The organism is Phaeobacter sp. JH20_34 (genome assembly GCF_048056095.1).
Classification (GTDB): Bacteria; Pseudomonadota; Alphaproteobacteria; order Rhodobacterales; family Rhodobacteraceae; genus Phaeobacter; species Phaeobacter bryozoorum.
Genome location: NZ_JAYMWT010000004.1, coordinates 275,595 through 332,021, shown reverse-complemented (window position 1 = coordinate 332,021; position 56,427 = coordinate 275,595). Strand labels below are relative to the sequence as shown.

Genomic DNA, 56,427 nt, shown 5'->3' with positions numbered 1-56,427 from the left:
ATGTTCGATCACCAGAACCGATTTTCCTGCCTCGGACAGGCGGTAAGCCATGGCACAGCCGGCAGAGCCGGCACCGACAATCACATAATCCGCGTTCATTGCGTCTCTCCATTGCGGATCCGGGTTGGGTCAAGGATGCCTGTGGCACCGCGCCATGGCGCGGCCTGTCCTTGAGGCACCCCGAATCTGCCTCATCATTGTTGTGGTCCGCCGAGGACGCGAAGCGCCCTCAGCGGGCCTCTCAGCATCCCCTTCCCTCTTGCCCTTTTGGGCAACGGGGCGGGTGGGTGGGCGTTGCCAAAAAGGGCAATCAGAACGCCGCTTCGACGTCGCCCATGCGGACGTAGACCGATTTCACCTGGCTGAAGTGCTTGATCGCCTCTTTCGAGTTCTCGCGGCCCACGCCTGAGGCTTTCACGCCGCCAAACGGCGCCTCGACCGGCGCGTCGTTGTAGGAGTTGATAAAGCAGCTGCCCGCCTCCAGCTGGCCGATCACCCGGTGAGCGCGGCTGAAGTCATTGGTGAAGACGCCCGCCGACAGGCCGAATTCGGTGTCATTGGCCCGCGCGATCACCTCTTCCTCGGTGTCGAAGTCGAGGACCGACATCACCGGGCCAAAGATCTCCTCGCGGGCGATGGTCATATCGTCGGTCACATCGGCAAAGACGGTCGGTTCGACAAAGAAACCATCCATGTCTGCGCGCTTGCCGCCGCAGATCAGGCGGGCGCCCTCTTCTTTGCCCTTCTCGATGTAGCCAAGTACGATGTTCATCTGGTTTTCGGTGACCATCGGGCCAAAGCTGGTGGCCTCATCCATCGGGTCGCCGAGGATTGCGTTGCCGGTGCGTTCCGCCAGGCGGGCCAGGAATTTCTCCTTGATGCCCTTCTGCACGAACACGCGGGTGCCGTTGGAGCAGACCTGGCCGGAGGAGTAGAAGTTGCCGTTGATAGCGCCGCCAACGGCGTTTTCCACATCCGCATCGTCAAAGATGATCAGCGGCGACTTGCCGCCCAGTTCCATTGTGACATGCTTCATGCCCTCAGCTGCCGCCGCATAGACTTTCTTGCCGGTCGGCACCGAGCCGGTCAGCGAGACCTTGTCGACGCGCGGGTCGGTGACCAGCGCAGCCCCGACCTCGCCCATGCCCTGGATGACATTGTAGATACCGGCGGGAGCGCCCGCCTCATGCAGGATCTCGGCCACCTTCAGGGCGCAGAGCGGCGTGGTCTCGGAGGGTTTGAACACCATCGAGTTGCCGCAGGCCAGCGCAGGCGCGCCTTTCCAGCAGGCGATCTGGGTCGGGTAGTTCCAGGCGCCGATGCCGACACACAGGCCCAGTGCCTCGCGGATGGTATAGACCCAGTCTTCGCCCATCGGGATGTGCTCGCCGGTGAGGGAGCCTGCGAGGCCGCCGAAATACTCCAGCGCGTCGGCGCCGGAGGTGGCGTCGGCCACCAGCGTCTCTTGTAGCGGCTTGCCGGTGTCGTAGGTTTCCAGCACGCTGAGCTCGTGGTTGCGTTCGCGCATGATGTCGGCGGCGCGGCGCAGGATGCGGCCGCGCTCGGTGCCGGTCATCTTGCCCCATGCCTTTTGCGCGGCTTTGGCGGTGGAGAGCGCCTGTTCGACAATTGCGGGCGTGGCCGCGTAGACCGTGGCGATCTGCTCGCCGGTGGCGGCATAGATCACCGGGATCGGGGTGCCGCTGGTGTCTTCGACATATGCGCCATTGATGAAATGGCTGGCTTTGGGCTGTGCGGGGTGTGTCATGATTTTCTGCCTCCGGCGGGGATATTTAGGGCCAGAAGAACTGGCGTAGGAGTATGTGTGAGTGGTCTATTCGCCGCGAGGAAAGCGGTTGCCGTCCTCAACGTCGTTCAGATCCATATGGTTGCGCATGTAGCGTTCGGATGCTTTTTGCAGCGGCTGGTAGTCCCAGGGGAAATAGCCGCCCTGGCGCAGGGCTTCGTAGACGACCCAGCGGCGGGCCTGACTGGCGCGCACCTCTGCGTCGAAGGTCTCAAGGTTCCAGCGGGCCTCGGATTTGGCGCGCAGGGAGTTCAGCGTGCCGGCATGGGCCGGGTCCGCTGCCAGATTGGTCAGCTCGTGCGGGTCGGCCTCCAGATCAAACAGCTGGTCGGGATCGAGCGCGCAGCGGGTGTATTTCCATTTGCCATAGCGCAGGCAGACCAGCGGCGCATAAGAGGCCTCGGCTGCGTATTCCAGGGCGACGGGTGCGCTGCGCTCCTCCCCAAGGGCCAAAGGCAGCAGGTTCTGCCCATCCGTCCAGGGGTCGATCTCTGCCATATCCACACCGGCCAGCGCGCCCAGCGTTGGCGTCACATCGAGGGTGGAGACCGGGGTGTCGATCCGGCCCGCGGGCAGGTCCGGCGCGGAGATCATCAGCGGCACCCGCGCGGAGCCTTCGTAGAAGGTCATCTTGAACCACAATCCACGCTCGCCCAGCATGTCGCCATGATCGGAGACAAAGAGGATGATCGCCTCTTGCCGAGTGGTTTCCAGCACCTCAAGGATCTCGCCGATCTTGTCATCAAGATAGGAGATATTGGCGAAATAAGCACGGCGGGAACGTTTGATGTCCTCTTGCGAGATATCAAAGCTGCGCCAGTCGTTGGCGTCGAAAATCCGTTTGGCGTGGTTGTCGTGGTCGGCGTAGGCCATTGCCGGGATTTCGGGCAGCAGGTGCTCGCAGTCCTCGTAAAGGTCCCAGTACTTGCGGCGCGCCACATAGGGGTCATGAGGATGGGTAAAGCTGACGGTCAGCGCCCAGGGGCGATCGTCCTTGCCACGGGCCAGATCGTAGAGCTTGGCCTTGGCGTGATGGGCGACCTCATCGTCATATTCCATCTGGTTGGAAATCTCGGCGATGCCTGCGCCGGTGACCGATCCCATATTGTGATACCACCAGTCGATCCGCTCTCCCGGTTTGCGGTAATCCGGCGTCCAGCCGAAATCGGCCGGGTAGATGTCGGTGGTCAGCCGGTCCTCGAACCCGTGCAGCTGGTCGGGGCCGACAAAGTGCATCTTGCCGGAAAGGCAGGTGTAATAGCCCGCACGGCGCAGATGATGGGCGTAGGTGGGGATGTCGCTGCGAAATTCGGCGGCGTTGTCATAGACGCCGGTGCGCGAGGGCAGCTGGCCGGACATGAAAGACGCCCGCCCCGGCGCGCAGAGGGGCGAGGCGGTATAGGCATTGGCAAAACGGGTGGAGCGGGCGGCCAGTTTTTTCAGGTTCGGCGCATGCAGGAACTCGGCGGGACCATCGGGGAACAGCGTGCCGTTCAACTGGTCAACCATCACGATCAGGATGTTCGGGGCAGTCATATGTCGAAGCGCTCCTTATGGTCTGCGATGCGGCCTGTGGCCGGGTGATCTGGGGCGACAGATTGGAGAGAGCCAAGGCGCGAGGCCCATGGCGCAAAAGACCAAACCTGTCGGATATCTCGGTGCGGCGATGCCGCGAAAGGCCCCGGCCCTGCCATCTGGCGGGCCGGGGCGCCCGGTCTTTAGTGGGCTGTCTTGATACGATCGAAATCGAGGGTGTTTTCCTCAGGCGAGGCAGTGATGGCCGCAACTTCGCTGCGCTTCTTCACGAAGATGTAGATCAGGCAGGCGATGTAGATGCCGATCACCACGGTGCCGACCCACTGGATCTGCAGCCACTGGCTCTGGAAGGCCAGGGTCAGGGCAAAGAGCGCCACGGCGTTGCCAAGCACGTAAGGCAGCTTGCCCAGACGTTCGGCGCTGAGGTTCATGTTGTCGGTGTAAAGGCGGATCAGCGAGTCAAACGAGTTGATCACGAAGAGGATGCCAACAACCGTCATGGACCAGTTGATCAGACCAGCGGTGGGAATGGTGTTGAGGTGGTAGAAATACAGCACCGAGAACCAGACCGCGAGCGGGATCGACGGGAACACCAGCAGTGAGGCCAGCAGCTGCCATGTGGTCAGGCCACCGACAAAGCGCGAGGTGAACTGGCCGATCATGATCGACCATGCAAACCACCAGAACAGGTAGAATTCATGGTATTCGGTCAGCGGCAGGATGAATTTGTGGATATTACCGAAGTAGCCGCCGATATTGCCGGCCGTGCTGACAAACTCACCCAGCCCCATGCCGGCATAGGCCCACATGCCGAGGATCAGCGCGAAGAACAGGAAGGTGGAGGCCACCGACAGGATACGGACGTATTTGATATCGGTCGAGGAATAGGCCGCCGCCAGGATCACCAGGAAGCAGATCACATAGAAGGCCGGGATGACCGTCTCGCCGTCGCCGACTTCGGCGATGTAATATGGCATGTAGATCAGGAACAGCGCGCCGGTGAAGGCGCAGGTGGTGATGATCACCAGATTGTTCAGCAGCTTCACGATGCCGATTTCAAAGAACTTCACCCGCGGCTCGATGGCGCAGAAATAGAAGGCGGTCAGGAAGTAGAACGCCCAGATCAGGAAGCCCCAGAAGCCAAATTCGAGCGCCAGCGGATTGGTGAAGGCATAGGCGGGCTCTGTCGCCGTATCCGCGTAAAGCGGGAAGTCGAAGGCGAGTGGGAACATGATCAGCCCCACATCCAGACCCGAGGTGAAAAGAATAGCGATGAAGGTGAACAGCGGCACCGGGGTGACCCCGACGATGCGCATGTTCCACCATTTGATCACGCAGAAAATCACCAGCGCAAAGGCCAGCAAGATCCCGGCTGAGATGATTGTTGTCATACGTCCCTCCCTTGGATGGGCGTTGGTCGCCCTTTTGACGTGTGCGACAGACATAGCAGAAAACGGGAGGTCCCCAAATAGTTTTTAAATGACCATTCAAGATCCGGAATAGTCATAACAGGAGTTGAAACGCAGACCGAGCTGGCGCAAGACTTCTATATGGCTAGAAAAAGAATTCGCGACATCCGGAACGAAGAGCTGATCGAAGCAACCATCGTTGCGGTCCACCGCCGCGGCTATGGTGTTGTTACCATGGCGGAAATCGCGAAGGAAGCGGGGGCCTCGGCAGCCTCGATCAACTATTATTTCGGCTCCAAGGAAGGGCTGATGGAGGCCACGATGCGCCATCTGCTGAACAAGCTGCGCCTGGCGATGATTCGTGGATATGCCACGGCGCAGACGCCAAAAGAGCGGCTTTATGCGGTGATGGACGCCAATTTTGACGATGATTTGTTCCGTGTCGCGCCCTGTAGCCTGTGGATGCAGTTCTGGGCCAGCGCGCCTTATTCGAGTCGTCTGTCGCGGCTGCACAGAATCAACCGCAGCCGCGTGCGCAGCCATTTCCGGGCCGAGCTGAAATGCCTGTTGCCGCAGGACCGGGTCGAAACCGCCCGTCAGGCGCTGCAATGTTATATGGATGGCGTCTGGCTTCAGGCGGCCCAGTCCGAAACGCCGCTGGATCCCGAACAGGCGCGCCGGGCGGCACATCGGGTTGTGGATCTGGCGATCGGCTGACAGCCAGTGAGCCGGACCGTTGCCCGACGATCTGGCCCGTCGACCGGATGGCAGTTCAGTTCAGCGGCAGGTCCTGACGGCGATAGTGCAATCGGCTGTCACGCGGCATGTAGCCCAGCACCAGATCGGTCTCCGTGAGGGAGAGGATGCGGTAACAATGGGTCGGGCCGCCGTCCTCGGCCTGGGCGACGAGGAACGGGCCCGCACCCTCAGCATCAGCGCAGGCGGTCTGCACCGAGAGCAATTCGGTCATGGTTTCGACCGAGCCGTAGAAATTGCGCCGCGCCGCCCCTTCGACCACAAAAAGATCGTAGGCATCCGACTGTGAGACCCACCTGCCCGCCAGCTGAGTAAGCAGGGTGTCATATCGGGTCTCGTCCCGTTCTGTCAGCGCGCTGATGCTGGCCTGGATGACGCGATCCCCGACCGCCAGACGATTGCCGGCCACCCGCACCGGAGCGCCTGCATCCAGCGTCAGCAGACGCTCGATGATGGCAGGCTCTGTCGCGCCGTCATTGATGACGCAGATCTGCCCCTCCTCCATCACCAGCTTGCAGATCACCCGCCCGTCGCTCTGCCGGACCTCGCAGCCCTGAAAGGTGACATCCCGATCAAACCCGCTGTCCGGCGGCGCGGTGGCACCTGACGCCGCGCTTTCAGGCGGGGCGTGACGCGGGCGGGAATGTTCGCTGAGCTGCGCCACATAGGCGATTTTGGCGCCGGGGGCATCGGTGGTTGTGGCGGGCGCCTGGGTGTCGATCTTGGCAAAAAATGCGCTGTCATAGCCACGTATGGCGCAATCATGGTCGCCATAGATGGTGAACTCATCCGGCGCGGTGCAGAAGGAAATCCGCTCATCCTGAAACTGCCAGTCCTGTGCCTCGCTTCGGAAGTAGTAGAAGCGGTTGCGCAGCGGGGCGTCGATCACCCGCTCGCAGGTGGCGGGTGGCAGCTGCCACCAGCCACGGGAGATCCAGCGCCCGTCATCGCGGAACGCCAGGCTGAGCGACTGCGGCACTGCGGTGTCATTGCAGATCTCCAGCCCGACATGACCGGTGTCGGCCCGAGCCGATTGCACCAGCGCCGCCGGTGCAATCAGAAGAGCCAAGATCCATCGGACGCGCATGTCGTTCACCTCTATTCTCGAATTATTCCGGTGTCCCTATCAGTGCTCTGTGACGGTTTTGCGAAATCAGACCTTTGTGGCGAGGCTGGCAGGTGTCAGCGCCCGGCGTTTCAGCACCGCCTCCCGCCAGGTGATGAAGCTGACAGCGGCCAGGATCAGGCAGCCACCGGCGACAACCCAGATATCCACCGCCTCTTCGAAGACGAGGGCGCCGAGAAGTGTCGCCCAAAGCAATTGTAGAAAGGTTACCGGCTGGGTCACCGTCACCGGCGCTGACGCAAAGGCAAGCGTCATGGTGAAATGCCCCGCTGTCGCAAAACAGGCGACCGCAAAGAGGACAGCCAGCTCCCAGATGTTCGGGGTCACCCAGACCGCGGCGGCAAAGGGAGCCAGAAACACCGTGACCCAGATCGACAGCATCGCCACGACAACCACCGGGTTGGTGCCATCAACCGTTGTCTTGGCCAGAAGGTAGGACGCGCCAAAGGCCAGCGCGGTAAAGAGCATGGCAAGATGGCCTGCCTCTACCTCGCGAAATCCGGGGCGCAGGATGATCAGCGCGCCCAGCAGCGCCACAAGAATGGCGCCCACACGGCGCAGGGCCATCCGTTCGCCCAGAAAGAGGGCGGCACCGATGGAGACATAGATCGGCGACAGGTAGTTCATCGCCGTGACCTCGGCCAATGGGATCTGCGTCATGGCAAAGAACCACAGGATCACCCCCAGCGTATGCACAAAGCCGCGCATGGCAAACAGCCCCCAGAGCCGGGCGGTGAGCCGCGACCGGCGCAGCGTCGCGACCATCGGCACCAGAAACACCAGCCCCATCAGGTAGCGCAGAAAGGCCGATTCCGCAGGCGGGATGCGATTGCCGAGGTATTTGACAAGGGCGGTCACCGCGACAAAACACAGCCCCGTCACCAGCATCCAGAACACCCCTTTTACCGGGTTGCCGACGGCGGGCGCCGGCGGCCTTGCGGCGGCGGCGGTGGCGGCGCGGTCGGATGTGGGATGGTCGTCGGATGGAGCAGTCATAGCGCACATGAGAGCACCGGGGCGGTCGCAGAACAACCCTTCACATATGAAATATGTTCTTGTCCCAGGCGGCAAGACCGGGTTTGTGCGTGACGCGCACAGAGGCATATCAGAACCTGTATGACACCCCGCACTGTCACATCATCAGCAGCTTGATGGCGATGGCCCACATGGTCAGCCCCACCAGCACGTCCAGCAGCTGCCAGGCTCGGGGTCGGGCAAAGACCGGTGCCAGCAGGCTGGCCCCGTAGCCAAGCGTGAAGAAGAAGACAAAGCTCGACAGCGCCGCACCAAGGCCAAAGACCAGCGGCTGCGGATATTGCGCCGAGATCGAGCCAAGCAGCACCACGGTATCGAGATACACATGCGGGTTGAGCCAGGTCAGCGCCAGCACCGTGGCCAGCATCGGCCAGAGTGTCACCGGCGCGCCCTGCCCGTCTGCGCTGTCCAGATGCGCGCCACCGCGCCATGCCGACCTGAGGCTGCGCGCGCCATACCACAGCAGGAAGGCCGCGCCGCCAAGTCGCATCGCCAGCTCGAACCACGGCAGTGCCAGCGCCAGCGAGCCGAAGCCCAGCACACCTGCGGTAATCAGCAGCGCATCGGAGCTGGCGCAGGTGAGGCAGATCCAGAACACATGCTGGCGTCTGAGCCCCTGCCGCAGCACAAAGGCATTCTGCGCGCCAATGGCCATGATCAGGCTCAGGCCGAGAAAGAAACCGGCAATCAGGCTGGAAGGCATGGGATCTGTCCTTTGTCATCTTGGTGCAGGCGGCCTGGTCCAACAGCTGACCTGGTGGTGGTCGTGGCCTGTGCTTTGACTAAGGTGCTGAGCGGGTGTAAGCAAATTAATCTGACTTACCTAAATTAAGATCTGCTAATGCAATTCGATCCCAATCACCTCGCCGCGCTATCGGCTGTCTTGCGGCTCGGCTCGTTTGAGGCGGCCGCGCAGGCCTTGCGGGTGACGCCGTCGGCGATCTCGCAGCGGATCCGGGCGCTGGAGGATCGCATTGGCAGCAGCCTCGTGCAGCGCGGCAGCCCCTGTCTGGGCACCGAGGCCGGTCTGCGGATCGCCAAACATGCCGAGGATGTCGCCCTGCTGGAGGCGGCAGTGTCCGACGATCTGCGGCTGGAGCGCGCGCCCGGTGCCTCGCGGCTGCGGGTGGCGATCAATGCCGACAGTCTGGCGACCTGGTTCGTTCCGGTGATGGCGGCCTGCGAGGGGCTGCTGTTTGATCTGGTGATCGACGATCAGGACCACAGCGCCGACTGGCTGCGCCGGGGCGAGGTTTCGGCAGCGGTGACGGCCCGCGCCAAGCCGGTGACCGGCTGCGATGCCCACCCGCTGGGGGCGCTGCGCTATATCGCGACCACCTCGCCTGCGTTCCGCGACCGCTGGTTTGCCAGCGGCGTGACCCCGGAGACGGCGCGTCGTGCGCCCTGTCTGATCTTCAACGCCAAGGATCAGCTTCAGGCGCGCTGGCTTGGCGCACATGTGGGGCCGGGGATTGCGCCACCTGCGCATTTCCTGCCGTCGAGCCAGGGATTCGTCGATGCGGCGCTGGCGGGCGTCGGCTGGGGGATGAACCCCGAGCAGCTGGCTGCGCCCTATCTGACGGCCGAGCAGCTGTGCCCGCTGATCCCAGACACCCCGCTGGATGTACCGCTGACCTGGCAGGTGAGCCGGGTTCTGGCCCCGGCCCTTGCCGATGTGACCCGTGCCGTGCTCAAATCAGCCCGTCGGCATCTGACGCCGATCTAACCACCGGGGGCACGAATACAGTGCCAGAGGACCACAAAGGCAACAGAACGGACGGCAGGTTATCCAGCCTGAAGACAGATCCCGCCCGCAGCTCGCCGGAGCGGCTGCATATGCTGACGCTGGGCCGCAGTTTCCTGTGGCAGCTGGTGTTGCCACGGCTGCTGGTGCTGCTGACATGGGCGCTGCTGAACACGGTTGTCGTGCTGCCGCTTCGGCTGCTTTATGCGCTGGTGCTGATTGATGGGCTGTTGCTGCTGTGGCAGGCGCGCAGTTTCCTGCGCAGCGCCGATGCCCATATTCGCGACACCGGTCATCTGGCGCCGGTCTGGGGCGGCTATCTGGCCATTCTCTTCGCCGGTTTTGCAACGGTGACCCTGTGGTGGGACGCAGTGCTGATCGCAACCACCCCGGAGGAGCCGGATTATGCCGAAACCGAACGGCTGGCGCGCGAGGCGCTATATGATCTGTCGATCACCCCGGATGGGCGTCGGCTGGTCTTTGCCGGGGAAATCCCGCATGGGCTGACGCGCCGGGTGGCGGCGATGATGGCCGAGGCCCCTGCCCTGCGCGAGGTGGCGCTGAGCGGTCCGGGCGGGCTGATCTATGAGGCGCGAGGTGTGGCCCGGCTGATCCGGGAGCGCGCATTGGACACGGTGGCCGAGGGTCCCTGCGCCTCGGCCTGCACCTTGGTCTTTGCCGCCGGAGAGGAGCGCAGGCTCGCCAAGGGAGGCAGCCTTGGGTTCCATTCTTATGCGCTGGCCTTTCCCGGTGGGTTGCCGCAGGTCGATCTGAACCGCGAACAGGCCCGCGACCGCGATTTTCTGATTGCACAGGGGGTCAGCGCCGATTTTGCCGAACGGCTGTTTGCCACCGACCATCGCCAGCTCTGGACACCGGATGCGGACGAGCTGCGGCGCGCAGGTGTGCTGACCCGGCCCTAAGGCGCGGGTTTATTGCAGCGATTTGGTCATTCGGTAGTTGTGCAGCATCACGCCGCGCCGTTCAAAATCGCGCCGCCCCTCATCGCTGAAGCCCTGCCGGGTGAAGAAGCGCTTTGCGGCCTCGCTGGCCTCGACATAGAGGATCTTCAGCCCCAGATCGCGCGCCCGGATCTCCAGCTGACGATAGAGCGCCACGCCGACGCCTGTGCCCGCCACATCCGGGTGGCAGTAGAAACAATCAATATGGCCGTCCTGCTCCAGCTCGATAAAGCCCTGCGGCTGATCGCGGCCGTCAACCGCAACGAAGATGACCCGCCCGTCCAGAGCGCGGCTTTGCCAGACCGTGGCGGGGGCGGCTTCCGGGCTCCATGCGGCGCATTGAGCGGCGGTGTAGTCCTGCCGCGCAACACCATGCACGGCGGCATGAAAGATCTGCGCCACTGCGGCGGCATCTTCGGCGCGGAACTCTCTGATCTGCATCGGGTGGCCTTTCTACAGCATTCCCAAGGGGTTCACAGAAAAAGGCCCGCCGGGCTGGCGGGCCTTGAAAATCGCATCGGACGCTGGCTCAGAGCTGCGCCATCACCTCGTCGGAGGCTTCAAAATTGGTGGTGACCCGCTGCACGTCGTCGTCATCTTCCAGCGCATCCACCAGCTTCATCAGCTTCTGCATGCCTTCGAGATCCAGCTCGGTTGTGGTGGTGGGTTTCCAGACCAGCTTGGTCGATTCAGATTCGCCCAGTTCAGCCTCAAGCGCGGTGGAGACCTCGTTGAGGTCGGTGTCGGCGCAGTAGATCAGATGCCCGTCCTCGGCGCTTTCGACATCCTCGGCACCGGCTTCGATGGCGGCCATCATGACGGTATCGGCATCGCCGACAGCGGCGGGATATGTCACCTCGCCCTTGCGTTCGAACATGAACCCCACGGAACCGGTTTCGCCGAGGTTGCCACCGTTCTTGGAGAAGGTGGAGCGCACGTTGGAAGCGGTGCGGTTCTTGTTGTCGGTCATGGTTTCGACGATCACGGCGACACCGTTGGGGCCATAGCCCTCATAGCGGATTTCGTCGTAGTTCTCGGCGTCGCCGCCGGTGGCTTTCTTGATCGCGCGGTCAATCACATCCTTGGGGACGGACTGGCTTTTGGCTTCCTTGACGGCCAGACGCAGACGCGGGTTCTTGTCCGGGTCGGGGTCGCCCATCTTTGCGGCGACGGTGATTTCCTTGGAGAGTTTCGAGAACAGTTTCGACCGCGCGGCGTCCTGACGGCCCTTGCGGTGCTGGATGTTCGCCCATTTGGAATGGCCTGCCATGGTGCATCCTTGCTAATTCAATTTCGGATCTGGCGCCCATATAGCCCCGACACCGGGGGGCTTTCAAGCGCCCCATATCCGGCCCGGCGCACCATGCGGGCGGTGACAGCCGTGAGCCGCACTGCATCCGGCGTGCAGGGAGGCGCTTGTCCCGCAGCGCGCAACCGCTAGAGTGGCGCCATGACATTTGACCAGATTGTATTGTTCGCCCTCTTCGCTGCTGTCTTTGGCCTGCTGCTGTGGGGCAAGTATCGCTATGATATCGTGGCTTTTTCCGCATTGATGGTGGCGGTCCTGCTGGGGGTGGTGCCTGCCAATGACGCCTTTGCCGGATTTGGCCATCCGGCAACATTGGTGGTGGCACTGGTGCTGGTGGTTTCGGCCGGGCTGGTGCGCTCGGGTGCGGTGTTTCTGATCACCCGCACGCTGGTCGACAGCAGCCGCAATCTGGGCGCACATATCGCGCTGATGGGCGGTATTGGCGCGGTGCTGTCGGCCTTTATGAACAATGTCGCGGCGCTGGCGCTGCTGATGCCGGTGGACATCCAGACCGCGCGCAAGGCCGGGCGGGCGCCGGGACTGAGCCTGATGCCGCTGTCCTTTGCCACCATTCTGGGCGGTATGGTGACGCTGATCGGCACGCCGCCCAATATCATTATCGCGTCGATCCGGGCCGAAACTCTGGGCGAACCCTTCGGAATGTTCGACTTTGCCCCGGTCGGCGGCATCGCGGCGCTGGCGGGGCTGCTGTTTGTGGCGCTGATCGGCTGGCGGCTGATCCCGCTGCGCCAGAATGCGGCCGGCGACTCGGAGGCACAGCTGTCGCAGTATATCGCCGAGCTGACGGTGCCCGAAGGATCGGGCCTGATCGGTCAGCGTCTGGGCGAGCTGGACGCGGAAGCCGACAAGGCCGATGTGGCGATCCTCGGGTTGATCCGCGACGGCAAGCGGCTCTATGGGCGCGCGGCGGGTCAGCTGCTGCGGGCCGGTGATGCGCTGGTGCTGGAGGCCACGCCCGAGGCGCTGGATGAATTCCGCACCGCCGCCTCGCTCGATTTTGCCGATGCCGCCCGGCAGGAGAAGCTGGGCGCCGCCGGTGATGGGCTGGAGCTGGTCGAGGTGGTGGTGCCGGAAACCGCCCGTATCAAGGGGCGCAGCGCGCAGGCGCTGGGGCTGGCCTGGCGGCAGAACACCGTGCTGATGGGGCTGGCGCGGCAGGGCCGCCGCCTGACCCGGCATATCCGGCAGGAACAGATCGAGGCGGGGGATATCCTGCTGCTGCTCTGCCCGCGTGATCGCGGCACGGATGTCACCGAATGGCTGGGCTGCCTGCCGCTGGCGGAACGCGGCCTGTCGGTCACGGCCAATGACAAGACCTGGCTTGCCATCGCGCTGTTTGCAGGCGCGGTGCTGGCGGCCTCGCTGGGTATCATCTACCTGCCGATTGCGCTGGGGCTGGTGGTGGTGGCCTATGTGCTGACCAAGATCCTGCCGCTGGCGGAATTATACGACCATATCGAATGGCCGGTGGTGGTTCTGCTCGGCTCGATGATCCCCTTGGGGGCGGCGCTGGACAGTGCCGGCGGCACTGCGCTGATCGCCGAGAGCCTGCTGACGCTGACCGCAGGCATGCCCGCCTGGGCCATTCTGACCGTGCTGATGGTGGTCACCATGACGCTGTCGGATGTGTTGAACAACACCGCCACGGCCATTGTCGCGGCCCCGGTCGGGATCCAGATGGCCAATGGTCTGGGCGTGTCGCCGGATCCGTTCCTGATGGCGGTGGCGGTGGCGGCCTCGGCGGCGTTCCTGACCCCCATCGGGCATAAGAACAACACGCTGGTGCTGGGTCCGGGCGGCTACCACTTTGGCGATTACTGGCGCATTGGCCTGCCGCTGGAGGTGCTGATCATCGCCGTCTCCATCCCCGCAATCCTGCTGTTCTGGCCGCTGTGATCGGCGCTGTGGCGCTGCTGTGACCCAACGGCAGGGACCGCAGGGTTTGCGCCGCGCCCCTCTGCACGCTTAGGCTGATCCCACAACCGGGACCAACAGCAGAGGCACGCCATGGGACAGCCGACGGACAACAGCGCAGATGTGATCATCGTCGGGGCCGGGCTGGCCGGGCTGGTGGCGGCAGCCGAACTGGGCGACCGGGGCAAGCGGGTGATCCTGCTGGATCAGGAGCCTGCGCATTTCCTGGGCGGTCAGGCGCATTGGAGCCTGGGCGGGCTGTTCATGATCGACACGCCCGAGCAGCGCCGCATGGGCATTCGCGACTGTCCCGATCTGGCGCGGCGCGACTGGTTCGGCAGCGCCCAGTTTGACCGCCCCGAAGACCATTGGCCGCAACGCTGGGCGCGCGCTTATCTGGACTTTGCCAGCGGCGAGATGCGGGCCTGGCTGCATGGTCTGGGGATGCGCTGGTTTCCAGTGGTCGGCTGGGCTGAACGGGGCGGTGGCGACGCCGAGGGGCATGGCAATTCGGTGCCGCGCTTTCACCTGACCTGGGGCACCGGACCGGGGGTGGTCGCCCCCTTTGCCGCGCGGGTCGAAGCCCATATCGAGGCTGGTCTGATCCAGCCGCGCTTTCGCCATCAGGTGAGCCATATCATCACTCAGGGCGGCACTGTCAAAGGTGTCTCCGGCGAGGTCTTGGCGGCAGATGACGCGCCGCAGGGGGCCCGCACCAACCGTCAGGAAATCGGCGAATTCGAGGTCTATGCGCCCTCGGTGCTGGTCGCCTCGGGCGGGATTGGCGGCAATCTGGATGCGGTGCGCCAGAACTGGCCGGTGGAGCGGCTGGGACCTGCACCGCGCCGCATGGTGGCAGGCGTGCCCTTTCACGTCGATGGGCGGATGATCCCGATTGCGCAGGCGGCGGGCGGCCATGTCATCAATGCCGACCGGATGTGGCATTACACCGAAGGGCTGCGCAACTGGGATCCGATCTGGCCCAACCACGGCATCCGCATTCTGCCCGGGCCATCGTCGATGTGGTTTGACGCCAGAGGCGACCGGCTGCCTACGCCTTATCTGCCGGGGTTCGACACGCTGGGCACGCTGCGCGAGATCCTCAAGACGGGCCATGATTACAGCTGGTTCATCCTGAGCCAGAAGATCATCCAAAAGGAATTCGCCCTGTCGGGGTCCGAACAGAACCCCGATCTCACCTCCGGCAAATGGGGCGAGGTGCTGCGCGCCCGGCTGTTGTCGCGGGGCAAGGCCCCTGCCCCGGTTGAGGCCTTCAAGAAACATGGTGCGGATTTTGTGGTGGCCGACACGCTGAGCGAGCTGGTGGCGGGCATGAATGAGATCGGCGATGTCGCGCTGGAGGAAACCCACCTGCGGCATCAGATCGAAGCGCGCGATGCCCAGGCCGACAATCCCTTTGCCAAGGATGCGCAGATCATCGCCATCAATGCCGCGCGCAACTACCGGGGCGACCGGCTGATCCGCACCGCCAAGCCGCATCGGATTCTGGACCGCGCCAATGGGCCGCTGATCGCGGTGCGGCTGAATATCCTGACCCGCAAGTCACTGGGCGGTTTGCAGACCGATCTTGACGGGCAGCTGATTGGCGCCGATGGCACGCCGGTGCAGGGACTGTTTGCCGCCGGAGAGGTCGCAGGCTTTGGCGGTGGCGGCTATCACGGCTACAACGCGCTGGAGGGCAGCTTTCTGGGCGGCTGCCTGTTTACCGGTCGTCAGGCAGGCCGGTCCCGCGCCATCGCATGAGCGGCCAAAACCTGCGGTAACTCTTGGTTAACAAACCCTTACCGGCCGTTTTTAAAGCGGCCAGAAGAAGGGAATGAGGATGGAGGCCAGAAGGCCGACGCTGAAGTTCAGTGGAATTCCAACGCGCAGGAAGTCGGTGAATTTGTAACCGCCCGGACCGTAGACCAGCATATTGGTCTGATAGCCGATTGGCGTCGCAAAAGAGGCCGAGGCCGCAACCATGACCGCAACCACCAGCGGGCGCGGATCAATGCCCATGGCCTGTGCCAGCCCGACCGCAATCGGCGTGACCACCACCGCCACGGCATTGTTGGAGACCAGCTCGGTCAGGATCGAGGTCAACAGATAGACGGCCCAGACCAGCAGGAACGGCGGCAGCAGCGACAGCGAGGGGGCCACCGCATCCACGATCAGACGCACCGCACCCGAGCTTTCCAGGGCGGCCCCGATCGCGAGCATGGCAAAGATCAGCGTCAGCAGGCGCCCATCGACAAATGAGAAAGCCTCATCCGCGTCGATGCAGCGGGTGATCAGCACGGTGGAGACGGCCAGCACCGACAGCAGCAGGATTGGCGCCACATTGAGCGCGGCGAGCAGCACGATCCCGATCAGCGCGGCAATGGCAATGGGGGCGTGGCGCCGGCGATAGGCGCGCACCGAGGGTTGCGAGACGGCGGCCATATCCATATCGGCGGCCAGTCGCTGGATATCCTCGACATTGCCTTCCAGCAGCAGGGTATCGCCTACGCGCACCACCAGATCCTCAAGCTGCACACCGATGTTCTGATTGCGCCGATGCACCGCCAGCACATAAACGCCATAGCGCCGCCGCAGGCGCATCGCGCCGAGCGACCGTCCCACCATGCGGCATCCGGGGGTGATCAGCACCTCCACGGTTGTGGTTTCCACGGTGGAGACCTGATCGACGCGCTTCAGTTCCTTGTTGCGTTGCAGGCTGAGGAGTTCGGTCATCTGGGTGCGCAGCACCACGCGGTCGCCGACCTGAAGCTCAACCCCTTTCAGCGCGTTGCGCAGCGAGATATCGCCGCGAATGACATCGACCAGACGGACGCCGGGCCGTTTGAACAGCTGCACGCCGGTGACTTCGCGGCCGATCAGGTTGCTGTCCGGGGGGATCACCGCCTCGGTGAAGAATTTCATGCGGGACCGGTCGCTGAGCAGGCTGGCCATGCTGCTGCGATCCGGCAGCAGGCGCGGCGCGATGAAGCGCAGGTAGATCATGCCCCAGATCACCAGAATGATGCCAAGCGGTGTCACTTCGAAGATGGTGAAAGGCGTCAGCCCCTGCGCCCGCGCGACACCGTCAACCAGCAGGTTGGTAGAGGTGCCGATCAGCGTCAGCGTGCCGCCCAGGATGGCCGCATAGCTGAGCGGGATCAGCATCTTGGAGGCGGAAACGTTCATTGTGCGGGCGATCTGGATGAACACCGGGATCATCACCACCACTACCGGCGTATTCGACACCACCGCCGAGGCGGCAACGACAAAGACCATCAAGAGCGCAATGGCCAGTTTCGGATTGACCTCGGCCTGTTTGCGGGCCTGCGCGGTAAAGGCATCCAGCGCGCCGGTGCGCACCAGCGCGCCCATGATGATGAACATGGCCGCAATGGTCCAGGGCGCCGGGTTCGACAGCACGGGCAATGCCGCCTGATAGGGCAGAACGCCGGTTGCCAGCATCGCCGAGACACCGGCCAGCGCCACCACCTCGGTCGGGAAGGTTTCCCGCAGGAAAGCGGCAAACATGGCCACCACGATCAGCAACGTCAGAACCGCGCCACCGGTTTCGCCAAGGGGAATGAACTGCATCAGGGGTAAAGACATCCAAGAGGTTGAGAGATCAATCATCGGCGACCTGAAAGAACTGCGCGAACCGCCTCGCATATCGCGCGGCCCAAGGGAGTGAACCTGATCCGGTCACCGGAGGCAAGTGTTTCGCAACACGATGGGAGCATCTGGTCCCTATTTAGCGGTCCTTTGCGAATAAGCTTCGGAATTTGAGGGGTTTGGCGGGCGAATATCCCGCCCCGCCTGCCCAGATTTCGCGCATGGAACGGGCGGGGTTGCCGTGGCCTGCACTAGGGGGCCTGGATCGGGTGGCCAGCGTCAGGGAGTTGCCTGCTCGAGAAGGCCGCCGACCCGGATCATGCGGATCGATTTGGCCGCCCCGGTGCGATCATCGGTTTCGACAAAAACACCCGACAGGGTTGCCGGGCCTTCGGCCGGGGTAAAGCGGTTCTTGGGCATGCCGGTGAGGAAACGGCGCATTGGTTCGGCTTTCTCCATGCCGATCACCGAATTGTAATCGCCGCACATGCCAGCATCGGTCAGATAGCCGGTACCCTCCGACAGGATCTGCGCATCGCCCGTCGGCACATGGGTATGGGTGCCCACCACCAGCGACGCGCGGCCATTGCAGAAATGGCCCATCGCCATCTTCTCGGAGGTGGCCTCGCAGTGCATATCCACGATCACCGCCTGCGCCAATCCGCCACGCGGGTGCGATTTCAGCACCGCCTCAACGGCGCCGAAGGGATCGTCATAGGCCCGTTTCATGAACACCTGCCCCAGTGCCTGCACCACCAGCACCTTGCGCCCACCCGGAGCATTGAACAGCCGGTAGCCGCGCCCCGGCGCGTTTTTGGCAAAATTCAGCGGCCGGATGATGCGCGGCTCTTTCTCAATGGCCTGCAACATGTCCTTCTGGTCAAAGGCATGATCGCCAAGCGTCAGGCAATCGGCCCCGGCATCCAGCAGCAGCTTGGCGTGTTCGCCATTGAGCCCCATACCGTTTGAGGCATTCTCGCCATTGACCACGACAAAATCGAGCCGCCAGTCCTTGCGCATCTGCGGGAGGTGTTCGGAAATGGCCTTGCGTCCCGCACGGCCCATGACATCGCCAAGAAATAATAGTCGCATTGCCGCGTGGTACGCCGTTGCAAGGCTCAGGACAAGAGCCGCGTTGCGGGTGCAAAACTTTTTGAAAAGTTTTGCCAAGGTTTTTTGACAAACCCTTGGCCCGTCGCAGCGGGTGTCAGCTGAACTGCAACACCCGGCTTTCGGTGATCAGCATGTCCAGCGGCTGGTCGGTGGGCTCCAGCGGCAGGCTTTCGGCCTCCTGCGCGTCAAAGGCAAAACCGATGGCGAGGGTTGGACGTTTGGCCCGCAGCAGCTCAAGAGTGCGGTCATAAAAGCCGCCGCCATAGCCCAGCCGCCCGCCGCGCGCATCAAAGGCGACCAGCGGCACGATCAGGATTTCCGGTTCGAAATAGTCATCGACCTCCGGCACCTTTGCCCCAAAGGGACCGTCGCGCAGCGCGCCATCAGGCTGCCAGCGGCTGAAGTTCAGCGGTGTATCCTTCGCCTTGATCACCGGCACACCAACAGGGCCATGAGCGGCGGCTTCCGCCATCGCAGGAAGCGGGTCGATCTCGGTGCGGATCGGCATATAGCCCGACAGCGGCACGCCGCGATAGCCTGCCAGCACCTCCGAGAGATGCCCCGCGACACCGGGCTTATTCATGTCAAAGGCGGCCTTGCGGCGCTGAAAGGCGGCCTTGCGGGCGTCGGCCTTGATCTGGGTGAGGTCATCCATGATGCGGCTCCTGTCAAAGCAAGTGAACACCACCCGGACGGGCAGCAACAGCGGGCAGGATCAGAGCAGCAACACCCCGGCCAGCCCGAGAAAGGCAAAGAAACCAACGATATCCGTGACCGTCGTCACAAAGGCGCCGGAGGCCAGCGCCGGGTCGACGCCGATTTTCTCCAGAATAATCGGCACCGCTGTCCCCGCCAGCCCTGCGACGACCAGATTGATCACCATAGCGACGGCGATCACGACGCCCAGCATGGGTGAGCCAAACCAGAGGATGCCGACAACGGCCATGATCAGCGCAAAGGCGAGGCCGTTCACCAGCCCCACCAGGACCTCCCGCCGGATCACCCGCCAGACGTTGGAGCCGGTGAGGTCGCGGGTGGCCAGTGCGCGCACCGCCACGGTCAGCGACTGGGTGCCGGCATTGCCACCCATCGAGGCCACAATGGGCATCAGCACCGCCAGCGCCACAAATTCCGCAATCGTCGCCTCGAACTGGGCAATCACCAGCGAGGCCAGAATCGCCGTTGCCAGATTCACCGCCAGCCAGGGAAAGCGTTGCTTCGTTGTGGCCATGACCCGGTCGGCCAGGCTGCCTTCACCGACACCGGCCAGACGCAGGATGTCTTCTTCATGTTCCTCATCCAGCACGATCATAGCGTCATCCATGGTGATGACACCAACCAGCCGCCCCTCGTCATCGACAACCGGGGCCGAAATCAGGTGATACTGGTTGAAGGCATAGGCGACGTCTTCTTCGTCCTGATCGGCGGGAATGATCTGAAAGGTGTCTTCGACGATCTCGCTCAGCCGCACCTCCCGTTTCGAGGACATGATACGGCCAAGCGTGACATTGCCCACCGGGTGCAGCCGCGGGTCGACCAGAACCACATGGTAGAACTGATCCGGCAGGTGTTCGGATTCACGCATGAAATCAATCGCCTGCCCCACCGTCCAGTGGTCGGGGGCCATCACCACCTCGCGCTGCATCAGACGGCCGGCGGAATTCTCCGGGTAGCTCAGCGATTGCTCCACCGCGACCCGGTCGGCATCTTCGAGCGTATTGAGGATGGCCGCCTGCTGAGGCTCTTCCAGATCCTCCAGAAGGTCGACCACATCATCGCTTTCGAGGTCGCGCACCGCCTCGGCCAGAACCTGCGGCGCCAGCAGCGAAATCACCTCTTCGCGGATTGATTCATCCAGTTCCGACAGGATCTCGCCGTCGAATTCGCGGTCATAAAGGCGGATCAGGCGGCCACGTTCGTAGGCGCTGATCTGTTCCAGAAGGTCGGCGATGTCAGCGGCGTGCAGCGGCTCCATCAGCTCGGTCAGCTGAGGCTGGTCATCGGCCTCCACCGCCTCCAGAATCTGGGCAACCCGTTTGCGGTCCAGCTCGTAGGCATCCTCGAATGTGGCATCGACTGGCTCTTTTTGGTCATCTGCGATCATTCCGAGGCCCCTTTTGGTGATTGCTTCTGGAATAAAAGAAGCTGTTACCGAAAAACAATGACAATGACGTAATTTACCGTCGATGTCGCTGCGCGTATCCTGCGCATCGCAGTTTGGCAAGAAAGGACCGCGTTGGATGCAGGCAGAATTTATCTTACGGGGGCAGGTCCTGTCATTTGCGGGAGACCCGTTTGAGGGCGACCACCCCGAGGCTGCGGCGACGCTGCATGAAGCGGTGGCGATTGGTGGCGGCAAGGTGCTGGAACTGGGCGCGGCTGATGCGCTGCGCAAGGCCCACCCCTCCGCCAGCCTGGTGGATCATGGCGACCACCTGATCCTCGCCGGCTTTGTCGATGCCCATGTGCATTTCCCGCAGACCGCGATCATTGCCAGCTGGGGCAAGCGGCTGATCGACTGGCTGAACAGCTATACTTTCCCCGAGGAGATGCGTTTTGGCGACCGTGGCTATGCCGATGAAATCGCAGGCCGCTATCTGGATCTGACACGGGCCAATGGCACCACCACGATGTGCAGCTACTGCACCATCCACCCCGAAAGCGTGGAGGCGTTTTTCAGCGCCGCGCAGGCGCGCGGGCAGCGCGTGGTTGCGGGCAAGACCTGCATGGACCGCAACGCCCCCGAAGGCCTGCGCGACACCGCGCAATCGGCCTATGACGACAGCGCTGCATTGATTGGCCGCTGGCATGGCGTGGACCGGCTGTCCTATGCGATCACGCCACGGTTCTCGCCCACCTCGACCCCCGAACAGCTGGAGGCGATGGGCGCGCTTTGGGCCGAGCACCCCGACTGCCTGATGCAGACCCATCTGAGCGAGCAGACCGACGAGATTGCCTGGGTGAAATCGCTGTTTCCCGAGGCCCGGGACTATCTGGACACCTATGAGCAATTTGGCCTGCTGGGCGAAGGTGGCCTCTACGGTCATGCGATCCATCTGGAAGACCGCGAGCGTGCCCGTCTGCGCGAGGTTGGCGCCGCGCTGGTGCATTGTCCAACCTCCAATACCTTCATCGGGTCTGGGCTGTTCGACATGGCCGGGCTGATGGCTGAGGGGCAACGCATTGGTCTGGCGACGGATACCGGTGGTGGCTCCAGTTTCTCGATGCTGCGCACCATGGCGGCGGCCTATGAAATCGGCCAGCTGCGCGGCACGCCGCTGCATGCTGCACAATTGCTGTGGCTGGCCACCCAAGGCTCGGCCCGCGCGCTGCGCATGGAGGCCCAGATCGGCAATCTCGCCCCCGGCATGGAGGCCGATCTGGTGGTCCTGGATCTGGCCTCGACCCCGGCGATTGCGCAGCGCTGCGCGGGCGCGCGCGATCTCTGGGAGGCGGTCTTTGCCACCATCATGATGGGCGATGACCGGGCGGTGACCGAGGTCTGGATCAACGGCGCGCGCAGCTGAGCCGGGCACCGAGGGGGAAAGAGGCGCTGATGCGCCTCTGCCTCCGGCGGGGATATTTCGGGCCAGAAGATGAGCGCCGCGCGCTGTCGCCGATCTGGTCAGCTGCGTCAGGCCAGCTGTCGTCAGGCCAGCTGCATCAGCCGTGTGGTGGCTTTTTGGTGCCGTTCAAGAAGGTCTGGCAGATCCACGGTCGCCAGCATGGCATCGCGGATGATCTGGCGCCCTTCGACAAAGAGATGTTTCACCTGCGCCGGCCCCGCCAGCAGCAGCGCCGCCGGATCCCAGCTGCCGCTGGAGGCGATGCCGGTCACGTCCCAGATCGCGATATCGGCACGTTTGCCCACCGCCAGCTGGCCGACATCGCGCCGCCCCAGCACCTCCGCGCCGCCACGGGTGGCAATCTCCAGCGCCTCATAGGCGCTCATGGCATCAGCCCCCTGTGCGACCCGCTGCAAGAGCATCGCCTGACGGGCTTCGCTGATCAGGCTGGCCATATCATTGCTGGCCGATCCATCCACGCCGAGACCAACCGGCACCTGCGCATCGCGCATGGCGCGCAGCGGCGCGATGCCGCTGCCAAGGCGGCAGTTGGAACAGGGGCAATGGGCAACACCGGTTCCGGTCCGGGCAAAGAGGTCGATTTCCCCGGCATCCAGTTTCACGCAATGGGCATGCCAGACGTCGGGGCCGGTCCAGCCCAGATCTTCGGCATATTGGCCGGGACGGCAGCCGAACTGCGCCAGGGAATAGGCGATATCCTCGTCGTTTTCGGCCAGATGGGTGTGCAGCATCACCCCCTTGTCGCGGGCCAGAAGCGCAGTGTCGCGCATCAGTTCGCGGCTGACGGAAAACGGTGAACAGGGCGCCAGCGCCACCCGGCACATGGAGCCTTCGGCGGGATCGTGGAACCGGTCCACCACCCGGATCATATCGTCGAGAATGGCGTGTTCCTCCTCGACCAGACTGTCCGGCGGCAGGCCGCCCGCGCTTTCGCCGATGCTCATGGCGCCGCGCGTCGGCTGGAAGCGCAGACCAATATCACCCGCCGCCTCGATGCTGTCCTCCAGCCGGGTGCCATTGGGATAGAGGTAGAGGTGATCGGAGGTGAGCGTGCAGCCCGAGAAGGCCAGTTCGGCCAGCCCCAGCTGGGCGGAGACATGGATGTCATCGGGGGTGAAGGCCGACCAGATCGGATAGAGCCGTTTGAGCCAGCCAAACAGCAGCGCGTCCTGCGCGCCGGGCACCGCGCGGGTGAGATTCTGATAGAGATGATGATGGGTGTTCACAAGGCCCGGGGTCACCACGCAGCCCCGGCCGCTGATCCGCTCGCCCTCCGTGGTGAGATCGCTGCCGATCTCGGCGATCACCCCGTCGCGGATCCGCAGATCGGCATGGGTCAGCTGGCGGCGCTGATCATCCATTGTCAGCGCGATATCAATATCTTCGATCAGAATTTCAGGCACAGGTCACACTCCGTCAGGCCGCCCATTTCGGTTCAGAAGTGTGATGGCGCGCCGACAGAATATGGGCAAAGGACTCGGCGCGTGGCCGAACCCTAATGGATTGCCCGAGGTCGTTTCAAGTGGTTTTGCGGATCAGGGCAAGCGCCGCGGCATGAAGCTCGGCGGTGGCTGCGGCCAGGACCTGACCGCCCTCATGCGCAGGCTCCCCCTGCCAGTTGGTCACCACGCCACCGGCGGCCTCGATGACCGCGATCGGCGCCTGGATGTCGTAGGCGTTGAGCCCGGCCTCGATCACCAGGTCACATTGCCCGGCGGCCAGCAGCGCATAGGCGTAGCAATCCATCCCGTAGCGGGTCAGCTGCACTTCGCTGGCGACCCGCTGGAAGGCGGCGCGTTCCGCTGCGCTGCCGACTTCGGGAAAGGTGGTGAACAGCGTAGCCGCCGACAGATCCGATGTCTTGCGGGTGCTGAGTGCGACCTCCCCCAGCGGGCCGGTCAGACTGGCCCCCTCGGGCGTACCAATGAACCGCTCACCGATATAGGGTTGATCAATGATGCCGAGGAAAGGGCCATCCGCATCGCCAAGGGCAATCAGCACCCCCCAGGTCGGGGTGCCACTGATAAAGCCACGGGTGCCGTCGATCGGGTCCAGCACCCATATGCGCCCGGACTGGCCACGGGTCTCGCCGTATTCCTCGCCGAGGATGCCGTCCTCGGGCCTGAGTTGCGAAAGCACCGCGCGCATCGCCTGTTCGGCGGCCCGGTCGGCGATGGTGACGGGATCGAAACCTTCGTCCAGCTTGTTGTCGGATTGCAGCCCGGCTGAGCGGAAATAGGGCAGGATCGCCTGACGTGCGGCATCGGCCATCCGATGGGCAACGTCCAGATCTGAGAACGCGGCTGAAGTCATACCCGAAGGGGTGACATTCAACCGCGCATATTTCAAGCCCCAAGCCCCCACTTGAGGCGGGAAAATCAGGCTGCGTCGCTGAGCACGCGCGCCAGTTCGAACAGACGACGGCGCTGGTTTTCAGGAATCGCATAGTAGGAGCGCACCAAATCCAATGCCTCCTTGTCGCCCATCAGATCGTCAGGCACGCGTGCCTTGTCCGATGCCGGGGCATCATCATCTTGCAGACCTTCAAAAAAGAAGCTGACCGGCACGCTGAGCGCGTCGGAAATATCCCAGAGCCGGGAGGCGCTGACCCGGTTTGCACCGGTTTCATATTTCTGGATCTGTTGAAATTTAATACCAACCAGCTCTGCGAGCTGCTGTTGCGTCATGCCGATGAGCCACCGGCGATGCCGGATACGTTTCCCCACGTGCACGTCCACTGGATGAGCCATGCGTTTCTCCTAAGATTTACAAAACTGGGTGCCACCCTAACCGCCTTTTTAAACCCCCGCCCACCCGGCAAATACCGCGTGGTGCCAATGTTGCCAAAAAACCCGACGGGTTTCTGGACAAACGACAAGGCGCTCCCATTGGAGTTGAGTGTACGACCTTAACGGTTGAATTCAAGCGTTCACTCTCGCCGGGGTCAGCACCTGTGCGGCAAACGCATGATTTCATGTACCAATTTTATTTCACTTTTTTGCATGTTTTACACATGTTCTCCACCTCCCCATAAATAGTGAGGTGATCTGAAGGCGAATCTGGCATGGTTTGGCCATTCAGAATCACCTTACCCCATGCCAGATATGGAAAAATGATATGCGCGCCTACAGTGTCAGCAGTTTTGACATTTCCCCGACTATCGCAGAAGTTGACGTAGGATCACCGGGAAGCGGAGAAGTTGCAGTTGCAATACACGCCTGTGGGTTGAACTTTGCCGATCTTCTTCTGCTCCGTGGCAAATATCAGGATACGCCGGACCTGCCATTTATTCCCGGTTTGGAACTGGCGGGCGTCATTCAGGCGCTTGGCCCTGATGTGGAGGGGCTGGCGGTTGGCGATCGGGTGGCGGTGTTTTCCGGTCAGGGCGGGCTGGCGGAGGCCGGGGTGTTTGCGGCCGATCGCGTCACGCGGATCCCCGATGAGATGTCCTTTGCCGATGCGGCGGCGTTTCAGATCACCTATGGCACCGGACTGGTTGCGCTGGATCACTGTGCGCGGTTGCAGCCGGGGGAAACCCTGCTGGTCACCGGCGCTGCCGGTGGTGTCGGGCTGACGGCTGTGGAAATCGGCAAACGTCTGGGCGCGCGGGTGATCGCCCATGCGCGTGGAGCCGAGAAGCTGGCCGTGGCCAAGGCGGCGGGCGCGGATCATCTGATCGACGCCGACGAGGATCTGCGGCAGGCGGTCAAGGATCTGGGCGGGGCCGATGTGGTCTATGAGGCGATTGGCGGCGATGTCTGGCAAGCGGCCTTTCGGTCTACCAACCCGGGCGGGCGGCTGCTGCCCATCGGCTTTGCCGGCGGCGAGGTGCCACAGATCCCGGCGAACCTCCTGCTGGTGAAGAACCTCAGCGTTATCGGGTTTTACTTTGGCGGCTACCTGAAGAGCCACCCGGCGGTGGTCAGGGGCGCCATCACGCGGCTGATCGACTGGTATCGTGACGGCTCGCTGCGCCCGCACATCAGCCACCGCCTGCCGCTGGAGGAGACTGACGCAGGGCTGGAGCTGCTACGCAACCGCAAAGCCACCGGCAAGGTGGTGATCATGATCCGGCCAGAGGCCTAGGCGACGGCAGCCGCCGCTGCGCAGGGCAGCCTCAGAGCGCGATCCTTGGGGTGCGATCCTTGGGGCCCAGGTCTCAGGCTGCGGTCCAATGGGACTGCGCCGCCGCCAGCGGTGTACTGATGTTGCGAAAGGCCTTCCGCACCAGAAAGGCAAGTTCGGTCACCATCGGAGAGCCCGAGGTTTCTGCCCCATAGAGGTTGATCAGCTGGATCGGCAGATCCGGCAGGCTGCCACCGTGGTCGATCTGTAGCAGATGCGGCGGCTCGGTGCCCTCGATCATGGTGTGGATCGCCAGATCGGCGCTGACCGTTGCCTCGATCGTGCGGTCACTATCGGTCTCCACCACCATTTCCCAGGCGATCCCGGCGGCGTCCAGCGCGCTCACCACCTTGGGCCGGAAGGTGCAATAGCGGCCAAAGGCCAGTTTCAGCGGGCGCTGCCGCCAGGCCGATCCATTGGGCGCACCAATCCAGCACAGCGGCCGCTTGGCCAGCGTTTCGCCGTTTTCCGAGGTGGCGGTTTCGGTGGTCAGGATCAGATCGCATTCACCGCGCGAAAACTGCTCTTTCAAAGAGCGGGTATAGCTGGAGATCAGCTGCACCTTCACCCGTGGAAATGAGGCGTTGAACCGCTGTAGCACCTGCGGGATCGCCGGGTAGACAATGTCATGCGGCACGCCGAGAACGATTTCACCTTCATAGGCCTGATCGGTGAGCCGCCCGATTACCTCGTCATTCAGTGCCACCATCCGGCGCGCATAGGCCAGCAGCTGCTCGCCCGATGCGGTCAGCGCAATGGTGCGGCCAGAACGGTCCAGCAGTTGCAGGCCCAACAGCTCTTCCAGCCGCTTCAGCTGCATGGAGACCGCCGATTGGGTCAGATGCAGAAAACCGGCCGCGCGGGTCACCCCACCATTGTCCGCAACCGCCACAAACGAGCGCAGCGTGGTAATATCGAGATTTCGCATCATCACAATCCCTGATGGTTTAAATCATAAACATTCGTTTTTCATATCAATCACACTCCGCCATATACATCAATAGAATTGATCAGACACTGCAACCTCATCAGAGTTCCAGAAAAGGACAAAAATCATGACCTATATGGACAACAGCCTGCGCAACTGCACCTGCGCGCCCCGCCGCTCGTTCCTCGCAACCGTTGCCCAACGCCTCGCCATCTGGCGCGAACGCCGGATGCTGGCCACGCTTGATCAAAGCGCGTTGGACGACATGGGCATCAGCAAGACCGAAGCCCAGGCAGAGGCCCGCCGCCCGATCTGGGACGCGCCGAGCAGCTGGACCCGCTAAAGGCGACGCGCCGACAAGGCTCACACCAAGCCTAATACGAAAAGAGGTCCGCGCTGCGGGCCTTTTGCACCCCCAACAGTCTGCCCCCGGATCAAGGTTGGGAGTCAAGGAACTCTCTGGGACCGTCACCGGAGGTGTCGCCGACGCACGACCGGCGGCCACCTGTGGCGATGCCGTGAAGATGGAAACTTTGTGCGTCTTTTGTGGGTTCATATGTTAGCCTGCAACAGGGTCGCCAGACAGCACCAACAGAACCGCACGCCCAAGTTGTGAAAACTGCCTCAGGGCGATCTCAGAGGGGGCGCGGACCCGGATCCGGAACACTTTGGTCTGGTTCTGTGCAAGCCCTCGCCAAACATCCCAGGTTTTTTGTCGATAATTCCACCGAAACTTCGGTCTACGGCCTTGAACCGCGCCCCGCTTCACCCGATATTTGCGAGGAACGCCAGGTCTCTGCACGCAGCAGGAAACCTGCGCGAGGGAGTTTAAAGACGGAGACCATGATACATGGCACAGTTTGACACCATCCGGTCCACAGCGGGCGCACGCTCTGCGGAGATCGATGCGGGCCTGCGCGCCCATATGAACAAGGTCTACGGCACCATGGCCGTGGGCACATTCATTACATTTCTGGCTGCCTGGGCCATCTCCGGCCTGGCGGTGACCTCCGATCCGGCCAATGCCGCAGCCCAGCTGAGCGCCGATAAATACCTGACCAGCATCGGCTATGCGCTTTACGCCTCGCCGCTTAAGTGGGTGATCATGTTTGCCCCGCTGGCCTTTGTGTTTGGCATCGGCGCCGCCGCGAACCGCATGTCGGCCGCGGGCGTCCAGCTGCTGTTCTACGTCTTCGCCACCGTGATGGGCCTGTCGATCAGCTCGATCTTCCTGGTGTTCACCGGCGAAAGCATCGTGCAGGTGTTCCTGATCACCTCCATCGCCTTTGCGGGCCTGTCGCTGGTGGGCTACACCACCAAGAAAGACCTCTCCGGCATGGGCGCTTTCCTGATCATGGGCCTGATCGGCCTGATCGTGGCGTCTATCGTCAACATTTTCTTGGCGTCGTCGGCAATGGCCTTTGCGATCTCGGTGATTGGCGTGCTGATCTTTGCGGGCCTCACCGCCTATGACACCCAGCGGATCAAGAACGACTATCTCCAGCACGCCCATATGGGCGACCAGGAATGGCTGGCGAAATCCGCCATCATGGGCGCGCTGAGCCTCTATCTGGACTTCATCAATATGTTCATGATGCTGCTCCAGCTGCTTGGAAACCGCGAATAACGCGACACCTTCCAGAGCCAACCAAGACCGGGGCGGATCATCACGATCCGCCCTTTTTCTTTGCCCGCGCTGCGGTTGCGGCCGGGACATGTCACGCAACGAATTTGAGACCCCGATGAGATTGATTGATATCGCCCCAAAAGAGGCGCACCGCATTGTCCCGCTGCTGCAAGAGCTGCACGCGCTGCATGTCACCCACCAGCCTGACCGCTACCCGGCCGATCCTGATGGTGCAGCGCTGGCCCGCTGGCTTGAGACATGGCTGAGCGAGCCAAGCCTGACCGCCCGCGCCGCCGTCAGCCCGCAGGGGCGGATCATGGGCTATGTCATCTATGGCATCGAGGAGCGCCCTGCCCTCCCCGTCCGCAGGGCCGAGACCCGCGCCATGCTGCACCATGTCGCCGTCGCCAAGAGCTGGCAGCGCATGGGTGTCGCAACCGCGCTGATCACCGATATGAAGCGCTCTGTGGCGGCCAAGGGCGTTCCGGTGATCGCAACCACATACGCCCCCTTCAACACCGCCTCTGCGGCGCTGATGCAGCGTATGGGCCTGCTGCCTGTGATGGTCATGGCCGAGTGGCGCCGCTGATCTGCGGCCACAACGAAAAACAGGAGGCGACCCCACCGTCGCCTCCTGTCATGGCCGCTCCCCCGAGCCGACCTGTGGTGCTGTGAACTTCCGAAACCGCGCGCTTCTGGCGCTGCATCCCGGACCCACTCTCTCACCCACATCCCAGGACATATGTGACGGCCAAATGTGGCATTTTCGGGCCGATCCGGCGCGCCTTCGGTGTTTTCATTTACCGAATTTTCATAAAATGCGCGCGACCGGCAGCCCGGCCAGCGGCGACCGGTCAGTGGCGCCAGGTCAGTCAGGCAACAGCGCGGCCACACGAAAAAGGGCCGCACCCTGGTGCGACCCTTCTGATCTACTGTCCCGAATATCGGGGGCGGTGTCGCGGCCGGAGGCAGCGCAACACCAAGAGGCTCATTTGATTTTGCCTTCTTTGTATTCAACGTGCTTGCGCACGACCGGGTCGTACTTCCGCACAACCATTTTCTCGGTCATGGTGCGTGCGTTTTTCTTGGTCACGTAGAAGTGGCCCGTGCCCGCGGTCGAGTTCAGGCGGATCTTGATTGTGGTCGGCTTCGCCATGGTATTCTCCTGCGTCCGAAAAGGCAGGGGCCTCTCGGTAAATTCCTATATGAGCGTGCGCTTTTACCTGCACCACCCCGCGAGTCAATAGGATTCGAGGGGATATTTTGCGCAGAGGGCCTGTAAGCCGGATTTTGTTCCAGGGCCAGGGCCCCTTCGACGACCATTCATCTAGGATGCACATTGCTGTGCACCTCCAGCTGCCAACCCGACCCCTCTTGGCCAAAACATGCCTAGCGGCGGTATCGGCTGACGCCGACCGGCCCGCGCGGGGGTCCTATTTGGCATTGCTCCCGGTGGGGCTTGCCGTGCCGCCCCTGTTGCCAGCGGCGCGGTGGGCTCTTACCCCACCGTTTCACCCTTACCCACATGGGATCACCTGACAGGCAGGCGCATATGGGCGGTCTGTTTTCTGTGGCGCTCTCCGTCAGATCGCTCTGCCCGGGCATTACCCGGCACCGTTGTTTTGTAGAGTCCGGACTTTCCTCGCGACGCCTTGCGGCCCCCCGCGGCCGTCCGGCCCTCTGCGCAGGGGTTGGGGTAGAAACTACTGCGCCCAAGGTCAAGCGGATAGTGCACCGGGGGCGTTGCCCCCTCGCGCCTGCGGCGCTCACCCCCAGGATATTTGCGGCCAGAAGATGCCGGGACGCTCTCTATCTTCTGGCGTCAAATATCCCGGAGCGCGAGGCAGAGCCTCGCTCAGGCCTCTGCCCGGGACGCATCGGTCAGCAGCGGCAGGACGTCCCTGTCGGTCAAGGGACCGGTCTGCCATGGCCGGAATCTGAGGCGCACCGCCTGCAGCAGGGTGGCGTCATCCACATCCGCCGTAAAGCCACGCCGCCGCGCCAGAGCGCGAAAGCAGTCCATCCCGACGTCGGTCTCTGGCCGCGCCGCAGCACCCGGCACGGCGCTGGCCAGCCCCTGTCTGGCCAGCCGCGCCCAGTCAAAGCGGGCGCCCGGGTCACATTTGCGCCCCGGCGCCATGCAGGAATGCCCGATCACACCGGAGGCCGGGATCCGCCAGCGCAACAGCACAGCCCGCAGCAGCTCCTCCAGCCGGTTCATCTGGGCTGCGGAAAACGGATGATCGCCCCGGTTGTCCAATTCGATCCCGATCGAGCGGGAGTTGATATCCTCCTGCCCGCACCATTCCCCGGCGCCGGCATGCCAGGCGCGGTCGGCCTCCCTGACCATCTGCCACAGCCGTCCGTCAGCGGCGATCAGGTAATGGGCCGACACCTCGTACCGCGGGTCGCAGAGCCGCTCCAATGCGACCTCGGGACTGTCCATCGCGGTGTAATGCAGCACAACCAGATGCGGCGTCAGATCATGGCGGCGCGCAGTGAAATTGGGACTGGGGTGCCAGATGGCATCCGTCCCGGTGTCAGCAGAGGTCGGCGGAGGTGTCATGAGGCGCCAGCCGCCTCAGTTCTGCACCGCAAGCCGATAGGGCGCTGGATCCCAGCCGCAGGCGTAGCCGTCCCCATCGGGATCAAGCGCCTGGCGGTCACGTTTCGGGCCGCCCGCTTCGAGAAAGGCAATCTGGGCCAGTTCCGGCGAGGCAAATCCGGCGCAGTTGCGCGAGGAGCGGGCCGCCAGGTTGAAGCCGGAGCGTGAATAGATCCGCTGCCCACGCGGGTTGGAGGTGCTGAGCGCATAGCGCACGATATTGGGATCGCGGTCGCCGCTGCGTTCGGGCACTGCGGTGGGGCTGACCACCTGATATTGGGCGCGCTGACGGGCCAGACGCTCGGCATCGCTTTCGATGCTTTGGCGCGAGGCGACCGCATCGAAATCATTCTCGTCGGAGATCCGCGGATTGCCCGCAAGGGCCGGTGCCGGGTTTGACGGGCTGGCCTCGATCGGTGCGGTGCCCGAGTTGCCGCGTGCAGCCGCGAGGGCCGCGGCGGTTTCGCGGGCAATATCGTCGCTGCTGCCGGTCGCGGGTGCGAGGGATCCGGCGCTGCCGCCTGCGGCTGCGATGCGGGGGGCGGGCTGCGCGCTGCCCGGCAAGCTCTCGGTTGCGACGCGGACCGGCGGCACCAGCGGATCGCCATTAATCGTGGTGCCTGTCGCCGGTGCCCGGTCAAAGGGGCTGGAGCCAAATCCGGCCTCGGGGCCACTTTCAGGCACCGGAGGCTGGCACGCAGCCAGCAGCACAAGACTGCTGGTCGCCAAGATGGACCGGAATAGACGCATGATCACCACCTGTTGGTTCTGCTCAGATCAGGACAGGGTTTACCACCATTGGGCCGGCTTGGCCACAAAACCGGCGGCCCCTTCCAGCGCATAGGCCGTATTCAGCAGATCGCCCTCTTCCCAGGGGCGGCCAATCAGCTGAAGCCCCAGCGGCAGGCCCTGCGCATCAACACCGGCCGGAACCGAAATGCCGGGCAGACCGGCGAGGTTCACGGTGACGGTAAAGACGTCATTGAGATACATCTGCACCGGATCCGCGTCGATCATTTCGCCGAGGCCAAAGGCGGCCGAAGGTGTCGCCGGGGTCAGGATCGCGTCAATGCCCTGGGCGAAGACGTCTTCGAAGTCTTTCTTGATCAGGGTGCGGACCTTGCGGGCGCGGTTGTAATAGGCGTCGTAGAAACCGGCCGAGAGAACATAGGTCCCCACCATCACGCGGCGCTGCACCTCATGGCCGAAGCCTGCGGCGCGGGTTTTTTCGTACATTTCGGTAATGCCATCGCCCGCCTCCAGCGCCGCGCGCTGGCCATAGCGCACACCGTCATAGCGCGCGAGGTTGGAGGAGGCCTCGGCCGGCGCGATCACGTAATAGGCAGGCAGGGCGTATTTGGTGTGCGGCAGGGAGATATCGACGATCTCGGCCCCGGCGGCACGCAGCATCTCGGCGCCTTCGGACCAGAGTTTCTCGATTTCGCCGGGCATTCCATCCATGCGGTATTCACGCGGGATACCGATTTTCTTGCCCTTGATATCGCCGGTCAGCATCGCCTCGAAGTTCGGCACCGCCAGATCGGCGCTGGTGCTGTCCTTGGGGTCGTGGCCACACATCGCCTCAAGCATCATTGCCGCATCGCGCACCGATTTGGTCATCGGGCCCGCCTGATCCAGGGAGGAGGCAAAGGCCACCACCCCCCAGCGCGAGCAGCGCCCATAGGTGGGCTTGATGCCCGTGATCCCGGTAAAGGCGGCCGGCTGGCGAATCGAGCCGCCAGTGTCGGTGCCGGTAGCCGCTAGGCACAGATCCGCAGCCACGGCCGCTGCGGAGCCGCCGGAGGAGCCGCCCGGTGTCAGCTCGGCAGTATCATTGCCGCGCCGCCAGGGACTGACCGCGTTACCATAGACGGAGGTTTCATTGGACGAGCCCATGGCGAATTCGTCCATGTTCAGCTTGCCCAGCATGACAGCGCCTGCATCCTGCAGCTGCTGCGATACGGTGGATTCATATTCGGGTTTGAAACCTTCCAGAATGCCGGAGGCGGCCTGGCTGGCGACACCTTTGGTGCAGAACAGATCCTTGATGCCGATCGGCAGGCCGCACATGGCGGGCGCATCGCCTGCCTTGATCCGTGCATCTGCTGCCTTGGCGCGCTCCAGCGCGATCTCGGGCGTCTTGTGCACAAACGCGTTCAGCGCATCTGCGGCCTCGATGGCCTTGAGGCAGGCCTTGGTCAGCTCGACAGAGGTGGTCTCGCCCTTGCGCAATGCGTCACGGGCTTCGGACAGGGTGAGTTTGTTGAGTTCGGTCATGTCTTATTCAACCACCTTGGGCACTGCAAAAAACCCTTCGCGGGCATCGGGGGCATTGGCCAGGATCTTGTCCTGCTGATTGCCATCGGTCACCTCGTCGACGCGGCGTTTCAGGCGCTGCGGCGTCACCGACGTCATCGGTTCGACGCCCTCAACATCCACCTCGTTCAGCTGCTCGATAAAGCCGAGGATGGTGTTGAACTCATCCGCCAGTGCTGGCAGCGCGTCCTCTTCGACCTTGATACGGGCCAGTTTGGCCACTTTTGCGGCGGTGCTTTGGTCAATCGACATGGAAACCCTCATCTCGTGTTAGGACGCATTTACCGCCGCACCGCCGCCGCCGCAAGCCTGTGGCGGCGCGAAACCCCGGTGAAATCGGCGTGACGGAGCGCGGGCGAGTGGATTTTCGCACCAAGCGCGATAGGCTTAGGCCAAGACGATGCGCCAGCGGGGCCGATCGTAACAGTATTGAGGGAGACAGAACATGAAGATCATCTGGTTGGGCCATGGCAGTTTTCGCATCGAGACCGCAGGGCAGGTTCTACTGGTCGATCCCTGGCTCACCGGCAATCCCATGCTCGCCGAGGACCAGCATGACGCCGCGATCACCGGCGCCACCCATATCATTCTGACCCATGCGCATTTCGACCATGTGATCGACGTGCTGGCGCTGGCGCGACGCCTGGATGTGCCGATTGTGGGGCAATATGACCTGATGGGCATCTGGGGCGAGACCGAGGAGGTCACCACCATCGGCTTCAACAAAGGCGGAACTGTCAATCTGGACGGGCCGCAACTGGCGATGGTGCCTGCCTCGCACAGCTCGACCTTTGCCACCCAGGACGGGCTGCGCACCGGGGGCAGCGAAGTCGGCTACATGCTGATGAGTGAAAACAAGACGCTCTATATCTCGGGCGATACCGGGTTGATGGCCGATATGGACTGGATGGGGGATTACTACAAACCCGACATCGGCATCCTGAGCGCGGGCGGGCATTTCACCATGGATATGGCGCAGGCGGCCTATGCGGCGACACGGTATTTCAACTTCAAGACCGTGATCCCCTGCCACTACCGCACGTTCCCGATCCTTGAGCAGAGCGCCGAGAAACTGGCCGAGGCGCTGCCGGATGTGACGGTGATCGAGCCGCAGGTTCTGGACGTAATCGACGTCTAGCCGACAGGCTCCCGCCCGGACCCCGGTCTGCGGTGCAGATCCGGTCCCGTTGGGCATGGCGCCGCCCCGGCCGGGGCGGCGCGGGCACGCGCGAAAGCCTGGTAGCGCGCTGACCTCAAAAGCGCGAAGATCACGCGTGCGGCCTGATCACTCGCCGCCGGATAAGGCCGGGGATTGAAAGCTGGCGCGCGCCCTGGCCGCCTGCGCGCGGCAGATGCAATGCTCCGCGTGATCATTGACCAGCCCCATCGCCTGCATGAAGGCAAAACAGGTGGTGGGGCCGACAAATTTCCAGCCCCGTTTCTTCAGCTCTTTTGACAGCGCGATGGACTGCGGCGTGATAGAGGCCGTCTGCGGCGGCACCTGCGCATCGGGACCGGGTTCAAACCGCCAGAAAAACGCCGCCAGCGAGCCCTCCTGCCTGACCATCTCCTGCGCGCGCCGGGCATTGTTGATCACCGCCTCGACCTTGCCGCGATGGCGGACAATGCCTGCATCCTGCAACAGGCGCTCCACATCTGCCGGACCAAATTCCGCCACGCGGTCCCAGTCAAAACCATGGAAGGCGGCGCGGAAGTTCTCCCGCTTGGCCAGAATGGTCCGCCAGCTCAGGCCGGATTGAAAGCTCTCCAGACAGATCTTTTCAAACAGGCGGCGATCATCTGCCACCGGATAACCCCATTCCTGATCGTGATAGGCCAGAAACTCGGGCGCGGATCCAGCCCAGCCACAGCGCAGCTGCCCGTCATCTGCCAGATATTCCTTGCTCATCACTCGCCCCCCTTTTCGGCAGTGCAGGCCGCTCATCTGCTGGCCCGCTGCGCCGCCACGCTACGGGCAGGAAATCAGCGCGGTCAACCGTCCCCGGCGCGACGCGCCGCAAAGAACTCCTTCAGCAGGGTTTCAGCCGGCTCTGCGCTAATGCCATCGTAAACCTCGGGCGCGTGATGAGCCTGCGGGTGCGAGAACACGCAGGCACCATGGGCGACGCCACCGGATTTCGGATCGGACGCCCCGTAGTAAACACGCCCGATGCGGGCGGCAGCAATCGCCGCCGCGCACATCGCGCAGGGTTCCAGCGTCACGTAAAGGTCGTGACCGGTCAACCGCTCGGAACCGGCGGCGGCGCAGGCCGCACGGATCACCAGCACCTCGGCATGGGCGGTGGGGTCGTTCAGTTCGCGGGTGCGGTTGCCCGCCTGTGCCACGACACGGCCATCCGGCGCGATCAGCACGGCGCCCACCGGCACCTCGCCGCGCGCGGCGGCTGCGCGCGCCTCGGCAAGGGCAATATCCATATGAGAACGAAACGGCATAGCTCTCCCTGCCCCAGAATGGGAGCTTTCGCAACCGCGCGGAATGATCTATGGCCTCAGGTATGAGCAAAACACCATCCTCCCCCAAGGGCCAGCGCCCCGCAGCGGCGAAACCAGCCCGCGCCAGCAAGAAACCGACCGCCCCCTCCGCAACCGGCGAGAGCCCGGACGGCGACCGCATCGCAAAGGTGCTGTCGCGCGCCGGTGTTGCATCGCGGCGCGAGGCCGAAAAGATGATCGCCGAAGGGCGTATCGCCGTGAACGGCAAGGTCATCGACAGCCCGGCGCTGAATGTGGTGTTGGGCAAGGACCGGATCGTGGTGGATGGCATGCCGATGCAGGATCCGGAGCCGCCGCGCCTGTGGATGTATCACAAACCAGCGGGGCTGGTGACCACCACCAGCGACGAGCTGGACCGCCGGACCATCTTTGATGAGCTGCCCGAGGACATGCCCCGTGTGATGACGGTCGGCAGGCTTGACCTCAACTCCGAGGGGCTGCTGCTGCTGACCAATGACGGTGGCATCAAGCGGCAGCTGGAGCTGCCGTCGACCGGCTGGCTGCGCCGCTACCGGGTGCGGATCAACGGCCGACCGAAGGACAGCGATTTTGAACCGCTGCGTCAGGGGCTCGTGATCGAGGGAGAGAGATTTCAGCCGATGACGGTCGCGCTGGATCGTCAGCAGGGCGCAAACGCCTGGCTGACCATTGGCCTGCGCGAAGGCAAGAACCGGGAGATCCGCCGCGCCATTGAGGATATCGGGTTCACCGTGAACCGCCTGCTGCGCCTGTCGTATGGGCCGTTCCAGCTGGGCAATCTGAAGCCAGGCGAAGTCGAGGAGCTGCGTCCGCGTGTGGTGCGCGATCAGCTGGGTCTGACCGGTCCCGAGACCGAGGAAGACGACAAGCCCAAGCGCCCAGGCCGCCCGGTACGACAGCGCCCCGGTGCCGCGAAACCGGCGGGCAAGCCAGCGACGAAAGCCGGCGCAAGACCAGCGACAAAACCAGGCGGCAAGCCCGTCGGAAAACCTGCCGGAAAACCGGCGGGCCGTTCATTTGCAGGCTCGGACCGCTCTGGCGACAAATCCGCAGAGCGTTCAGGCGCCCGGCCCGCCGGCCAGTCCGGTCCTGGCGGCGCGTCCGGCGGCAAATTTTCAGGCAAGGGCAAACCCGCTGACCGGTTCGCCGGAAAGCCCGGCGGAAAACCGGCGGGTCGCAGCACCGAGACGCCGGGCGGCAGACCGACCGGAAAGCCGACTGGCAAGCAAGCTGGCAAACCGACCGGAAAACCGATGGGCAAGCCGACAGGCAAACCGACCGGAAAATTCGGCGGCAAACCCGCAGGCGGCGGAGCTGGCCGTGATGCGGGTCGCAGTTCAGCCCCACGCGGTGGCGGCAAACCGCCCCGGCGCTGAGCCACCGCCAAAGACGGCCCTGCGGCGAAGGCCTGAGACTTCCCCCTAGCAAGATGGCGCTGCATATCCTAAGTTTCCAATTGCTTGGAGCGCTCATCTCGGGGGAATAAACGTGCAGAAACTCGCCTTTGTGGCCTTGCTGATCCTGATGATCGGTCTGGCAACCGGCTGGCTGGTCGGAGGCTGATCGCATGGCGCGGCGTTTTGGCGGCAAATACAGTCCCGACGAACAAGAGCGGAAAGCCGCCGATGAACCGGCGTCGGGCGGCGCGGGCTCCAGTTCTGGCAGCTATCGCAATGCCCGCGTCGATCCGGTCGGAGCACGCGCCAATCTGATGGCGCTGCCTGCCGGTCTGGTCGCGCTGATGTCCGTTTTTTCGGGGGCTGCCGGTCTCGCCTTTGGGCTGCTTGCGGCCGCGACATGGGCCGGATCGGCCTATCTGCTGCGCGACGGGCTGAGGGCCGAGGCCGCTTATGACGATCGCAAGGTCGCCCGTCGCCCTGCCCTGCCCCGCAAGATCCTCGCCGCGCTGCTCTGCGGTGTCGGCGCGCTGTTTGCCGCCTGGCGGCAGGACCCCGGCGCGCTGACGGCGCTGATCTATGCCGCGGCGGCGAGCGGCCTGCATCTGGCGGCCTTTGGGCTTGATCCCCTGCGCAACAAGGGCGCCGAGGGCATCGACGATTTCCAGCGCGACCGGGTCGCCCGTGTCGTCGAAGAGGCGGAAACCTATCTCTCGGCCATGAAGGATGCTGCTCTGCGCGCCCGTGACCGCGAGGTCGAACAGCGGGTTGAGGCCTTTCAGGAGGTGGCGCGCGATCTCTTCCGCACGGTTGAGGAAGACCCCCGCGACCTGACCGGCGCGCGGCGCTATCTGACCGTCTATCTGATGGGCGCGCGCGACGCCACGATCAAGTTTGCCGATATCTATACGCGCAGTGGCGACCCCCGGTCGCGCGAGGATTATCTGGCGCTGCTGCGCGACCTTGAGGAAAACTTTGCCGCCCGCACCCGCAAGATGCTGCTGGAGGACCGCACCGATCTGACCGTTGAAATCGACGTGCTGCGGGACCGTTTGCAGCGCGAGGGCGTTCACCTGGACCCCCGCTGACACAGCCATAAGGAACTTCGACATGTCCAAGACGACCCAGACGAAAGCCGCCCAGGAGGCTCAGCTGATCTCCGAAATCACCGCGATCACATTGCCGGAGCCGACGGCCGAAATCCAGTCTCTGGATCAGGCCGACGCCGCCACCAGTGCAGACATCCAGTCGCGCATGGCGCAGATCGACATGTCCGACAGCAACTCGATCATCAACTTCGGCTCCGGTGCGCAGGCTGAATTGCAACAGATCAGCCAGGCCATGCTGACCGATGTGCGCAACAAGGATGTCGGCCCTGCCGGCGATTCCCTGCGCAATATCGTCACCACGATCCGCGGCTTTTCGGTGTCCGAACTGGATGTGCGCCGCAAGCGCAGTTTCTGGGAGCGGCTGCTGGGTCGCGCTGCGCCCTTTGCGAAGTTCACCGCGCGATTTGAGGATGTGCAGGGCCAGATCGACCGCATCACCGACAATCTGCTTGGCCATGAGCATCAGCTGCTGAAGGATATCAAGTCGCTTGATCTGCTCTATGCCAAGACGCTGAGCTTCTATGACGAACTGGCGCTCTATATTGCAGCAGGTGAGGCCAAGCTGGCCGAACTGGACAGCAAGGAAATCCCGGCGCTGGAGGCGGCAGTGGCCGCCGCACCGGAGGCCGATCAGGTGATGCGCGCGCAGGAGCTGCGTGACATGCGCGCGGCCCGCGACGATCTGGAACGTCGGGTGCATGATCTGAAGCTCACGCGCCAGGTGACGATGCAGTCGCTGCCGTCGATCCGGCTGGTGCAGGAGAATGACAAATCGCTGGTGACCAAGATCAATTCGACGCTGGTCAATACCGTGCCGCTCTGGGAGACCCAGCTGGCACAGGCTGTTACCATCCAGCGCTCCGCCGAGGCGGCGGCGGCGGTGCGCGATGCCAATGACCTCACCAATGAGCTGCTGACCTCCAACGCGGCCAATCTGCGCGAAAGCAACAAGATGATCCGACAGGAGATGGAGCGCGGTGTCTTTGATATCGAAGCGGTGAAACAGGCGAATGCGGATCTGATCGGCACCATTCAGGAAAGCCTTCAGATCGCCGATGAGGGCAAGGCCAAGCGCGCCGCCGCCGAGGCGGAGCTTAAGAAGATGGAAGCGGAGCTGCGTGACACGCTGGCCTCGGCAAAGGCGCGGCGCGACGGGGTCGGCGATACCGCCGCCACGGCGGTTCCCGGCACCGCATGACCGCAGCCGCGCCGATATCGCAGCGCGCCCGAAGGCGACGGCTGGTGCCGGTGCTTGTCGGCGCGCTGGCCGGGACTGCGTTCCTGATGGGATGCGATCCCCTCGCTCAGCGCACCTCGCTGGTGCCGCCGACACGCCCGGCCAATCTCGCCCCGCAGCCCAAGCCGCCCTCCGCCGAGAGCCAGCGGCTGGCCCGCTACTATGGCGCCCTCCAGCAGGACCTGCTGACGCGCGGGCTGCTGCGGACCGATGGGGGCGGGCCGGAGACGCCCTATGACGCCGATGATCTGCGCCGGAATTTTGAGCAGATCGCCTTTTACGACGAATATGGCAGCAGCAATCTGCGCACCTCCGGCGCGCTTGGGCGCTGGGACGGGCCGGTGCGTCTGCGGGCCGATTTTGGCCCCTCGGTCAGCGCTGAACAGCAGCAGACGGATCGCGCCACCCTTGATGCCTATGCCGCCCGTCTGGCCCGGATCACCGGCCATCCGATCAGCACCACCACCAGCCGTGCGCGCGCCAATTTCAACGTGATTTTTGCAGGCGCCGACGACAGCGCCTATGTCGCCGACCGCGTGCGGGAGATCCTGCCGTCGATCAGCGACGCCGACCTAGAGGTTTTTGCCAACCCGCCGCAGAGCTACTATTGTCTGGTGCGCGCCGGGGGGCTGCAGGCGGATCCATCGTCCTATATGCGCGGGGTCGCGCTTATCCGCGCCGAGCACCCGGATCTGGCGCGGCGCAGCTGTATCCACGAGGAAGTTGCCCAGGGCCTTGGCCTGCGCAACGACAGCCCGCAGGCGCGCCCCTCGATCTTCAACGATGATGACGAATTTGCGCTGCTGACCAGCCAGGATGAGAAACTCCTGAAAATCCTGTACGATCCACGCCTGCGCACCGGCATGTCCGCCGATGAGGCGCGGCCCATCGTGCAAGCCATCGCATATGATATCATGGGAGAGCCGCAGTAGCGGCTCCGCATTTGCCGACCCCGATGCCCCGGCATCGCCGAAAGAGGATGAAGACAATGGGTATTTTCGACTTTCTCAAGGGAGAGTTCATCGACGTCATCCACTGGACCGACGACACCAATGACACGCTGGTCTGGCGGTTCGAGCGCGAAGGCCACGCGATCAAATACGGCGCCAAGCTGACGGTGCGCGAAGGTCAGGCGGCGGTTTTTGTGCATGAAGGTCAGCTGGCCGATGTCTTCACCCCCGGTCTCTACATGCTGGAGACCAACAACATGCCGATCATGACCACCCTGCAACATTGGGATCACGGCTTTCAGTCGCCCTTCAAATCCGAGATCTACTTTGTCGACACCACCCGGTTCAATGATCTGAAGTGGGGCACCAAGAACCCGATCATGGCGCGCGACCCGGAGTTCGGGCCGGTCCGTCTGCGCGCCTTTGGCACCTATAGCATCCGGGTGGTGGACCCGGCCCGGTTCCTGAGCGAGATCGTCGGCACCGATGGTGAGTTCACCATGGATGAAATCTCCTTCCAGATCCGCAATATCATCGTCCAGCAGGTGAGCCGGGTTCTGGCAGGCTCCGGCATTCCGGTTCTGGATATGGCTGCAAATACCGCCGATCTGGGCAAGCTGGTGGCGGCAGAGATTTCCGCCACGGTGGCCGAATACGGCATCGCGATCCCCGAGCTCTATATCGAGAATATCTCGCTGCCCGCCGCGGTTGAACAGGCGCTGGACAAGCGCACACAGATGGGAATCGTCGGTGATCTTGGCCGCTATACGCAGTTCTCCGCCGCCGAGGCGATGACCGCCGCCGCCCAGGCGCCCAATAGCGGCATGGGGGCCGGAATGGGCATGGGGATGGGCATGGCAATGGCCCAGCAGATGGCGCAGATGGCGCAGCCGGGTGCCGCCGCTCATGCAGCGGGTCAGACCAGCGGTCCCTGGGGCGCGCGGCCCGCACCCGCTGCGCCGCAGGCCGCCGCGCCGGTGGCGCCGCCGCCTCCACCGGTGGAACATGTCTGGCACATCGCCGAGAACGGTCAGACCACCGGCCCCTATTCCAAGGCCCGACTGGGGCGAATGGCACAGGAGGGCGGATTGCGCCGGGACAGCCTGGTCTGGACACCCGGTCAGGACGGCTGGAAGGAGGCAGGCGATGTCATCGAACTGGCGCAGCTGTTCACCATCATGCCACCGCCGCCTCCGCCACCGCCGCCCGCACCGCCTGCTGGCTGACATCACACAATCCCGAGGGCGCTGCGATCATCGGCGCCCTTTCTCAGGACCGACCGCAGCCCTTGTGCCACGAAGGACCTTCTGCATATGACCCGACGCAGCGCGCTCAAATGGCTCCACTGGCTGAGCCTTGGATTGATCCTCTATTTCTTTCTCGTGGAACCGGAGGAGAACCGCGCCGATCCGGGGCTGGCGCTGGCCACCCACGCGGGCGTCGGCCTGCTCCTTGCCGTGGTCGTGCTGATCTGGACGCTTGTCTATCTGCGCAAAGGGCTGGCCGGGCGCGCCGGTCCCAAGCTGCCGGGCTGGGCCAAACGGTTCCACGGGTTGAACCACCGTGTCTTGCAGATCGGCCTGCCGGTCATGGTCGCAACCGGGGCGCTGGCCGGGGTGCTGGCTCCCTTTGCGATCCGCGCTTTTGGGGTGTTGCCGATCAATCCGGCCGCAGGCAGCCGCACACTGCATGAGCTGGCTAAAGAGCTGCATGAACTTGCCTTTGATGCGCTGCTCATTGTCATCGTCCTGCATGGGCTGTTCCATCTGTGGCGCCATTTCCTGTTGAAGGACAACGCCCTGCGCATCATGGTGCCGAAACTGCTGCATAGATATCTTTGAGGCTTCCCCACGTGACCCAGCCCCCACCGCCGCCGCCCTCCGGCCTGTCGCCTGCCGAGAGCTCCGCCAGCGCCGAGACGCAGGCACCGCTTGAGGAACATCGGTTCCCCTGCGAGCAATGCGGCGCGGATTATCGCTATGATCCTGAAAACGGCACGCTGACCTGCGATCATTGCGGCCACCGGGAAGCGATCCGATCCGGCCCGTGGCGGGGTGGCAGCCTGCGGGAGCTGGATTTCGAGACGGCGCTCTCCTCGGGGCTGGCCGAGGCCGACATGGAAGAAACCCGCGTGTTGCGCTGTCCGAACTGCGCCGCGCAGGTGGAATTTGACCAAAAGGACCATGCGGGGGAATGTCCGTTCTGCGCCACGCCGATGGTCACAGACACCGGGATCCACCGTCATATCAAGCCCAAGGGCGTGCTGCCCTTCGCCTTTGATGAGCGCAGCGCCCATAAGGCGATGTCGGACTGGCTGGGCCAGCTGTGGTTTGCGCCGAGCGGCCTGCAACAATATGCCCGCAAAGGCAGGCGCATGGACGGCATCTATGTCCCCTACTGGACCTTCGACGCCGACACCCGCTCGCAGTATCGCGGCCAGCGCGGCACCGTCTATTATGTCACCGAAACCGTGATGGTCGACGGCAAGCGCCAGTCGCGGCAGGTGCCGAAGATACGCTGGCGGCCGGTCTCGGGGCGGGTGCAGCGGTTCTTTGACGATGTGCTGGTGCTCGCCTCCAAGAGCCTGCCGAAAAAGAACACCGATGCGCTGGAGCCCTGGGACCTGTCGGCGCTGGAGCCTTACCAGCCGCAGTATCTGGCCGGGTTCCGGGCCGAGGCCTATGCGGTGGAACTGGACGATGGCTACGGCGAGGCGACTGCGCGGATGCGCCGGGTCATCGAACGCGACGTGCGTTTTGACATTGGCGGGGATCGGCAACGGATCGAACATATCGACAGCGATTTTTCCGATATCACCTTCAAACATGTGCTGCTGCCGGTCTGGCTGGCCGCTTATAAATATCGGGGCAAGACTTATCGTTTTGTGGTTAACGGGCAATCCGGTCGGGTACAGGGAGAACGCCCCTATTCGGTGTGGAAAATTGCCGCCGCCGTTGCTCTGGCACTGCTGATCGGCGCTGCTGTGGCCTATTTCGGATCACGCTGACATTCCGCGCCGAGGCCACGACCCCCCCGAAGCCGACATAAGGATCCGCCATGACCACCCTTCCTGCGCTTGATGCGCTGTTCAGCCGCCGTCACAGCTGTCGCGGCTTTCGCCCCGATCCGGTACCCCGTGCGGTTATCGAGGATATCCTGCGTTGCGCCCAAAAAGTGCCCTCCTGGTGCAATGCCCAGCCCTGGCAGGTGACGCTGTTCAGCGGCGCGGCGACGGATGCACTGCGGGTGGCCCTGGCGGAGGCGGTCGCAAAGGATCCTGTTGCCCCCGACCTCCCCTTTCCCGAGCGGTACAGTGGCGACTACAAGGCGCGGCGACAGGCCTGCGGCTGGGCGCTTTATGAGGCGGTTGGTGTTGAACGCGGCGATCGCGCCGCCTCTCACCGGCAGATGATGCGCAACTTTACGCTTTTTGACGCCCCCCATTGCGCGATCCTGACCAGCCCCAAGGAGCTTGGCCCCTATGGTGCGCTGGATTGCGGTGGCTTTGTCACCGGGTTCACGCTGGCCGCAACCGCAGCGGGCGTTGCCAGCATCGCGCAGGCGGCTGTTGCCACCTATGCGCCGATGCTGCATCAGCTCTGCGACATACCGGAGGATCGAAATATCCTTTGTGCGCTGTCTTTCGGCTATGCCGATCCCGACCACCCGGCCAACCAGTTCCGCACTGAACGCGCTGAACTGCGCGACTTCACCACCTGGCGCGACTGACGCCGCATATCATTGAGTAGGATAATCCATGCGTGCCCTGATCCAGCGAGTGTCCGAGGCGTCTGTCACCGTCGACGGCGATATCATCGGTGAAATCGGTGAAGGCCTGCTGATCCTGATCTGCGCGATGGCGGGGGACAGCGCGGCCGAAGCGGATCAGATGGCGGCCAAGATCAGCAAGCTGCGGATTTTCCGCGATGAGGCGGGCAAGATGAACCGCTCGGTGAAGGACATCGGCGGCGGCGCGCTGGTTGTCAGCCAGTTTACGCTGGCCGCCGATACCCGCCGTGGCAACCGGCCCGGCTTCTCCAATGCCGCCGCGCCGGATCTGGGCCGCGCGCTTTACACCCGGTTTGCCGATCAGCTGGCGGCGCTTGAGGTGCCTGTGGCGCGCGGGTCCTTTGGGGCCGACATGAAGGTTGCGCTGATCAACTCCGGTCCGGTGACCATCTGGATGGACAGCGCGGACTGGTGAACTGCGCTTTTCTGCGGGCGGATTGCGGTTAGGTTGCGGATGTCGTTTTCCGTCATGTCCTGACGCGCCCATTGGTGCCAAAGCAAGCATCCGAAATCGCGCAAATGCGCCAGATCGGCCATCGCGCCCGCAGCTGCGGCCTGTCGCAAAACCGGCTCGGATCACCCGTTTTGGCCGAAAATCAGGCGGGGTCCACCATCCATTGGCGAAATACGGGGTGCGGCGGCGATAATAATTGGCATCGCGAGTGCATTGGTTTTTTCCACATATTGTCCCACCAGCCATTCACTTCTTACCAAATACGACATACCAGTTCCAAAAGACGACGGGATCACCGTCTCTTTATGCCTTCGCCATCCCCGCCTGCGCCAGAAAGCACGCTAATAAGGGTTGCGAGGTCGCAGCAAATGCGCAAACCTTGAATGACAATTCAAGAAATGACGTGTTCAGCGTCTAGATACGACAGGGAGTCCGCAATGAAAGACCAGATTGATTTCATGACGCAAAGCGTCACCTCCGGGAAAATGACCCGGCGTGAATTCATGGGCAAAACCGCCGCACTCGGCATCAGCGCCGCAGTAGCAGGCAGCCTGTTTGCCCGCGCCGTCGAGGCCGCAGGCCCGGTCAAAGGGGGCACGCTGAAGCTCGGCTCAATCGGCGGCGGCAGCACCGACTCGCTCGATCCCGCCGTGGCCGCAAGCCAGGTGCCCTACCACAATCTTTATCAGTTCGGTGAAACGCTGGTGAACGTGACGCCCGAAGGCGGCATCGAAAACCGTCTCGCCGAAAGCGTTGAAGCCAGTGCAGACGCCAAGACCTGGACCTTCAAGATCCGCAAGGGCGTTGAATTCCACAACGGCAAGGCGGTGACGGCCGAGGACGTGATGCGCACCATGGAGCGCCACTCCAACGAGGACAGTAAATCGGGTGCGCTCGGCATTATGCGCGGCATCGAAAGCATGAAGGCCGATGGCGACAACTTCGTCGTCTCGCTGACCACGCCCAATGCCGACCTGCCCTATCTGATGGCCGATTATCACCTGATGATCCAGCCTGATGGCGGCTTTGACAACCCGGCAGCGGGCATCGGTTCCGGTGCCTATATGCTGGTCGCCGATGAGCCGGGCGTGCGCCATATGTGGAAGAAGAACCCCAACTACTGGGATGACACCCGCGGCCATGTCGATGAAGTCGAAATCGTGGTCATCAACGACGCCACCGCCCGTATGGCGGCGCTGCAATCGGGTCAGGTGCATATCGCCAACCGTGTTGAGCCCAAGGTTGCAGGTCTCCTCGACCGTGCACCGAACCTGACCGTGCGCAACGCAGCCGGTCCGGGCCACTATGTGTTCATCATGCATTGCGACACCGCTCCGTTTGACAACAACGAGCTGCGCCTGGCGCTTAAATATGCCATCAACCGTGAGGAAATGGTCGATAAGGTTCTGCGCGGCTATGGCTCCGTCGGTAACGACATGCCGATCAACTCCGCCTATCCGCTGTTTGATGACAGCATCCCGCAGCGCCCGTTTGATCCGGCCAAAGCGGCAGAGCACTACAAGAAATCCGGCCATGATGGCAGCCCGATCACCCTGCGGGTGTCGGATGTTGCCTTCCCGGGTGCATTGGATGCAGCCCAGCTGTTCCAGCAGTCGGCCAATGCCGCCGGTATCCCGCTGGAACTGAAGCGCGAGCCCGGTGATGGTTACTGGTCCGAAGTCTGGAACGCCCAGCCGTTCTGTGCCTCCTACTGGGGTGGCCGTCCGGTGCAGGATCAGATGTATTCGACCGCTTATCTGTCGACCGCAGACTGGAACGACACCCGCTTCAAGCGCGAAGACTTTGACCAGCTGTTGTTTGCCGCCCGCGGCGAGCTGGACGAAGCCAAGCGCAAGGCGCTCTACAGCCAGATGGGCATGATGGTGCGGGACGAAGGCGGTCTGATCTGCCCGATGTTCAACGACTTCATCGAAGCGACCAGCAGCAAGGTTCAGGGTTGGGTGGTGGATTCCACCGGCGACACCATGGCCGGCAAATGGTCGCATAAGTGCTGGTTGGCCTGATAGAGGTCCATGCCATGCACCCCGTCGTGAAACTTGTGTCCCAGCGCCTCGCGCTGGGACTAATTCTCTTGATCGCCGCATCCGTGCTCATCTTCATGGGCACCTTGATCCTGCCCGGCGATGTGGCGCAGTCCATTCTGGGCCAGTCGGCCACGCCCGAGGCACTTGCCAACCTGCGCGAGGAACTGGGGCTGAATGAACCGGCTGTTCTGCGCTATTTCGACTGGCTGTTCGGCGCCCTGCAAGGTGATCTGGGCACCGCCCTGACCAATGGTCAGGACATTGCAACCAGCATTGGCCGCCGTCTTGGCAACACGCTGTTCCTGGCGTTCTGGGCTGCCGTGATCTCGGTTCCCTTGGCGATCTTCCTGGGCCTTCTGGCGGTACGTTACCGCGACCGCTGGCCTGACAAACTGATCTCGGCCGTGACATTGGCCTCGATCTCGATCCCGGAATTCCTGATCGGCTATCTGCTGATCTATTTCGTTGCGGTGCAGATGGGCTGGTTCAGCTCGGTCGCAATGATCAATGAATCCATGAGTCTGCTGGAAAAACTGAACGCCATTGCCCTGCCCGTCGCGGTGCTGACACTGGTGGTTCTGGCGCATATGATGCGCATGACGCGGGCGGCGATCCTCAATGTGATGCAATCGGCCTATATCGAGACGGCGGAGCTGAAGGGGCTGAGCACCTTCAACGTGATTGCCCGTCACGCCTTTCCCAATGCCATCGCACCGATCGTCAATGTGGTGATGCTGAACCTCGCCTATCTGGTGGTCGGTGTCGTGGTGATCGAGGTGGTTTTTGTCTACCCGGGCATGGGCCAGTATCTGGTCGACCACGTGTCCAAGCGTGACGTCCCGGTGGTGCAGGCCTGCGGCCTGATCTTTGCCGCCGTCTACATCGTGCTGAACATGATTGCCGACATCGTGGCGATCCTGTCGAACCCGCGTCTGAGGCATCCGAAATGAAAAATATCCCTATCTCTGCAATGATTGGGCTGTTCTTCACGGCCCTCTACTTCCTGATGGCGATCTTTGCACCGCTACTGGCCCCCTATGGGATGGCTGAAATTGTCGGTGACGTATGGGAGCCGCGCTCGGCTGAGCATCTCCTTGGCACCGACAATATCGGTCGTGATCTTCTCAGCCGGATGATCTATGGCGGACGCACCACCATCTTCATCGCCACTGCGGCCACCATCCTGTCCTTTGTCACCGGATCGGTGCTGGGCTTCTTTGCCGCCGTTGCCGGTGGCTGGGTGGATCAGGTGATGTCGCGGCTGGTCGATCTGGTGATGTCGATCCCGACGCTGATCTTTGCCCTTGTGGTGCTGTCGGTGATGCCGGTGACCGTGCCGGTTCTGATCGTGGTTATGGGTCTGCTGGACTCCACCCGCGTCTATCGTCTTGCCCGTGCTGTTGCGGTGGATATCGAGGTGATGGACTACGTCGAAGCCGCGCGTCTGCGAGGGGAGAAAACCGCCTGGATCATCTTCCGCGAAATCCTGCCCAACGCGCTGTCACCGCTGGTGGCCGAAATGGGCCTGCGGTTCATCTTCATGGTGCTGTTTGTCTCGACGCTCTCTTTCCTCGGCCTTGGCGTGCAACCGCCAGAAGCCGACTGGGGCGGGATCGTGAAAGAAAACAAGGAAGGCATCGTCTATGGCATTCCAGCGGCACTGCTGCCTGCCATCGCCATCGCCACCCTTGCGATCTCGGTCAACCTTGTCGCGGACTGGGTCCTGAACCGCACAACCTCGCTGAAAGGAGGCCGCGGATGAGCGAACCTCTTATGAAAGTGCGCAATCTCAAGATCGGCGCAACTGTCTACCCGCCGGGGGAAAAGCCCCATGACATCGAAATCGTGCATGGTGTCAGCTTTGATCTGCAACCGGGCAAGGTGCTGGGGCTGATCGGCGAATCCGGCGCCGGAAAATCCACCATCGGGCTGGCCTCCATGGCCTATGGCCGGGGCGGTGTGAAGATCACCGGCGGCGAGGTCTGGGTGAATGGCCGCGATATCCTGCAATCCAAACTGCGCGATATCCGTCGCCTGCGCGGCGGCGAGGTCACCTATGTCTCGCAATCGGCGGCGGCCTCGTTCAACCCGGCCAAGAAAATCATGGAACAGGTGATCGAAGCGGCGGTTGAACAGGGCAAGTTCTCCAAGAAAGAGGCCGAAGCCCGCGCCCGCGCGCTTTTTGCCAAGCTGGGTCTGCCCGATCCCGACAATATCGGCGAGCGCTATCCGCATCAGGTCTCCGGCGGTCAGCTGCAACGCTGCATGACGGCGCTGGCGCTCTGCCCGGAGCCGGATCTGGTGGTCTTTGACGAGCCGACAACGGCGCTGGATGTGACGACCCAGATCGAGGTGCTGATGGCGATCAAGGAAGCCATCCGCGACACGGGTGTGGCTGCACTCTATATCACCCACGACCTTGCGGTGGTGGCACAGGTGAGCGACGACATCATGGTGCTGCGCCACGGCAATATGGTGGAATACGGCCCCGTCGATCAGATCATCAACGCCCCGCAGGAGGAGTACACACAGGCGCTGGTCTCGGTGCGCTCCATCACCCATGAGGAAAAGGCCCCGACCTCGGAGCCGGTGCTGAGCGTGCGCAATATCACCGCGCGCTACCAGGGCACCAAATTCGATGTGCTGCATAATGTGAACGTCGACCTGCACCCCGGTCAGACGCTGGCCGTGGTCGGAGAATCCGGCTCTGGTAAATCGACACTGGCACGGGTGATCACCGGGCTATTGCCACCGCGCGAGGGTGATATCGAGTTTGCCGGGCGTCGGCTGTCCTCCGATCTGGCGGGACGCACCCGCGAGGATCTGCGCGAATTGCAGATGATCTATCAGATGGCGGATGTGGCGATGAATCCGCGCCAGACCGTCGGTACGATCATCGGCCGTCCGCTGGAGTTCTACTTTGGCATGAAGGGCGCCGAAAAGCGCAAGCGCATCATCGAACTGCTGGATGAGATCGAGCTGGGCGAAAGCTTCATCGACCGTTACCCGGCGGAGCTGTCGGGCGGACAGAAACAGCGGGTGTGTATTGCACGTGCGCTGGCGGCCAAGCCCAAGATGATCATCTGCGACGAGGTCACCTCGGCGCTGGATCCACTGGTGGCCGATGGCATTCTGAAGCTGTTGCTGGAACTGCAAAAGATCGAGAATGTCGCCTATCTGTTCATCACCCACGATCTCGCCACGGTGCGGGCGATTTCGGATAATATCGCGGTGATGTATCAGGGCCGCGTCCAGCGCTATGGCGGCAAGACCGAAGTGCTGTCGCCCCCCTTTGACGATTACACCGATCTGCTGCTCAGCTCGGTGCCGGAAATGCGGCTCGGGTGGCTGGAAGAGGTCATCGCCAACCGCAAGATGGAAAGTGCGGGCAACTAGCAGCCCAGCACCTGATATCCCCCCGTCACAGGCAACTGCGGCGGGACGCACTCAAAGGCGGCCGCAGGAACACTCCTCACGGCCGCCTTTTTAACTCACCTTTACAAGACCTTGGGTTCTGCGATGGACAACAAACTTCTCCTTATCATCTTGGACGGGGTGCCGTGGCGCAACTTCCGTCGGCTGTTTGGCAATCTGGAAGGCTGGGTCGACAGCGGCGAAGCGCGGGTCTGGAAACACCGTTCGGTGCTGCCCTCGATCTCCGCCAGCTGCTATGCCTCGATCCACACAGGTGTTGCCCCCGCCGAACATGGCTGCACCGGCAATGGCAATGTCTTCCGCTTGGGCCACAAGGATGTGTTCAGCCAGGTTCGCGAGGGCGGCGGCGTAACCGGTGCGGTTGCGCATAGTTTCTGGTCCTCCTTCTTCAACCGCCACCCCTATGACCCCGTGCGCGATGTTGAATATGACGAACCGGACAGCGCCACGATCAATCACGGGCGGTTCCATTCGATGACCGGCTACGGGTTGGACAACCAGATGACCCCGTCGGACGTCGATCTGTTTGGCACGCTGACAAACCTCTGCCTGCGGTTCGGGCTGAACTACGGAATGCTGCACACCTGCACGCTGGACAGCATGGGGCACCGGTTTTTCCACGATTGCCAGCAAATGGACCACGCCTGTTTCGTCATGGATGAGATGCTGGCGCCGTTTATCTTCAAATGGCGCGAAATGGGCTATGAGATCATCGTCACCGCCGATCACGGGCAGGATGATCGCGGCCACCACGGCGGGCGCAGCGCCCTGCAACAGGAAACCGCGCTGTATTATTTCGGCCCGGCCGAAGGCCCGGCGGAAGATGTGGTGATCGACCAGCGCCAGCTGGCGCCTACCATCCTCAGCCGCCTTGGTGCGCCCATCGCCGACACGATGAAGGCAAAATCTTTCCTCGGCTGAGGATCCATGGCAGGCTTATCGGACCGTCGCCGCGATCAACAGGAGCCTGCCATGCCCATCCGCTATCTTACACTACTGTTAACGCTGCTGCCCTTGCCCGCGTTTGCACAGGACGGCTGCGATGATCTGTGGTTCACGCGAAATCTGATCATGGACCGTGCCGGCTATTGTTTTGGAACGGTGCTGGGCCAAAGCGTTTTCGACAATAGCGATTGCCTCGGAAAATCCGTCGCGCTTGACCCGCAGAGCAACCGGCAGGTGCAGGACATCCGCGCGCTGGAGAAGTATCACGGCTGCAAGGTCAACACCGGGCGCAGGCAGTTGACGCTGAACGATACGCATCTGCGGCGGTTGCTGGTGGATCTGCCGATCCGCGATGAATTTGAAGGCGCCTGTCTGGGTTGGCTTGGCGCTCCGGTCCCGCTCCATTCCGGCCATAGTGCGGGCACCGCCCGTATCGGCACGATCCAACCCGGCGACACCATCGGCTATGCGCATCTTCCAGTGGGCAACTGGTCCTATGTCACCACCCACAGCAGCGACTGGCGGGTCAAGAGCGGCGGCTGGTACAACCGCGCAGCCGCCCCTGAAAACTGCCGCGACTTCGCAGGCTGATCATGTGCCAGGGGCCGGGTGACGACAGCGCTCACTCATAGGGCCAGAGCCCCTGCCCCAGCGCCTCCACGGCGACGGAGATCCGTTCGAAACTGTCACGGGCGCGGCCGACGCTATGGCGGGCGCGCAGATAGCCATGGACCAGCCCCTGTTCGTTGATCCAATGCGCTTTGCCACCGGCGGCCATGATCTTGTCGCGGTAATGGCGGGAATCATCGCGCACCGGATCACAGTCGGCAGTGATCAGCACCGTTGCGGGCAGGTTGGAAAAATCGGTATCGGCCAGCGGTTCGAGGGTCGGATCGCCCGTCGCCTGCGTGCCTTCCGGGCGGCGAATTGACCCGTAGTAGAGGATATCATCCCGTGTCAGCATCGGCGCCTGCGCATGTTCCAGATAAGAGCCCTGATTGATATCGCCACCAAAGGCGCCGTAGATCAGCACCTGCCCCACCAGCCGGTCAATACGTCCGCGCGCATGATGCGCCACGGCTGCACAGAGATTGGCACCGGCGCTGTCACCAGCCAGAACCAGATCCCCCTCAAAACTGTCGCGGATCCACTGCAAGACCGCCCAGGCGTCCTCAAAGGCCGCAGGGTGGCGATGTTCTGGGGCCAGACGGTAATCCACCGACACAACGCGATAACCGCTCTGGGCGCAAAGCTCGGCGCAGACGTCATCGTGGCTGTCCAATCCACCAACGACAAAGCCGCCGCCATGGCAGTACATCACCGTGCAGCCCGGCTCTCCGGCGGTGTAGATCCGCACCGGGACCGCCCCCACCAGCCGATCCTCGCAGCGGACCACATCCGGGCGCGCGACACGGAATTCAGCGGCCATGTCATCATAGACCTTGCGCTGTTCCGTGATCGACAGATCCACCGCATCATCCGGGTAACATTCGCCGGTTTTGCGGATAAAGGCCCAGGTTTCTTCGTCGATCAGCCGCTCGTAGTTCATCTCACCCGTTCCCTATCTTCATAGTCCGTCGAATGAGATTAGCAGCGCCGAAATCAAAAACCATGCTTTACAAATGAAAAAAGCGCCCGCGTGGGGCGCTTTCTGATGCTGGGGTGGCGCAGTGCCATCCGCCGTTCTGGGATCAGCCCTTTGGCATCGGCTCCCAGGGGCGGGTAAAGACACCAAGCACATCCGAAATATCGGAGGCCGAGGCGCCATTGGCCTCAACCTGGGCGACCAGACCGCGGCTTTTGTCGTCGACCACATGCTCGACGCGCGCAGGCAGGCCTGCCTTCAGCAGGGCCTCATTGTAGATCCGGGTGATGGCATTCTTGCGCAGATCAGGTTTGAACACCTTGCCCACGGCCGTCTTCGGCAGCTCATCCATCACCGTGACATGTTTCGGGATTGCCGCGCGTTCATGCACGTGGATCTTGCAATAGGCCAAAAGATCCTCCGGCGTCACGCTTGCGCCATCCACCAGCTCGACAAAGGCACATGGCACCTCGCCGGCATGGGCATCCGGCTGGCCGATTGCACCCGCAAAGGCGACGGCCTCATGCCCCAGCAGCGCCTCTTCGATTTCGGCCGGATCAATATTGTGGCCGCCGCGGATGATCAGATCCTTCGCCCGGCCCGTGATCCAGAGATAGCCATCCGCATCCAGACGGCCCAGATCGCCGGTGCGCAGATAGGTGTCCTTGTAGAACAGACCTTCGTTCTTCTCGACCTCGGTATAGGTATGACCGGCATAGACGCCGGGGCTCGAGATACAGATCTCACCGATCTCATCCACACCCAGCTCGACCATATCGCCATTGGTTGCCTTCACGATCTTGACGTCAGTGTAGGGCAGCGGAATGCCGATCGAGCCGATCTTCTTTTCGCCCTGAACCGGGTTGCAGGAGACCAGGCAGGTCGCCTCGGTCAGGCCGTAACCTTCGACAATGCTGACGCCCGTTGCGCTTTCGAACCGTTTGAACAGTTCGACCGGCAGTGGCGCCGAGCCGGAGAAGGCCGTCTTCACGGTCGAGACATCGGCATCGACGGGACGCTGCATCTTGGCCGAAATTGCAGTGGGCACGGTGATGATAAAGGAAATCTTCCAGCGTTCGATCAGCTTCCAGAAATTGTCAAAGACACCCTCGCCGCGATAGCCCTGCGGTGTCGGGAACACCACATGCGCCCCCGAGGCCACCGCCGCCATCAGGATCACATGGCAGGCAAAGACATGGAACAGCGGCAGCGGACACATGATATTGTCATCTGCGGTAAACAGCAGCTTACTGCCCAGCCAGCCGTTGTAGTTCATGCCGGAATAGGTGTGCTGCGCCACTTTGGGCATCCCGGTGGTGCCGCCGGTGTGGAAATAGCAGGCCACCCGGTCGCTGTCGGAATCCGCGAACGTCAGCTCGGTCGGATGCTTGCGCAGCTCTTTGTTGAAATTCTTGTAATCCGCATGGGCCAGCTTGTCCTTGCCCTCAAGCTTGGGGCGGATCATCGGTACAATCCAGGATTTTGGCGGCGTCAGATAGCGGTTGAGGTCGATTTCCAGAACCGTGTTCACCTTGGGCGCATGGCGCACCGCCTCCGCCACCTTCTGGGCGACGTCGGTCTTGGGGAAAGGCTTCAGCGTCACCACCACCTTCGCCCCGGTTTCGCGCAGGATCGAGGCGATCTGCTCCGGCTCAAGCAGAGGGTTGATCGGATTGGCGATGCCTGCCACAGCGCCGCCGAGCAGGGTCACGACGGTTTCATTGCAGTTCGGCAGGATATAGGCGACCACATCCTTTTCACCGATCCCCATGGACCGGAACATATTCGCCGCCTGGGTCACCTTGTCCTTCAGCTGGCGCCAGGTCAGGGTCTCGGCCTTATCCTTGGGACCAGAGAAAATCTGGTAGCTCACCGCGTTGTTGTCGGGAAATTTCCCGGCCGTACGGGACAGCAACCCATAAAGCGTCGTCGGCATATTCCGCTGCCCAAAAGGCATCTCGTTCGTTAGTGCCAAGCAGTCCGCAGCCGTGGCAAATCCCATTGGTTTCCTCCCCTAGTCCCCTTGTGCCGGGGAATTTCAGTTAACACAAAATGATTTGAAACGACCCGCCGCGCAAGCGCGCCGACAGGGTCACGTCAAGGAAGCCTGCGCTTTGACGCAGCGACATTTGAAGTTTTTCGACCTTGAAGCCGAAATTCGGCTCATTTGAGACCGGGTCTGCCTATTCCGCAGCCAGCCCATCGGTGAACTGAAGCCGTGCAAGACGTGCGTAAAGCCCGCCTTCGGCAACCAGCTGATCGTGGCTGCCGGTGGCCACGATACGGCCCTCTTCCATCACCACGATGCGATCTGCCTTTTTCACGGTTGCCAGTCGATGCGCCACGATCAAGGTGGTGCGGCCCTGGCTCAGCTCATCGACAGCGGCCTGCACCAGTCGTTCGCTTTCGGCATCCAGTGCGGATGTGGCCTCATCCAGCAACAGCACCGGCGCGTCGCGCAGAATCGCGCGGGCGATGGCGATCCTTTGTTTCTGACCGCCCGACAGCATCACGCCACGTTCCCCGACCTGGCTGTCATAGCCCTCTGGCAGCCGAGTGATAAAGTCATGGGCAGCGGCCGCACGGGCGGCGGCCTCGACCTCGGCGTCGCTGGCCTCGGGACGACCAAAGCGGATATTGTCCCGCGCCGAGGCGGCAAAGATCACCGGGTCCTGAGGCACCAGCGCGATATGTCTGCGGAAAGCATCCCGTTGCAGGTCCCGCAACGAGACACCATCCAGACAGACCGCACCATCAGTGGGATCGTAGAACCGCTGGATCATCTGGATGATGGTTGTCTTGCCCGCACCGGAGGGGCCGACAAAGGCAACCGTCTCGCCCGGCTTCACCGTCAGGGAGACGTCGCTCAGGGCCGGAATCAGCGGACGGGCGGGATAGCGGAAGGACACATTGTCAAATCGGATTTCGCCCCGCACCGGTTCGGCCAGCGCCTGCGGACGCGACGGATCCTGCACCTCATCCACCGCTGTCAGCAGCTCCACCAGACGTTCGGTTGCGCCAGCGGCCCGTTGCAATTCGCTCCAGATCTCTGACAGCGCCGCCACCGAGCCTGCAACCAGCACCGCATAGATCACGAACTGGACTAGGGTGCCTTCGGACATGACCCCGGCGCGCACATCGTTTGCGCCCATCCACAGGACGCCAACCACGCCGGAGAATACCAGAAAGATCACGATCACGGTCAGGAAAGCACGGGTCTGGATCCGCCGCATTGAAACGTCAAATGCGGTTTCGGTCATCCGGCTGAATTCGCCCCGGCTGGCGCTCTCATGCGTATAGGCCTGAACCGTCTGTACCGCGCCCAGCGCCTCACCCGCGTTACCGGAAGAGGCCGCGATCCAATCCTGATTCTCGCGGCTGATCTTGCGCAGCCGCCGCCCCAGCACCAGAATCGGCACGATCACCGCAGGCACGATCAGCAGAACAAGGCTGGTC

Annotated in this window: 53 protein-coding genes and 1 other RNA gene (2 of these 54 running past the window's edge); 26 read left to right on the top strand and 28 right to left on the bottom strand. The window is 62.9% G+C overall.

Annotated features, from left to right (window positions below; genetic code table 11):
* The 4 genes from betA to VWZ81_RS03195 form a co-directional block, all read right to left on the bottom strand.
* Positions 1-99: the beginning of a choline dehydrogenase gene (gene betA, locus VWZ81_RS03210; protein ID WP_340546042.1), read on the bottom strand. 1,557 nt of this gene lie to the left of the window's left edge; the window shows 99 of its 1,656 coding nt (coding positions 1-99); its start codon is at positions 97-99; its stop codon lies beyond the left edge, outside the window.
* 211 nt (positions 100-310) lie between these two features.
* Positions 311-1,768: a betaine-aldehyde dehydrogenase gene (gene betB, locus VWZ81_RS03205; protein ID WP_416542075.1), complete on the bottom strand. Its 1,458-nt coding sequence runs from the start codon at positions 1,766-1,768 to the stop codon at positions 311-313.
* A gap of 66 nt (positions 1,769-1,834) precedes the next feature.
* Positions 1,835-3,343: a choline-sulfatase gene (gene betC / locus VWZ81_RS03200; protein ID WP_416542074.1), complete on the bottom strand. Its 1,509-nt coding sequence runs from the start codon at positions 3,341-3,343 to the stop codon at positions 1,835-1,837.
* Positions 3,344-3,525: 182 nt separating this feature from the next.
* Entirely contained in the window at positions 3,526-4,734 is a 1,209-nt protein-coding gene (locus tag VWZ81_RS03195) for a BCCT family transporter (protein WP_416542073.1), read from the bottom strand.
* Between the two features lie 159 nt (positions 4,735-4,893).
* Between VWZ81_RS03195 and betI the strand changes: the two genes are divergently transcribed.
* A complete protein-coding gene (betI, locus tag VWZ81_RS03190; RefSeq protein WP_340546046.1) occupies positions 4,894-5,469 on the top strand; it encodes a choline-responsive transcriptional repressor BetI in 576 nt (191 codons plus the stop codon).
* Between the two features lie 55 nt (positions 5,470-5,524).
* On the opposite strand, the gene VWZ81_RS03185 is transcribed toward betI, so the two are convergent.
* The 3 genes from VWZ81_RS03185 to VWZ81_RS03175 all read right to left on the bottom strand — a co-directional run bounded on the left by VWZ81_RS03185 (position 5,525) and on the right by VWZ81_RS03175 (position 8,372).
* Entirely contained in the window at positions 5,525-6,595 is a 1,071-nt protein-coding gene (locus VWZ81_RS03185; RefSeq protein ID WP_416542072.1) for a DUF1036 domain-containing protein, read from the bottom strand.
* A gap of 66 nt (positions 6,596-6,661) precedes the next feature.
* Positions 6,662-7,630: a DMT family transporter gene (locus VWZ81_RS03180; RefSeq protein ID WP_416542071.1), complete on the bottom strand. Its 969-nt coding sequence runs from the start codon at positions 7,628-7,630 to the stop codon at positions 6,662-6,664.
* A 136-nt stretch (positions 7,631-7,766) separates the two neighbouring features.
* On the bottom strand, positions 7,767-8,372 hold the full coding sequence (locus VWZ81_RS03175; protein WP_416539044.1) for a LysE/ArgO family amino acid transporter: 606 nt from the start codon (positions 8,370-8,372) through the stop codon (positions 7,767-7,769).
* A 138-nt stretch (positions 8,373-8,510) separates the two neighbouring features.
* Here VWZ81_RS03175 and VWZ81_RS03170 point away from each other — a divergent pair, with 138 nt between their 5' ends.
* Positions 8,511-9,395 carry a LysR family transcriptional regulator ArgP gene (locus tag VWZ81_RS03170; RefSeq protein WP_340546050.1) on the top strand — a complete coding sequence of 295 codons (885 nt, stop codon included), beginning with the start codon at positions 8,511-8,513 and terminating at the stop codon, positions 9,393-9,395.
* Between the two features lie 110 nt (positions 9,396-9,505).
* Complete coding sequence (locus tag VWZ81_RS03165) at positions 9,506-10,336, top strand: hypothetical protein (protein WP_416542070.1); 831 nt, start codon at positions 9,506-9,508, stop codon at positions 10,334-10,336.
* 9 nt (positions 10,337-10,345) lie between these two features.
* On the opposite strand, the gene VWZ81_RS03160 is transcribed toward VWZ81_RS03165, so the two are convergent.
* Together VWZ81_RS03160 and VWZ81_RS03155 are read right to left on the bottom strand one after the other, a co-directional pair.
* Positions 10,346-10,816 (bottom strand): GNAT family N-acetyltransferase, encoded by a 471-nt coding sequence (locus tag VWZ81_RS03160; protein ID WP_416539047.1) that lies wholly within the window; start codon positions 10,814-10,816, stop codon positions 10,346-10,348.
* An 88-nt stretch (positions 10,817-10,904) separates the two neighbouring features.
* The gene (locus VWZ81_RS03155; protein WP_340546053.1) at positions 10,905-11,645 is read right to left on the bottom strand and encodes a YebC/PmpR family DNA-binding transcriptional regulator; all 741 of its coding nucleotides are present in this window, start codon (positions 11,643-11,645) and stop codon (positions 10,905-10,907) included.
* Between the two features lie 180 nt (positions 11,646-11,825).
* Between VWZ81_RS03155 and VWZ81_RS03150 the strand changes: the two genes are divergently transcribed.
* Together VWZ81_RS03150 and VWZ81_RS03145 are read left to right on the top strand one after the other, a co-directional pair.
* A complete protein-coding gene (locus VWZ81_RS03150) occupies positions 11,826-13,601 on the top strand; it encodes an SLC13 family permease (protein WP_416535104.1) in 1,776 nt (591 codons plus the stop codon).
* A 111-nt stretch (positions 13,602-13,712) separates the two neighbouring features.
* A complete protein-coding gene (locus VWZ81_RS03145) occupies positions 13,713-15,383 on the top strand; it encodes an FAD-binding dehydrogenase (protein ID WP_416542069.1) in 1,671 nt (556 codons plus the stop codon).
* Positions 15,384-15,434: 51 nt separating this feature from the next.
* On the opposite strand, the gene VWZ81_RS03140 is transcribed toward VWZ81_RS03145, so the two are convergent.
* The 4 genes from VWZ81_RS03140 to mgtE form a co-directional block, all read right to left on the bottom strand.
* Positions 15,435-17,213, bottom strand: a complete 1,779-nt coding sequence (locus VWZ81_RS03140; protein WP_340546056.1) for an SLC13 family permease — start codon at positions 17,211-17,213, stop codon at positions 15,435-15,437.
* Positions 17,214-17,510: 297 nt separating this feature from the next.
* Positions 17,511-18,323 carry a TIGR00282 family metallophosphoesterase gene (locus tag VWZ81_RS03135; protein WP_340546057.1) on the bottom strand — a complete coding sequence of 271 codons (813 nt, stop codon included), beginning with the start codon at positions 18,321-18,323 and terminating at the stop codon, positions 17,511-17,513.
* A gap of 115 nt (positions 18,324-18,438) precedes the next feature.
* A complete protein-coding gene (locus VWZ81_RS03130) occupies positions 18,439-18,999 on the bottom strand; it encodes a 5-formyltetrahydrofolate cyclo-ligase (protein ID WP_416542068.1) in 561 nt (186 codons plus the stop codon).
* Positions 19,000-19,059: 60 nt separating this feature from the next.
* Complete coding sequence (gene mgtE / locus VWZ81_RS03125) at positions 19,060-20,448, bottom strand: magnesium transporter (RefSeq protein WP_416535100.1); 1,389 nt, start codon at positions 20,446-20,448, stop codon at positions 19,060-19,062.
* Between the two features lie 136 nt (positions 20,449-20,584).
* Between mgtE and guaD the strand changes: the two genes are divergently transcribed.
* Entirely contained in the window at positions 20,585-21,871 is a 1,287-nt protein-coding gene (guaD, locus tag VWZ81_RS03120; protein WP_340546060.1) for a guanine deaminase, read from the top strand.
* A 122-nt stretch (positions 21,872-21,993) separates the two neighbouring features.
* Here the strand turns inward: guaD and VWZ81_RS03115 are convergent, their stop codons facing one another.
* From VWZ81_RS03115 to VWZ81_RS03105, 3 genes are all read right to left on the bottom strand, one after another.
* Complete coding sequence (locus tag VWZ81_RS03115; protein ID WP_416542067.1) at positions 21,994-23,334, bottom strand: 8-oxoguanine deaminase; 1,341 nt, start codon at positions 23,332-23,334, stop codon at positions 21,994-21,996.
* Between the two features lie 115 nt (positions 23,335-23,449).
* On the bottom strand, positions 23,450-24,244 hold the full coding sequence (hisN, locus tag VWZ81_RS03110; RefSeq protein ID WP_340546336.1) for a histidinol-phosphatase: 795 nt from the start codon (positions 24,242-24,244) through the stop codon (positions 23,450-23,452).
* Between the two features lie 65 nt (positions 24,245-24,309).
* Positions 24,310-24,681, bottom strand: coding sequence for a helix-turn-helix domain-containing protein (locus VWZ81_RS03105; protein ID WP_340546062.1), 372 nt, complete (start codon positions 24,679-24,681; stop codon positions 24,310-24,312).
* Between the two features lie 367 nt (positions 24,682-25,048).
* Between VWZ81_RS03105 and VWZ81_RS03100 the strand changes: the two genes are divergently transcribed.
* Positions 25,049-26,017, top strand: coding sequence for an NADPH:quinone oxidoreductase family protein (locus VWZ81_RS03100; protein ID WP_416542066.1), 969 nt, complete (start codon positions 25,049-25,051; stop codon positions 26,015-26,017).
* A 73-nt stretch (positions 26,018-26,090) separates the two neighbouring features.
* Here the strand turns inward: VWZ81_RS03100 and VWZ81_RS03095 are convergent, their stop codons facing one another.
* Entirely contained in the window at positions 26,091-26,984 is an 894-nt protein-coding gene (locus VWZ81_RS03095; protein WP_416535096.1) for a LysR family transcriptional regulator, read from the bottom strand.
* Positions 26,985-27,111: 127 nt separating this feature from the next.
* Between VWZ81_RS03095 and VWZ81_RS03090 the strand changes: the two genes are divergently transcribed.
* From VWZ81_RS03090 to VWZ81_RS03080, 3 genes are all read left to right on the top strand, one after another.
* Positions 27,112-27,327 carry a DUF1127 domain-containing protein gene (locus VWZ81_RS03090; RefSeq protein ID WP_340546065.1) on the top strand — a complete coding sequence of 72 codons (216 nt, stop codon included), beginning with the start codon at positions 27,112-27,114 and terminating at the stop codon, positions 27,325-27,327.
* A 507-nt stretch (positions 27,328-27,834) separates the two neighbouring features.
* The gene (locus tag VWZ81_RS03085; RefSeq protein ID WP_340546067.1) at positions 27,835-28,611 is read left to right on the top strand and encodes a Bax inhibitor-1 family protein; all 777 of its coding nucleotides are present in this window, start codon (positions 27,835-27,837) and stop codon (positions 28,609-28,611) included.
* 115 nt (positions 28,612-28,726) lie between these two features.
* Positions 28,727-29,200 (top strand): GNAT family N-acetyltransferase, encoded by a 474-nt coding sequence (locus VWZ81_RS03080; RefSeq protein WP_416535094.1) that lies wholly within the window; start codon positions 28,727-28,729, stop codon positions 29,198-29,200.
* Positions 29,201-29,599: 399 nt separating this feature from the next.
* Here VWZ81_RS03080 and rpmG read toward each other — a convergent pair whose 3' ends face one another.
* The 6 genes from rpmG to gatC form a co-directional block, all read right to left on the bottom strand.
* Positions 29,600-29,767 (bottom strand): 50S ribosomal protein L33, encoded by a 168-nt coding sequence (gene rpmG / locus VWZ81_RS03075; RefSeq protein WP_007814563.1) that lies wholly within the window; start codon positions 29,765-29,767, stop codon positions 29,600-29,602.
* A gap of 107 nt (positions 29,768-29,874) precedes the next feature.
* Positions 29,875-30,295, bottom strand: an RNA gene (gene rnpB, locus VWZ81_RS03070) — RNase P RNA component class A.
* A 171-nt stretch (positions 30,296-30,466) separates the two neighbouring features.
* On the bottom strand, positions 30,467-31,177 hold the full coding sequence (locus VWZ81_RS03065) for an N-acetylmuramoyl-L-alanine amidase (protein ID WP_416542065.1): 711 nt from the start codon (positions 31,175-31,177) through the stop codon (positions 30,467-30,469).
* Between the two features lie 15 nt (positions 31,178-31,192).
* Complete coding sequence (locus VWZ81_RS03060) at positions 31,193-31,966, bottom strand: hypothetical protein (protein ID WP_416542064.1); 774 nt, start codon at positions 31,964-31,966, stop codon at positions 31,193-31,195.
* 39 nt (positions 31,967-32,005) lie between these two features.
* Entirely contained in the window at positions 32,006-33,493 is a 1,488-nt protein-coding gene (gene gatA, locus VWZ81_RS03055) for an Asp-tRNA(Asn)/Glu-tRNA(Gln) amidotransferase subunit GatA (protein WP_416535091.1), read from the bottom strand.
* A gap of 3 nt (positions 33,494-33,496) precedes the next feature.
* Positions 33,497-33,784 carry an Asp-tRNA(Asn)/Glu-tRNA(Gln) amidotransferase subunit GatC gene (gatC, locus tag VWZ81_RS03050; RefSeq protein ID WP_008561736.1) on the bottom strand — a complete coding sequence of 96 codons (288 nt, stop codon included), beginning with the start codon at positions 33,782-33,784 and terminating at the stop codon, positions 33,497-33,499.
* Between the two features lie 193 nt (positions 33,785-33,977).
* Between gatC and VWZ81_RS03045 the strand changes: the two genes are divergently transcribed.
* Positions 33,978-34,670 (top strand): metal-dependent hydrolase, encoded by a 693-nt coding sequence (locus tag VWZ81_RS03045; RefSeq protein WP_340546071.1) that lies wholly within the window; start codon positions 33,978-33,980, stop codon positions 34,668-34,670.
* 147 nt (positions 34,671-34,817) lie between these two features.
* Here the strand turns inward: VWZ81_RS03045 and VWZ81_RS03040 are convergent, their stop codons facing one another.
* Both VWZ81_RS03040 and VWZ81_RS03035 read right to left on the bottom strand, forming a co-directional pair.
* On the bottom strand, positions 34,818-35,441 hold the full coding sequence (locus tag VWZ81_RS03040) for a DNA-3-methyladenine glycosylase I (protein WP_416542063.1): 624 nt from the start codon (positions 35,439-35,441) through the stop codon (positions 34,818-34,820).
* 83 nt (positions 35,442-35,524) lie between these two features.
* Positions 35,525-35,986, bottom strand: a complete 462-nt coding sequence (locus VWZ81_RS03035; RefSeq protein WP_340546073.1) for a nucleoside deaminase — start codon at positions 35,984-35,986, stop codon at positions 35,525-35,527.
* Between the two features lie 62 nt (positions 35,987-36,048).
* Here VWZ81_RS03035 and VWZ81_RS03030 point away from each other — a divergent pair, with 62 nt between their 5' ends.
* The 15 genes from VWZ81_RS03030 (at position 36,049) to VWZ81_RS02960 (ending at position 51,977) form a co-directional block, all read left to right on the top strand.
* Complete coding sequence (locus tag VWZ81_RS03030; protein WP_416542062.1) at positions 36,049-37,401, top strand: pseudouridine synthase; 1,353 nt, start codon at positions 36,049-36,051, stop codon at positions 37,399-37,401.
* A 191-nt stretch (positions 37,402-37,592) separates the two neighbouring features.
* Positions 37,593-38,510, top strand: a complete 918-nt coding sequence (locus VWZ81_RS03025; RefSeq protein WP_416542061.1) for a 5-bromo-4-chloroindolyl phosphate hydrolysis family protein — start codon at positions 37,593-37,595, stop codon at positions 38,508-38,510.
* A gap of 22 nt (positions 38,511-38,532) precedes the next feature.
* Positions 38,533-39,729, top strand: coding sequence for a toxic anion resistance protein (locus tag VWZ81_RS03020; protein ID WP_416541361.1), 1,197 nt, complete (start codon positions 38,533-38,535; stop codon positions 39,727-39,729).
* An 86-nt stretch (positions 39,730-39,815) separates the two neighbouring features.
* Positions 39,816-40,700 carry a DUF2927 domain-containing protein gene (locus VWZ81_RS03015; protein WP_416542447.1) on the top strand — a complete coding sequence of 295 codons (885 nt, stop codon included), beginning with the start codon at positions 39,816-39,818 and terminating at the stop codon, positions 40,698-40,700.
* A gap of 56 nt (positions 40,701-40,756) precedes the next feature.
* Positions 40,757-41,944 (top strand): SPFH domain-containing protein, encoded by a 1,188-nt coding sequence (locus VWZ81_RS03010; protein ID WP_416542060.1) that lies wholly within the window; start codon positions 40,757-40,759, stop codon positions 41,942-41,944.
* Between the two features lie 87 nt (positions 41,945-42,031).
* Positions 42,032-42,559 (top strand): cytochrome b/b6 domain-containing protein, encoded by a 528-nt coding sequence (locus VWZ81_RS03005; RefSeq protein ID WP_416542059.1) that lies wholly within the window; start codon positions 42,032-42,034, stop codon positions 42,557-42,559.
* A gap of 11 nt (positions 42,560-42,570) precedes the next feature.
* Entirely contained in the window at positions 42,571-43,725 is a 1,155-nt protein-coding gene (locus VWZ81_RS03000; RefSeq protein WP_416542058.1) for a TFIIB-type zinc finger domain-containing protein, read from the top strand.
* 50 nt (positions 43,726-43,775) lie between these two features.
* Entirely contained in the window at positions 43,776-44,447 is a 672-nt protein-coding gene (locus VWZ81_RS02995) for a nitroreductase (RefSeq protein ID WP_416542057.1), read from the top strand.
* A gap of 28 nt (positions 44,448-44,475) precedes the next feature.
* A complete protein-coding gene (gene dtd, locus VWZ81_RS02990) occupies positions 44,476-44,922 on the top strand; it encodes a D-aminoacyl-tRNA deacylase (RefSeq protein WP_416542056.1) in 447 nt (148 codons plus the stop codon).
* A 476-nt stretch (positions 44,923-45,398) separates the two neighbouring features.
* Entirely contained in the window at positions 45,399-46,985 is a 1,587-nt protein-coding gene (locus tag VWZ81_RS02985; protein ID WP_061048721.1) for an ABC transporter substrate-binding protein, read from the top strand.
* A gap of 14 nt (positions 46,986-46,999) precedes the next feature.
* Entirely contained in the window at positions 47,000-47,956 is a 957-nt protein-coding gene (locus VWZ81_RS02980; RefSeq protein ID WP_416535138.1) for an ABC transporter permease, read from the top strand.
* On the top strand, positions 47,953-48,768 hold the full coding sequence (locus VWZ81_RS02975) for an ABC transporter permease (RefSeq protein WP_340546085.1): 816 nt from the start codon (positions 47,953-47,955) through the stop codon (positions 48,766-48,768). The genes VWZ81_RS02980 and VWZ81_RS02975 overlap by 4 nt, the downstream gene beginning before the upstream one ends.
* Positions 48,765-50,402: an ABC transporter ATP-binding protein gene (locus VWZ81_RS02970; RefSeq protein WP_340546086.1), complete on the top strand. Its 1,638-nt coding sequence runs from the start codon at positions 48,765-48,767 to the stop codon at positions 50,400-50,402. Before VWZ81_RS02975 ends, VWZ81_RS02970 begins: the two co-directional genes overlap by 4 nt.
* 123 nt (positions 50,403-50,525) lie before the next feature.
* The gene (locus VWZ81_RS02965; protein WP_260081714.1) at positions 50,526-51,362 is read left to right on the top strand and encodes an alkaline phosphatase family protein; all 837 of its coding nucleotides are present in this window, start codon (positions 50,526-50,528) and stop codon (positions 51,360-51,362) included.
* Positions 51,363-51,413: 51 nt separating this feature from the next.
* Positions 51,414-51,977, top strand: coding sequence for a DUF4453 domain-containing protein (locus tag VWZ81_RS02960; RefSeq protein ID WP_340546087.1), 564 nt, complete (start codon positions 51,414-51,416; stop codon positions 51,975-51,977).
* A 31-nt stretch (positions 51,978-52,008) separates the two neighbouring features.
* On the opposite strand, the gene VWZ81_RS02955 is transcribed toward VWZ81_RS02960, so the two are convergent.
* The 3 genes from VWZ81_RS02955 to VWZ81_RS02945 form a co-directional block, all read right to left on the bottom strand.
* A complete protein-coding gene (locus VWZ81_RS02955) occupies positions 52,009-52,935 on the bottom strand; it encodes an alpha/beta hydrolase (RefSeq protein ID WP_416542055.1) in 927 nt (308 codons plus the stop codon).
* Between the two features lie 142 nt (positions 52,936-53,077).
* Positions 53,078-54,973, bottom strand: a complete 1,896-nt coding sequence (locus tag VWZ81_RS02950; protein WP_340546089.1) for an acyl-CoA synthetase — start codon at positions 54,971-54,973, stop codon at positions 53,078-53,080.
* A 181-nt stretch (positions 54,974-55,154) separates the two neighbouring features.
* On the bottom strand, positions 55,155-56,427 hold the 3' portion of the coding sequence (locus tag VWZ81_RS02945; protein WP_340546090.1) for an ABC transporter transmembrane domain-containing protein. The gene runs 527 nt beyond the window's last position; only the last 1,273 of its 1,800 coding nucleotides appear in the window; its start codon lies off the right edge, out of view; it ends in the stop codon at positions 55,155-55,157.

Coding starts and splice junctions, on each gene's coding strand:
- guaD (WP_340546060.1), top strand. CDS start 20,585: ATGCAGGCAGAATTTATCTTACGGGGGCAGGTCCTGTCATTTGCGGGA.
- VWZ81_RS03175 (WP_416539044.1), bottom strand. CDS start 8,372: ATGCCTTCCAGCCTGATTGCCGGTTTCTTTCTCGGCCTGAGCCTGATC.
- VWZ81_RS03165 (WP_416542070.1), top strand. CDS start 9,506: ATGCTGACGCTGGGCCGCAGTTTCCTGTGGCAGCTGGTGTTGCCACGG.
- VWZ81_RS03180 (WP_416542071.1), bottom strand. CDS start 7,630: ATGACTGCTCCATCCGACGACCATCCCACATCCGACCGCGCCGCCACC.
- dtd (WP_416542056.1), top strand. CDS start 44,476: ATGCGTGCCCTGATCCAGCGAGTGTCCGAGGCGTCTGTCACCGTCGAC.
- VWZ81_RS03150 (WP_416535104.1), top strand. CDS start 11,826: ATGACATTTGACCAGATTGTATTGTTCGCCCTCTTCGCTGCTGTCTTT.
- VWZ81_RS03100 (WP_416542066.1), top strand. CDS start 25,049: ATGCGCGCCTACAGTGTCAGCAGTTTTGACATTTCCCCGACTATCGCA.
- VWZ81_RS03085 (WP_340546067.1), top strand. CDS start 27,835: ATGGCACAGTTTGACACCATCCGGTCCACAGCGGGCGCACGCTCTGCG.
- VWZ81_RS03160 (WP_416539047.1), bottom strand. CDS start 10,816: ATGCAGATCAGAGAGTTCCGCGCCGAAGATGCCGCCGCAGTGGCGCAG.
- VWZ81_RS02995 (WP_416542057.1), top strand. CDS start 43,776: ATGACCACCCTTCCTGCGCTTGATGCGCTGTTCAGCCGCCGTCACAGC.
- VWZ81_RS03040 (WP_416542063.1), bottom strand. CDS start 35,441: ATGAGCAAGGAATATCTGGCAGATGACGGGCAGCTGCGCTGTGGCTGG.
- VWZ81_RS03135 (WP_340546057.1), bottom strand. CDS start 18,323: ATGCGACTATTATTTCTTGGCGATGTCATGGGCCGTGCGGGACGCAAG.
- VWZ81_RS03035 (WP_340546073.1), bottom strand. CDS start 35,986: ATGCCGTTTCGTTCTCATATGGATATTGCCCTTGCCGAGGCGCGCGCA.
- VWZ81_RS02950 (WP_340546089.1), bottom strand. CDS start 54,973: ATGGGATTTGCCACGGCTGCGGACTGCTTGGCACTAACGAACGAGATG.
- VWZ81_RS03045 (WP_340546071.1), top strand. CDS start 33,978: ATGAAGATCATCTGGTTGGGCCATGGCAGTTTTCGCATCGAGACCGCA.
- VWZ81_RS03105 (WP_340546062.1), bottom strand. CDS start 24,681: ATGGCTCATCCAGTGGACGTGCACGTGGGGAAACGTATCCGGCATCGC.
- VWZ81_RS03010 (WP_416542060.1), top strand. CDS start 40,757: ATGGGTATTTTCGACTTTCTCAAGGGAGAGTTCATCGACGTCATCCAC.
- gatC (WP_008561736.1), bottom strand. CDS start 33,784: ATGTCGATTGACCAAAGCACCGCCGCAAAAGTGGCCAAACTGGCCCGT.
- VWZ81_RS03030 (WP_416542062.1), top strand. CDS start 36,049: ATGAGCAAAACACCATCCTCCCCCAAGGGCCAGCGCCCCGCAGCGGCG.
- VWZ81_RS02980 (WP_416535138.1), top strand. CDS start 47,000: ATGCACCCCGTCGTGAAACTTGTGTCCCAGCGCCTCGCGCTGGGACTA.
- VWZ81_RS03155 (WP_340546053.1), bottom strand. CDS start 11,645: ATGGCAGGCCATTCCAAATGGGCGAACATCCAGCACCGCAAGGGCCGT.
- VWZ81_RS03090 (WP_340546065.1), top strand. CDS start 27,112: ATGACCTATATGGACAACAGCCTGCGCAACTGCACCTGCGCGCCCCGC.
- VWZ81_RS02965 (WP_260081714.1), top strand. CDS start 50,526: ATGGACAACAAACTTCTCCTTATCATCTTGGACGGGGTGCCGTGGCGC.
- rpmG (WP_007814563.1), bottom strand. CDS start 29,767: ATGGCGAAGCCGACCACAATCAAGATCCGCCTGAACTCGACCGCGGGC.
- betC (WP_416542074.1), bottom strand. CDS start 3,343: ATGACTGCCCCGAACATCCTGATCGTGATGGTTGACCAGTTGAACGGC.
- VWZ81_RS03025 (WP_416542061.1), top strand. CDS start 37,593: ATGGCGCGGCGTTTTGGCGGCAAATACAGTCCCGACGAACAAGAGCGG.
- VWZ81_RS03015 (WP_416542447.1), top strand. CDS start 39,816: ATGGGATGCGATCCCCTCGCTCAGCGCACCTCGCTGGTGCCGCCGACA.
- VWZ81_RS03060 (WP_416542064.1), bottom strand. CDS start 31,966: ATGCGTCTATTCCGGTCCATCTTGGCGACCAGCAGTCTTGTGCTGCTG.
- VWZ81_RS03145 (WP_416542069.1), top strand. CDS start 13,713: ATGGGACAGCCGACGGACAACAGCGCAGATGTGATCATCGTCGGGGCC.
- VWZ81_RS02975 (WP_340546085.1), top strand. CDS start 47,953: ATGAAAAATATCCCTATCTCTGCAATGATTGGGCTGTTCTTCACGGCC.
- VWZ81_RS02970 (WP_340546086.1), top strand. CDS start 48,765: ATGAGCGAACCTCTTATGAAAGTGCGCAATCTCAAGATCGGCGCAACT.
- VWZ81_RS03005 (WP_416542059.1), top strand. CDS start 42,032: ATGACCCGACGCAGCGCGCTCAAATGGCTCCACTGGCTGAGCCTTGGA.
- betB (WP_416542075.1), bottom strand. CDS start 1,768: ATGACACACCCCGCACAGCCCAAAGCCAGCCATTTCATCAATGGCGCA.
- betI (WP_340546046.1), top strand. CDS start 4,894: ATGGCTAGAAAAAGAATTCGCGACATCCGGAACGAAGAGCTGATCGAA.
- VWZ81_RS03095 (WP_416535096.1), bottom strand. CDS start 26,984: ATGCGAAATCTCGATATTACCACGCTGCGCTCGTTTGTGGCGGTTGCG.
- VWZ81_RS02955 (WP_416542055.1), bottom strand. CDS start 52,935: ATGAACTACGAGCGGCTGATCGACGAAGAAACCTGGGCCTTTATCCGC.
- gatA (WP_416535091.1), bottom strand. CDS start 33,493: ATGACCGAACTCAACAAACTCACCCTGTCCGAAGCCCGTGACGCATTG.
- VWZ81_RS03185 (WP_416542072.1), bottom strand. CDS start 6,595: ATGCGCGTCCGATGGATCTTGGCTCTTCTGATTGCACCGGCGGCGCTG.
- VWZ81_RS03020 (WP_416541361.1), top strand. CDS start 38,533: ATGTCCAAGACGACCCAGACGAAAGCCGCCCAGGAGGCTCAGCTGATC.
- mgtE (WP_416535100.1), bottom strand. CDS start 20,448: ATGATCGCAGATGACCAAAAAGAGCCAGTCGATGCCACATTCGAGGAT.
- VWZ81_RS02985 (WP_061048721.1), top strand. CDS start 45,399: ATGAAAGACCAGATTGATTTCATGACGCAAAGCGTCACCTCCGGGAAA.
- hisN (WP_340546336.1), bottom strand. CDS start 24,244: ATGACTTCAGCCGCGTTCTCAGATCTGGACGTTGCCCATCGGATGGCC.
- VWZ81_RS02960 (WP_340546087.1), top strand. CDS start 51,414: ATGCCCATCCGCTATCTTACACTACTGTTAACGCTGCTGCCCTTGCCC.
- VWZ81_RS03140 (WP_340546056.1), bottom strand. CDS start 17,213: ATGCAGTTCATTCCCCTTGGCGAAACCGGTGGCGCGGTTCTGACGTTG.
- VWZ81_RS03065 (WP_416542065.1), bottom strand. CDS start 31,177: ATGACACCTCCGCCGACCTCTGCTGACACCGGGACGGATGCCATCTGG.
- VWZ81_RS03170 (WP_340546050.1), top strand. CDS start 8,511: ATGCAATTCGATCCCAATCACCTCGCCGCGCTATCGGCTGTCTTGCGG.
- VWZ81_RS03130 (WP_416542068.1), bottom strand. CDS start 18,999: ATGGATGACCTCACCCAGATCAAGGCCGACGCCCGCAAGGCCGCCTTT.
- VWZ81_RS03195 (WP_416542073.1), bottom strand. CDS start 4,734: ATGACAACAATCATCTCAGCCGGGATCTTGCTGGCCTTTGCGCTGGTG.
- VWZ81_RS03080 (WP_416535094.1), top strand. CDS start 28,727: ATGAGATTGATTGATATCGCCCCAAAAGAGGCGCACCGCATTGTCCCG.